Here is a 57671-nt window from a genome sequence, read left to right on the forward strand (position 1 = left end):
TCATGGATATCTCCTTTTTCAAGTAATATTGCAAGTTCCGTCAATAAACGTGTCTCATCGACTTGACTACCTAGCCAATCATTCAGACGTGCTTCAAATTTGTCACGATAATCTTTTTCATAGAGTATCACAAAACTTTTTAACTCATCCACTAATGCAATGAAATCTTGGCTGTAGCTAGTCAATACTTGTTGAATTTTTTGCCCTTCCTGCAAACGGCTAGCGTCGATACGTTCGACTGCCTTTTTTACAGTTTCTAAAACCAACACACCAAATTGTTCATCTGCTTCCTGTTTTTCTGTGACTTCAACATAGTCTGGATTGTTCAGCAGTTGATTAATACTTTGAACAGGATCAAATTCGGCTTGTGGATAATTAGTTGTCAATTCTTGCTTTATTTCTCCCATCAATTGATGGATGAGGTTCCAATGAACCAGCACTTCTTTATTTCCACTACTCGTTTGTTTAATATTAATATATGTTTCGATTCTCCCGCGTTGCAACGTCTCTTTCACCAATTGTCGAATAGCCATTTCATGTGGATTGACTTCCTTGGGCATTCGTAGTTGAATATCTAAAAAGCGTTGGTTGACACTCTTGATCTCGACATCGATTTGATACGTATTATTTAAAAATGTTTCTTTTCCAAAACCAGTCATGCTTTTCATTGACAGGGTGTCCTTTCTACATAGATTTTATTGCTTTAGATAAAATCTCAAATTCTTCGTTGGTTAATGTAATTCCTTTGCCCATTTTTTCGTGATCGGCAGACCAGTCTCTCAAATCAAATTTTGGTGGACGGCCATTCCAACTGACTAAATTGAATTCTTTACGCCATCCTTGGTTATTTTCTGATAATACTGCGATTTCTTCTACGATTTCATACGAAAATTCTTGTTTCATTCTTCATCCACTCCTTGTAATATAAATTCTTTCATTAAAATTTGTAACGCTTGAACTGGTAATTTATCCATTAAAAAAGTCAAACGTTGCATTTTTTCTTTCTCTTCTACATCCAATAAATTATTCATTAATACTAACTGTTGTTTATCGGAAAGTAAAAAGTAATCTTCGTAATATTTCTTCAGCCATTCTTGGACAGAGATCATTCCGATCGTCTCCACTAAATCCATTTCTACTTGTCCACTCTGTCGTATAAGCTCTACTAACTCTTGGACCGTGTACAATTTAGAAGCTGCTATTCCTTGATTCTTTGCTAATAACTCAATTAAAACCAATCCAATCTTTTCAGTATACACCCTGTCTTTATAAACTTTACGCAATTTTTTACAGATTTTATTTTGTTGTTCTATAGAATCCCATACTTTTATTTGATATGTTTCTTCGATAAAGGTAAAGAAAGCCTGTTGAACTGTTTCTAAACTGTGAAAAGTATCAGTCACGGTGTACCAATAACCATTATATTGTCTACTGATTGCCTTCATTGTTTCTAAATAGCCTAATTGAATATTTTGCATCGAACGAGCACCATCAAATAAAAGTACCGTGCCCATTGACCATGGTGTCTTTAATGTGAGACAAGTTGTTGCAGCTGGAATTTCTACCGATTTTGTAATCCCTGGACCTTTCACATCCACAATGATGCATTCCGTTGCCCCATTTTTCAATGCGATATCCACAGGAATATTATTTCGATAACCACCATCCACATAGTGTTTATCTCCAATTTTCGTCGCTGCCATCGCCGGGAAGAAAGAGGCCGACGCAAGCAGCCAGCTTTGCCATTGATTGGTTTGGTAATCATTGAAATGAATCTCTTTTTCCTGCATACTGGGCAGCTCAGTAGTAGCCAAATAAAAATCTGTAGTGGCTTTCTGCATTTTTTCTTGTGAGAAGGTATCGTGAATCAATTGTCTAAGCGGTTGTGTAGAAACACCGTTTGAGTGGATCGCACTTAATGTGAAAGAGCCAATTTGACTCATCATGCCTCCAAATGTATCATTAGCGACGACCGCAGATGGAAATGCAAGGATTTTTTGGGTTTCGATTTTTCCCCACATATTTCTGGCAGCTTCAAAATCATCTTGTAAAATCAGAGCACCATTCAACGCACCTACCGATGTGCCTGTAATAACGTCAATTGGAATCTTTAATTCTTTCAGCGCTTGCCAAACACCAATTTGATAAGCCCCTCTTGCACCACCACCGCCTAAAACCAATCCAGTGTGATACTTCAGCTCTTTAATGGCTGTTTTAGTTTCTTCCACGCTATACCCATATTTAAAAAAGACTTCTTGTAAATGCAACGTTAGAGATCGCGGAAAATGAAAGGCGATTTTCGATTGAAATGTTTCCTTAAAAAATCGTTCGACTGCTAAAAAAATAGCAGACCAACTTATTTTAATCAGTTCCGGCACCAACAAATTCGTAACGTTTCCAGCCTCAACTGTCATAAACAAAAATGGTGTCTTTCCTTTATAAATGACATATGCTGTGCCTGTATTTTCTAATACTTTTTTTCTAAATAGTTGTCTCGCCAAGGTATGTGTGTCATAAAAAGGTAGTAACTGAATACTTCTAGATAGTTGATTCGAAAAATTGGCCCATTCCGAAGCAACCATTCGCTCACTGCTCATTACAAACACCCCCATCTATTACAGTATACCAAAATTCCAAAAAAAATACTTTTTATTAAAAAACCATATAAAGTATACCTTTCCCTTCACTTTTAACGTAAAATAAATGGATCAAACAAACTAGTATAAGAACAATAATACGTATAAACAGCTTTGCTTCGGCATTGACTTTATCAAAAAACGATAGTTTAATAGAGTGTGACATTTAATTTCACTCTATTTTTTAAATAAATGTTCATTTTCTGACAACAAACAGCAAAATCTGTTAAAATACACTGATTACCTTTCAGAAAATATTTTGGAATAAACGAATCTCTAACCGAAACCCAGAAGACACTTAAAAACCGATTAATTATAAAGGATGTTTATATGAAGATAAAAAATGTTTTACTGAAAATCTGCTCACTACTATTGGTGACTGGTTACTTTTCAGGCTTATTTACAGCCGTTAATGCCTATGCCCAAGAAGATATTCTGACGATAACGCAAAATGCTGGTTATCAAACAAATGAATTCTATAAACCTAAAGCATCGATCGTAATCGAGGCGCAAACTGGACAAGTTCTTTGGGAAGACAATCCAGATTTAAAATGGAACCCTGCCAGTATAGCAAAATTAATGTCAGTTTACCTAGTCTTTGAAGCAATGGCACAAGGAAAATTTACGTTGGATACAACAGTTAAAGCGACAGATAGCGATCAGGCTATTTCGCAGATTTATGAATTAAGCAACAATTCAATTGTTTCTGGAGTGGACTACCCCGTTCGTGATCTACTGTATGCGACGCTCGTTCAATCCTCTAATGTTGCGACTGTGATGCTGGCAAATTTAGTGACCGCAAATGATGAAGCACAATTTATCCATATGATGAACAATAAAGCGAAAGAACTTGGCATGACCAATTCAACTTTTTATAATTCTAGCGGTGCTGAAACTAGTTCCTTCAATGGATATTACCAGCCAAAAGGAATCGATCAAAATGCTGATAATGTAAGTACTGCACGGGATTTAGCTATCTTGTCTTACCATTTATTGAAAAACTATCCAGATACCGTAACCTTTACCAGTCCAAGCCAAATCACGATCATGGAAAATACACCCTACGCTGAAGTTTTAGAAAATCATAACTATTCTTTACCTGGACTAGCTTATGGTTATGAAGGTACAGATGGACTAAAAACTGGCTCGAGTCCTACTGGCGGCTTTAATTATGCGGCGACTGCTAAACGAGAAGATACACGTTTGATCGAAGTCGTACTGGGTGTAGGCGATTGGGAAGATCAAGAGGGGGAATTGCAACGTCACGCTTTTGGTAACGCAATTTTTGATCAAGCATTCGCAACTTATGAGTATAAAAAACTACTCTCTAAAGGAGACAACACTGTCAGCCAAAAAGACATTGTTTTGGAACAAGATTTTTATGGTGTCATTCAGAGGAATACTGAGCCATCATTTAAACTAGCCGCTGATAAAGTAACAATGGAGAATGGCCTGACACAAGTTTCTCCCACAATCAAGGCACCAAGTGTTAGCTTTAAATATGCAAAAAAAATAAAAGAACGACAAAATTCTGTTCTGACGAAAACAGGTAAGAAAAAAAATACCTTGTCTACTTTTTTTGTTAATGGTTTGTTGATTATTTTAGGTCTCTTGTTTGCAACTTTATCGAAATTATTTAAAAAAGGCTCTAAAAGATCCAATAACAAAAAAAGAGTGAGTCCTCTATTCATCTTAGGTTTTCTATTAATATTCGCAGGGATTATTTTAAGCATCTATACGGTCATTGTAGGTCCTTGGATTTAACTAAAAAGAGTGCAGCCCCTTTGTTAGGTAGCTGCATTCTTTTTTAAGATTCTCACAAATTTGAGTAAGAAAATCGAACCTTCGCTATTGGCTAATTAGTTATTTTTCTTTAATTGCTTGATTTCTTTTTCGATTTGATGAATTTGTTTACCTAGCGATTTTTGTTCGCTTTTATTACGTGATACTTTTTTCTTATTGATCAGTTCTTTTTTTTCTTGGATCAATGCACTGACTTTTTTAGGATTATCTACAAGTTGAGCTGAGTTCGCATGCTCTTTATTAGCTGTTACTAAAAATCCTGTTCCTCCGATCAATAGAGCTAAACCAGCTACTACTACACCTTTTACAAATTTGTTCATCATAAATTCCTCCATATGATACTAACTTCTATATATAAATTATACCCACTATTAAAAAAAAGCAAACGACTATTTTATAACTAGCGGCATCAGAATCTTCTGCAAATCCTTTAAAAAATTTTTAGAAAATAAAAAAATAGACCTTTTTCTCTTAAATTCAAGTTGAAAAGGTCTATTTTTACTAGTATTTTTGACTAATGCTTACATTGATCCTTTAAATACGCTCGCATTTTTCACAAAATAATCGACGCCTGAATAAATTGTAAAAAGTAAACAAACATACAACATGATTTGATCTAGTGGAAAACCAATTGCTGCAAACGGGATATTATTGATGAACAATAATATAATCGCAATCATCTGTGTTGCTGTTTTTATTTTCCCTGGCCAAGCCGCAGCCATCACTTCGCCACCTTCAACTAGTAGTAGACGTAATCCAGTAACGGCTAGCTCTCTACAAACAATGATTGCAACGACCCAAGTCGGTGCTTTTTGTTGACCTACTAAAACAATGAACGCTGTCATCACTAACATTTTATCTGCTAACGGATCCGCAAATTTACCAAAGTTAGTCACTAAGCCTCGCGCTCGAGCAATCTTTCCATCTAACCAATCGGTAATACTTGCAACGGCGAAAATAATCGCTCCTACGAACTGCGTCATTGCTAAAGATGTTCCTGCTACTGTGATCGTGCCCCAATCCATCGGTAGGCTGACGACAGCAATAAAAATGGGAATCATAAAGATTCTAATCACTGTTAATTTATTTGGTAAGTTCAATGCTTGTTGCCCCTCTCTTTTCTTCCTTATTTTACGTTATCTCATAGAAGGTGTCACGAAAAAAGACATATTTTCATCCTAAAGAGAATTCACTGATTCGTAATCTCAATAAATGAGCGAGAAAAATAGTTACCATGTCTTGTCGCCATCGTAAATTTTTCTCGCTCATCCTCTATGAACAAATAGAATCCTTCATTTTTCTTTATTGTGGTTGAGACTGCACTGATTGTTCTGTTTCTTGTGTTTGTGCATAAGCTAATGTTAAATTGATATTTCTTGGCCCAATTCCGGCTTGATTCGGATTAAATTCTGCTTTTTGACCGTCCACTTTGAATTCCATGTACTCAGACGCTCCTAAACTAATAACCACTTGGGCCGTACCAGCTGGGATATCAACAGATTTTGGTTGTCCAGGCTGAATTGTTTCTTGGTAAAAGTAGCCATTATCATTATTAGCTGCTGTTGCGACATAAACTCCGACCCAACAAGGTCCTGTTACAGCACTAAACTCAAGTTTAGCTGGATTTGAAACATTGACCGCACTCATATTCACGGTTACACCAGATTCATTTTCAAATTTCACTTCGGTTGGCTCTTTTGGCGTAGAAGAAGAACTTGAACTTGACGTTGATGCTTCTGTACTGCTTGAAACAGGTGCTTGGCTTGATTCGGAAGAAGAATCTCTGATGATATCAGAGGTTGGCGGTTGAATGATAGGTGTCGCCTGCCGATCCTGCCATGTAATGTAAAAAACAACGATTGCGATCGCTAAGCCGATCAAAGAAAATATAACTGCAGGCAAACTGTGCATAAAACGCTTTGTTTGGCTGTTTTCGTCATACATTTGTGTTCGTGATCCATTTAATGTTTCATACTGAATCGATGTGTCTACATCTTCTGGTTCATCTATTCCATCGTAAATTGCAACTAATTCATTGCCGTCTAGCCCAACTGCATTTGCGTACTGACGAATAAATGCGCGCACATAAAAAGTCCCTGGCATAGAATCAAAATCATTTTCTTCGATTGCTATTAAATAGCGTTTTTGTGTTTTTGTTATTTGCTGCAGTTCGTCTAATGACATATTTTGCTGCAGTCGTGCATCTCTTAATTTTTTCCCTATATTCACGCTGGCCACTCGTCCATCTTCTCCAGTCTCTCTAATTTATCAGTTTTGCCTAAATCGATCAGGCGCTTTTTAGTCCTACAACTTTTGAGTAAATAAGAGAAAAGATCTCTGAATAGATTCTTATCTCGCTGCTCTTATATACTTTAGTTGTATTTATTTTATGTAAAACTTTTGAGCAAAAATAGCCCAACTCACTTGAATCATCCAATAAAACAGTTGGAAGCTTCTATTCATCCAACTATTCTAAGGATAACATAAAAAAATACTGATGAGGATAACATTTTTGAAAGTTTTAACTAAAATATAGGACTTTTCTTAGTTCTTGTATCCACTGCTAAAAATACTGATTATTTTTTTGGGTACATGTAAAAACGACTTAGTCCATCTTCTTTGATAAATGCTTGTGCTAATTTTTTCACATCCGTCAAGCGAACACTTTCAATCACTTCTGGCGTATCAAACAACGTCGTTTCACCATAAAGTGATTGTGAAAATTGATTTGCAATATATTCAAGTGAATTTAATGATTGGAAATACTTACCGATCATTTTTTTCTTCAACAATGATAAGTTTGCCTCTGTTAATTCAGTGCTTTGGTCTGCCGTCAAAAGAATCTCTTCAATTCGCTCCGCTAATTGCTCAGGATGATCACTGTCTCCACCAAAATCAGCAAAGTGAAAGCTACGGTCCAAATTAAATTCATAGCCAAAGCTATCGTCTAGCAAGCCTTCATTGTATAAATTCAAATAATTTTGTGACGTATTGCCAAAGAGTAATTGAAACAATAGATTTGCTGTAGTCTTATATTTAAGCAATTCTTTGCCGTCTGTTGGGACTTCATCTAATCCTTTCAATCCAACAATCACTTTGGAACGACTGATGGCCATGGAAAGAGAACTCTCTTTAATAATATCTGATGCAGTTTCTTTTGGAAAATGACGTTTGATTGGTTCCGCTTTTGCAAATGTTTTGGCTGACTGATTTTTGCGGATAAAAGCCATCATTTCTTCTGGATCCATTTTCCCAACAACGAATAATGTCATATTACTTGGGTGATAAAATGTATTGTAGCATGTATATAAGTCTTCTGCAGTGATCTCATCAATACTTTCAACCGTCCCGGCAATATCAATATGCAACGGATGTTTTGGGTACAGATTGCCTAATGTACCAAAAAATAAGCGCCAGTTAGAATCATCTAAATACATTTGGATTTCTTGTCCGATGATCCCCTTTTCTTTGTCCACTGTTTCTTTTGTAAAATAAGGCTCCTGAACAAAATTTAGTAACGTTTCTAAGTTTTTTTCTACTTGGTCTGTTGTTGAAAATAGATAACTGGTCTTTGTAAAGCTTGTAAATGCATTGGCAGAAGCGCCTTGACGCCCAAATTGTTGAAAGACATCTCCATCTTCTTTTTCAAACATTTTATGTTCTAGAAAATGGGCGATTCCATCTGGCACTTTTATAAAATCTGTTTCACCGATTGGTACAAATTCATTATCGATGGAGCCATAGTTTGTCGTAAACAAGCCATACGTTTTGTTGTACTCTTTTTTCGGTAATAGATAAACAGTTAGTCCATTATCCAAAACTTCTGTATAAAGAACTTCATTTATTTGTGGGTATTCTTTTTTAATCATCGACTTTTTCCCCTTCCAAAAAGAAAATGGCTTGTAGTTGCACTAATTTGGCAACACGCTGAATATCAGCTAATGTGACAGCTTCCATTCGACGGATCCACTCGTCATCTTTTAAACGAAGGTGGGGAATCAAATCATTTAAATATTCATTTTCTAAAACCGCACCTACATTGTCTAAAGAAAGTAAATATTGATTCTTCAGCATAGCCTTGGTTTGTTCGATTTCGAGATCTGTCACTTTCCCTTGACGTATGTTCTCTAATTCTACTGAAATCAAGCGCAAAACTTGGTTGCGATTTTTACCATCAATCCCAGTCTGAACACTTAAAAGTCCGCGGAATGTATCAATACTGCTAGATGCATAATATGCTAGATTTTCTTTTTCACGAACATTCATGAATAATTTAGAATGTGGAAATCCGCCAAATACACCGTTAAAAATTTGCAACGCAAAATAGTTTTCATCGCCATAATAAACGTCTGTATGATAGCCTAGATTCAATTTTGATTGTGCTAATGTTTCTTGCTCAGAACGTTCTTCGATTACATTTCTAGACGGTTGCGCATAAAAGATATCTGAAATTCCAGACGCGCGATCTTCAAATGGTAATTTACTAAATAGCGCTGTTACTTCAGCCTTATCTACATCTCCAAGAACAAAAATATCAACTTGATCTTCCTGAATCATTTGTTGGTGATATGCCGCTAGACTTTCAGCTGTTTCTTTTTCTAAATCAGCAATAGTACCAAAGCTTGGCATTTTTTGATCTTCCGATTGACCAAAATACAACTGTTGTAAGGCCAAAGAAGAATAAACTTGTTTGTCTTCTGAAATACTTTCATAATAAGCTTTTAAATTTTCTTTTTCACGTTGGAAAGTCTCTGTTTCAAACTGTCCATCAATAATGTTTGGGTAAAATAAAATTTCTTTCACAAAATCAGCTGCATCCGCCAATACATGACTGTGTTCCAAATATTTGTCATTCACTAAATTCATTGACAGATTCAACCAATGCAAATTCCCTTTTTTGTTCACATTGATTCCAAAACTAGCACCGTATAACTCTGCTAATTTTTCACTTAATTTCACTTGGTCGGGATAGTTCAGACTATTAGTTTCCATCAAGCTAGATAGAAGTGTCCGTTTTGTAATTGTTTCTTTATTCAAACGCGTATTAAAACGAACCAAAATACGCACTGTCTTATATTTTTCTGTTGGAACAACATGTAAGTTGACTCCTTGTGCTAGTGTGATCGGCATATTGTCAGCTCCTCTTTGTTTTCATCATAATAAAGCCCAGTCTGAAATACAATCATCTGGTCATTTTTAAATGTTTTTTTAAGATTTTCTATATTCATTTAATTATAGCACAGCTCAACTGTCTTTCCTTGATGTAAGAGTCTTTCATTTCAATTTTTTTCATTTTTTCTGTATACTGAATTTGATATGAGAAAAGGAGGTTAATCTTATGATTAAAGAATTCAAAGAATTTATTATGCGTGGAAATGTCCTTGATTTAGCTGTTGGGGTCGTTATTGGTTCTGCTTTTACTGCCATTGTTACACAAATCGTTAATGGATTGATCACGCCATTAATTAGTTTGATCTTCGTATTTACCACTGGAGAAAAAAGTGCAGATGATGCATTAGGCGCTCTTGTTTTTAACGTCAAAGGTGTAGCATTCAATATTGGTGATGTGATCAGTGCTCTTATTACATTTTTAATTACTGCTTTTGTTTTATTCCTAATTGTCAAAGCTGTTAATAAAATGAAGAAAAAACCGCAACCCGAAGAAGAAGTTGCAGGTCCTACAACAGATGAGCTATTAGAACAAATCCGCGATTTATTGGCGGCGCAGAATACTGCGAAAACGACTGGTGTTTTAAACGATAATGCTGAAGATATCAACAAGTAACGATCGTAGATAAATCTAACTCAATTTTGTAAATTAACTTCCCAACAAGTGCCTCTGCATTTTTGGGGAAGTTTTTTTATCTTGCAGCAGTGCCAACCTCCCAATGGCGATTGGTGTATACTAAATTGATACTATACATCAAGGAGGACAAAAGTTCGATTACATCTCATTCTTTTATCTTACATACCTATTTTGAGATCTGTTAGAAAGATCATTAATAATTTCCTTAACAAAAAAAACATACTAAGGTCAGAGAACAATGATTCTATTCTCTAGTCTTAGTATGTTTTTACGAGTGATCCTCGGGCGTAGCATTTGGCTCTTTTGAAGTGGCGCTTTTTGTATCTTCATCCGTTTTTTCGATTGGAGGAACTAGGTGTAAATGACTCGGTTTTGATTGTTGTCTGTCGTCCACTTGCTCCGTCCATTGTGCAACCATCTTTTGTGTTTCCAACATTACTTCATGGATATTTTCTAACATTTTGCTTGCTTTTTCGTCTACCTCTTTCATATTTTTTTGATGTTGTGCAAGAGTTTCCTGCCCTAACTTGCGTATCGCTTCTTTCTGACGTTCTTTTTCATCGTCCACAAAATCACTCCTATTCGTGTCAGTTCATTTTCAATGTTGCCTAATGCTATGGTATCACAGTTTTCGTTTTTTTTAGTTACTTCGTTAATCATTTGATGTTGAAATCTTGATATTATATTGTTTAAACGTTTTTCAAGTAACAGCTTCACACATGCCACTAGCCTCTACTACATTACTTCTCATTACAGATACCTCATGAGCAAATGAAGTACCTGCCTGTCCTTTCACCATATCTGGAGCATTTTGAACGAATGTTTCAACGCTACTCCCTAGCTCGAATTGCTCTGTCTTTATTTTGTTTTGCATTTGATCAGCTTCTGCTTTTAAAGCAACTTATTTCTCGGAGTTAAACGCTTCTGACACAGGCTCTTTTTAAGATTCAGCTTCTTTGCATCTGAACATGTGGAATATCATCTTCTAAATACACTTCTGAGATTTCTTTAAAACCAAATGCGCCATAGAAATTTGTTAAGCGTGCTTGTGCACCAATAATAATGGGACGATTTGGGTATTTGTCTTCAACTACTTTTAAAGTTTCTTCTAAAAGTTTGTTTCCTAATTTTTTTCCACGATAGTCAGGATTGATTATTACTCTGCCAAAGGTCACCGTATCTCCTTTATCGATGATTCGTGTATAACCTACGATCTCGGTTCCTTCTTGTAGCCACGTATGCCAAGCGAACTCATCCGCTTCATCGACCTCTTGATATGGACATTTTTGCTCCACCACAAATACAGCGACTCGTAATTTAACGATCTCTAGAAATTCCTTCGTCGTCAATTGTGTAAATTCTTTAACATGATACTCCATTCTATCAACCTCCTCAATCAAGCAAATGAATTAACCTTTCAACCTGATTTTATTCGTTTTCTTTTAACTTACCTGGACCTGAACGATACGTGATTTTGACCCCTTCACTATCCATTGCTGGATATAAAAAGTCAATCAACACAACATTTCCATCTGATACCGATTTTTTCCCAATCTGGGTCATTGTTCCTTCTACCGTATCTGTTGAATCCAATGTATCAACATACTTTTCTTCTCGTAAATGATCAATGTATTGCTTCATTTCTTTTTCGCTGATACTTCCAGCTTTATATGTCAACGTTGTTATACGATCTTTATTTTTTATTTCGCTATTGGTTCCGACGATTTTCTTCTCACCAATGACCGAATAAACCGACGGAACCTTATCTTCATTGATCTCAATTTCCTCAGCTGTACTAGAAGCACAGCCAACAATTATCATACTTGTTATAATCAATACCCCAACCTGAACCACTTTTTTCACTTTCATTCTCCTTTTACTCATTAAATTTGAAACTTTATTATAGCATGAATAACAGCATCTAAAATCGAACGATTCAGTTATTTTTTTACTATTTACTTAATTAAATGAACAATTGTAGGCCATTCCATATATTTAACAACAATACCAAAAGAATCACAATTTGATAAATCTGAGTCACTCGTTCAGAAGAAATTTTTCCGCTGATCAACGCTCCTACGAAACCACCCACAATAGCCGCTGGGATCACATACAACAGAATAGAAAGATCAAACTGTCCAAACCCAGTTCCTTGAGCGATCGTAAGTAGTTTTGCTGCTTGTGAAAAGAAAATCGTAACGATCGAATAAACGGTTGCTTCTTTGATTGGAATTCCAAAGCATAACATCAACAACGCAACATTGATCGGTCCCCCGCCAATTCCCAATAGAGTAGAAATAAATCCTAAAAATAAGCCAACAATCACATACCAAGCAGGATGAGACAAATCCAAAGTGCGTTCATTACCAATTTTTGTATAGAAATAAGCAAATAGCAACGTTACGACTGTCAGTATAATTTGGATCAATTGAACGTATTTTTCATCAGAAAATAATCGCAATAAAGACTCAAATACCGAATTTCCAGAAATCCCGCCTATCACAGAACCTAAAGATACCAGCACTGCTATTGGGATTTTTAATCTTAATCCATTCTTCATCTGCCTAAGAGTAGAGACAATCGACATGGTAAAAACTGCTACGCTAGAATAAAATGAAATTGCTGCTAAAGGATGGAAGTGTAACGTATCTAATACAGGTTTTATGATGACACCGCCGCCCATTCCTGAAATCGCACCAACTGTATTCGCTAAAATAATGACAATAAAGTATATGATTCCTGTATACACAATTTTCAACTCCTAAAAGTGATCAATTTTTCTTTAGGCTTTCCTTCGTCTAGCAAAATCAACAAATTTGAACTTGTCTAATCTATGTCTAGACTCTGTATACTCAAAACAACGTGTATCTTCTAGACTAACGACACTGCGAACGACCACCACATGCATGTCTTCGTGGATAGTCATTAATTTACGATCATATTCTGTTACCGATTCCACGGTGATTTCTTTTTGCGCATAACTGATTGCCAGTCCTAATTCGTTCTCAAAATAATCATAAATAGAATCGGTCGCTCGATCTTCAGGTAAGTCATCAATGATTTCTTTTAGTAAATAATCAATATCAACGATCACCACTTCTCCATCAATCTCCCTTTGTCGAACCAAACGCCAAACTTTAGCCTCTTTCTTCCATCCAGTTAAACGTGCTAAAGATTCACTGACACGCTCTTCTTTTAGTTCCACAACCCTAGTGACACTATGTATTTGTTGCGCACTTTGCAGCTCTTTATAACTGATAACACCAGAAATTGGTAAATCAAATTTTCGAACATTTAATACAATCGATCCTTTGCCTTGTTTCTTTTGGATATACCCTGTATTGATCAACAAATTAAGCGCTTTACGGATTGTTTCCCTTGAAACGGAATATTGTTCAACTAATTGATTTTCACTTGGTAATAAGGTTCCTGGTTGATAATCTCCATCTAAAATTCCCTTTTCAAGCTCTAAAAATATATCATGAAATTTATTCATGTCCTTCCCTCCATCTCAGGATACTCAAAGAAAATGATAGCACATTCTTCCTTAAAAAAATAGCTTTCTCAATAAGTAGACTTTCAACCTGAAACAATTCTTTTTGATTATCTGACTTGTATTTACAAACATTTCATACTATAATGAAAACGAAAACATTAACATGTCTATACAAGTTAAAATAAATCTTAGTCAGGAGCCTTTTATGATAAACTATCTTTTACTTACACTCACGCAAAACAGCTTACATATTCAGGAGAAAACGCAAGACTCTCTACTTTCAGAGCAAACATTTTCCTTCTCTGATTTTGAATTGCCTAAAACTGCAGAAATTTTGGCTGAACAAATCAAAGAACAATTCCCTACAGTCAGGGGTGCTGTTTTTAATAACGTAGGAGAAGAATTTTATACTCAAAATACACGATCAACCGTTTTGAACACAGGTCTAGAAAATCTTATCAAACATTTTTCAGAATTACTAAACTTCCCTATTCTTACAGTCACGGAATTAGACAATGCTCCCGATTTAACTACAGCGTTTGAGGAAAAAACAGCAGCTTTAACTTGGAATTTAGATTATTTTGGCTATACTCCTGGCAAAGAAGAATATTCTGTTGAATCCTTACTGACGATCGGTAACGGCTTTATGGGCTTACGTGGTACGGTACCTGAAATGACCTTGTCAAAAGACCATTATCCTGCTACTTATATTGCTGGACTTTATAATGAAGAAGAATCCGAAGTTGCAGGTCAAATCGTTGAAAATGAAGATTTTGTTAATACACCAGATAATCAACATATCAGTATTCAAGTAGAAGGAACAGACGAGTGGCTATCACTTGAAAAATCAACTTTGCATTATCTACACAGAAATCTTGACTTGAAAACAGGCCTATTTACTTCTCACATGATCATTGAAGATAATCACCAGCATCAATTGAAAATAATCGCAAAAAAAGTAGTCAATATGGCTAAAATGAACAATTACAGCATCCAATATTCAATTCAGGCATTGAATTTTTCTAAAAATATCATACTTAAGACAACCACTGACGGTTCTGTCTACAATTTTAATGTTGAGCGTTATCGCAATCTAACTGCTAAGCATTTCCATGTAACCCAATTGCTTGCAGAAAAAAACAGTGCAATGATAGAGGTACAAACGAATCAATCAAAAATTAGTGTCCAACAAACAGCAACTATTACTGGTGATTTTTTTGAAGCTGATGCGATAAAAAATACGATTGGTAAAGAAATCATTGAACAAGAAATTACTTTCTTGGCTGAGCAAAACAACACCTATACTTTCGAAAAACAGGTACAAGTTAAAGCCTCTATAGCTGAGAATAATTTGGAAACACCTTTACTTTTAGCTACTTCTTTTGATACAGAATTTACTGAGAGTGCTGATGCTTGGGAAACCCTTTGGAAAAAATCAGATATTCAAGTAACTGGTGATTTGATGTCGCAAAAGCTATTGAGAATCCATACGTATCATCTATTAGTTTCTGCTTCTCCATTTAATAATAATGATTTAGACGTTTCGGTAACAGCTCGTGGCTTGCATGGTGAAGCTTATCGTGGTCATATTTTCTGGGACGAGATCTTTATCTTGCCCTTTTACATTCTCCATTTCCCAGAAACAGCTAAACAGCTGTTGATGTATCGTTATAATCGCTTAGATAAAGCCAAAGAAAATGCTCTTGAGAGTAACTATGCTGGCGCGATGTATCCATGGCAATCTGGTCTTGATGGTAGTGAAGACACACAAAAGCTTCATTTGAATCCTTTGAACGGTGAATGGGGTGAAGACCACAGCATTCTTCAACGCCATGTTTCATTGGCAATTGCTTACAATATCTGGATGTATTGGAATAATTCTAACGATGATGCATTCATCAAAGAGTACGGCGCTGAAATGTTAGTAGAAATCGCTAATTTCTGGCGTAGTGCTACAACATTTGATGAAACGACCAATCGCTATTATATCGATAAAGTCATGGGACCTGATGAATTTCATGAAGCTTATCCTGATAGTGACGAAAGTGGCTTAAAAAATAATGCTTATACCAATTTGATGGTCGTCTGGCTATTTGAAGAATTAGAAAACATCCTTTCATTATTAAATACGCAAGAACAAGCAGATTTGTTTAATAAAACTGGCATCACGCAAGAACATCTTGAAAAAATGAAAGACATTCGCAAACGCTTATCGATCGAAGTCAACGAAGATGGGATCATCGCTCAGTATGAAGGCTATTTTGATTTAAAAGAAATCGATTGGGAAAAAGCTAAAGAAAAATACGGCAATATCTATCGAATGGACCGTATTTTAAAAGCAGAAGGCCAATCTCCTGATGATTATAAAGTCTCCAAACAAGCAGACACTTTAATGTTATTCTACAATTTAAATAAGGAAAAAATAGATGAAATTTTAGGGGAATTGGGTTACGATTTACCTGCAGATTATCTTGAAAAAAATCTTTTGTACTATCTAAACAGAACCTCTCACGGTTCAACTTTATCAAGAATCGTTCATGCGCAGTTAGCCGAAGAAGTTGCTTTCCATGATTTGTCTTGGACATTATACCAAGAAGCTTTACACTCTGATTATCAGGATATTCAAGGCGGAACAACCGCTGAAGGAATCCACACAGGTGTGATGGCAGCAACGATTTATGTTACATTGACTACTTATGCTGGAATTGATATTAAAAAGAACAACCTTACGATCCAGCCAAATTTACCGAAAAACTGGACGGAGATGACGTTTAATGTTGAACACAAAGGGATTCACTATGACTTGACTGTTTCAGAAAACGCTGTTCAAGTTTGTCCTTCCCATGACACAACGGTAATCATCAAAGATCAACCTTACAAATTAATTGCCAATAAAAAAACAACAATCAACTACTAAACATAAGACAGGAGAATACACATGAAAAAAGGCTTTGTTTTTGACTTAGACGGCGTGATTACTGATACAGCAAAATTCCACTATATTGCATGGAAAAATTTAGCAAAAACTCTAGGTATCACAATCGATGAGGCATTCAATGAGACATTAAAAGGAATCAGTCGTATGGATTCTTTAGATAAAATTTTAGCTTATGGACAGCGAGAAAATGATTTTACTTTAGCTGAAAAAGAAGCACTAGCTCAAACAAAAAATGATGAATACGTTAAACTTTTGGCAAATCTTTCTGAGGCAGACTTATTGCCAGGTGTTCATGATTTTTTAGTCCAAGCAAAAGAACAAAATGTTCCTTGCTCAATCGCTTCAGCTTCTAAAAATGCTCCGATGATTTTAGAAAAACTAGGTGTTCTTGACTTCTTCGGACATATCGTTGATCCTGAAACATTGAAAAATGGCAAACCTGACCCAGAAATTTTTGTAAAAGCAGCCGAAAGTATTAATATCGAGCCAAAAGATGCGATTGGATTCGAAGATGCCCAAGCTGGTATCGAAGGGATCAAGGCAGCCGGAATGTATGCTATAGGAATTTCCGCAACGGAAACATTAGTTGGCGCTGACTTACAGGTTGCTTCAATGACAGAACTTACTGTAGAACAATTAGTAACAATCTAAAAAATAAAAACAAAGAGGTTGGGACAGCGTTTATTCGGATTCCTTAAGGCTAGGAGATAACTCTACGAGTTATCTCCTAGCCTCTTTATCTTTTACTAACTATATTAAAAATATAGTCACAAAAAATTACATTTAGATTTCAATCAAAAGTCATTTATGTTACAATATCATTACATAGAAAGAAATGGGGTTACGACATAATGAAAAGGAAGTTATTTAGCGAACTATCACCACTCACATATGAAATCTCTATTAAAAAAAATATTTTTCAGAGAAAACTACGAGATTTTCTCCAACAAGAGCAGCTTGCTAAAACTAAAAAAGAAGAACTTTTGCCTGTATCCGTTTACAAGCATACCTCTTTGATTCGTAGAAAATTAGGAAATACAGATTTAACTTTACAAGAAAATAAAGCAACTAATCTAAGTCTAGCTGCACCAAAAGTATCAAACATTCTAATCAAGCCAAATGAAACTTTCTCTTTTTGGTATTTAGTTGGTACATGCTCATCAAGCAAAGGGTATAAAGATGGGGTGACAATTTTTAATGACGCTGTTCGTCCTGGACTGGGTGGGGGACTTTGTCAATTTACTAATTTGATTCACTGGATCATTCTTCATTCACCACTAGAAATCACTGAGCATCACCATCATGATGGCTTGGATCTTTTTCCAGATTATGGTCGTAAAATCCCTTTTGGAACGGGAACATCGATCGTTTATAATTATTTAGATTATCGCTTTAAAAATAATACCGATCACACCTATCAACTGATTATTTCTGTCAGCGACACCCATCTTAATGGGGAACTTCGCTCTGATAATGAACAAGCTTATAGTTACCATATTCGAGCTGAAAAGGAATATTTTTCAAAAGAAGATGGTCAGGTTTTTCGTAATGGACAGATTTTTAGAAAATGTATCGATAAAAGAACAGGAAATTTAGTAGAAAAAAAATTAATCAAAGAAAACCATGCTCGCGTGTTGTACGATACGACACATTTAGAAATACGAGAGTCTTATTAAATAAATAAGCCATTATTCTATTTATAGAAATTTAAATTACCAGCTCTAATCAAAAAGTAATGAGTAAAAGATCATTTTTATTGTCTTTTACTCATTTTTTGATTCATTAGATTTAGACAATTTTTTCCATTTACGGATTTTTGTTCGAAAATTGGTGAAAGGAGCAACCGTATTGATATGCACCCATTTATACAAAGGCCACATCGCTTTTGTTGTTGCATAATCTCGCTGTGCCGGTTCAAATAATTCCTGTTCAGAAAGTGTTGCCAGCCAAGTACACATTTCATCAACAGCTTCTCTTAGCATTTCCCTTTGTTCAGCAATACTGTACTTGCCATATTCTTCATAAAATGACTGATACAAACCACCTAATTTATTCCATTTATATCCTGGAGCAGGCGTTTCCACTGTTTTTCCAGCTTGTTCCTCTTTCTCCCATTGAAGAATCAAATTCACCCAACCAAGTTGATAAGACAAATTTTCAGATGGCGTTTTATCGACTTCTTCAATTCGTTCATTTTTTAAAGTTTCCGGTATCTGTTCAAATTCTCCATCATACATGTCATATCTTTTTTTTATTTCTGCAATCAATTCCTGTTTGTTTACATATGTACGCATACGAATGCTCCCTTCTCTCTTATTAATTTAAACCTTACCATAATGTCAAAGTCAAGTGTACAGATACAACTAAAAAAAGTATACTAATTACAAATCAGACTATTTACTTATTTAGGCTTATCAGAAGAAAAAATACGGCATCCACAACCTAAGAAATAAACTATCCGATAGAAATCAAATCTATGCATCAAGGATAGACAATAGATCAAATTGAAAAATAGCTAAAAAGACATCGACTTTTAAATTATATATATTGAAAAAAACTATAAAGTTACGAGGATGTCCTTGTGTTCTTTATAGTCTTTTCTTTTTATGTAGTATGTTCTACTTAATTCTAATTAATAACTATTATTCCACTTATGTAAATTCTGTTTGACTTAATGGTATTTTTTGTTTTAAAATTAAAAATGAAAGGAGACTGCAGCAGGTGTCTATTAAAGGAGATAAAAATAGAAAATTATTTCTTTGATTTTAGTTTAGAAGATCAAAATTTTATGATTGATTTTTTATTATTTGAAGGTAACATATCAAGAATGTGTAAAAAAGGATCTTCATACTCAAAAGTTAAAAAGAAACTACAATGTATTAATGAACAGATAGGAAAAGCCAGATATTCACAAGATGCTTTAAAAGAGTATTTAGATATTTTTGTTTCTGATGGATATTTTATTTTCAGAAATCGCTAGCTTGATTTATAAAAAACATAAGGAGATGTTATAGATGAGTCTAAATGTCATTATATTGTTAGTGCTATTGGCAGCACAAACATGGTTGATACCTAGATTAAATAATAAGTATTTATTGTTATTAATTCCAAGTATTGTTGGTGCATTAAGTTTGTATATTTTTAGAGAAAAACTAAGTTTATTAATAATTATAGGATTGATGTTAGGGTTCTTTATTTATTATATGGCAGGATTAAGTCAGTGGGATAGAATAAATAAAGAGAAGCAAAAGAAGTATTTAAAAGAGAAATTTTTCAATGAAAAATAAATTTGTGATGCATCATAATTATTTATTATTTTCAATAGTCAAAAATATAATAGGGTTTGTCAACTAAAGTGTGTAACTGACAAATTTAAGAACGAAAAAGAACATTAAACCATTCCTAAATAACCTTCGGTTAAAAGGGTATAAGAAAGAAACCTTACCAAAAAAGGAAAATTTGATGTTCTTTTTTGATGCAACAGTGACTAGGAAATATATAAGCTATAAGTGTTGATGCGCTCAGAAAACTGTTCATTCGCCATTAATTGATTTAAGACCATTGGCCAATTGGGAATAAAACCAGCTTTCCATTTCTTTTCTAATTCTTTTACTCGTAGATAAAGAAGCTTTAAAAGGGCGGTTTCATTTGGAAATGCGCCTTTTTTAGTTACTTTTCTAAAGCTAGAATGAATACTTTCAATGGCATTTGTTGTGTACATAATTTTACGCACTGCGCTACCATAATCATAAAGTTGTTCCACATGAGAAAAATTACGTTTCCAAACCTCTACAGCACCTGAGTAGTGTGACCACCGTTTTTGAAAGGCATCAAAAGCACTCTGACAAGCTTTTAACGAAGGAGCACCATAAAACTTTTTCATTTCCCGAGAAAATTCCTTGTAGTCTTTATAAGGAACATACCGAAGCGCATTACGCACTAAATGGACGATACAGCGTTGAACGATCACCTTTGGAAAAATAGATTTTGCTCCATCTTCAAGACCAGAAACACCATCCATAGACATAAAGAAAATGTCCTGTACACCGCGAGATTTCAATTCATCAAAAATCTGCATCCAGCGGTTTTTACTCTCGGTTTCATTCAACCACAACCCTAAAATATCTTTTTTTCCTTTTAAATCATAGCCAAGAATTGTATAAACAGCGTATTCTTTGACTTCATAATTTTCTCTTAACGTCACATACATACAATCCACAAAAACAAAGGCATAACACTTCGCCAAAGGGCGATTTTGCCATTCCTCCAGTTCTGGAAGAACAGAATCGGTGATTGTAGAAATCATTTCGTGAGAAATGGAGAACCCATAAATATCATCAATGGTATGAGCGATGTCTCTTTGAGACATGCCTCTGGCATACATAGACAAAACCTTTGATTCGATAGCTGAAACATCCCGTTCACGTTTCTTAATAAGTTCTGGTTCAAACGTGGCTTCTCTGTCTCTAGGTACATCAATAGGGACTTCTCCAAAGCTTGTTTTTACTTTCTTAGAGCCGAATCCATTTCTTCGATTGTTCGTTTCTTTCTCCTGTTTTGAGTGAATATCGTAGCCTAAATGATGGGTCATTTCGCCTTGAAGTATTTGTTCAAATAAGGGACCAAAAATATCTTTTAGCGCTTCTTGCATGTCATCGACATTTTCAGGATTGTAGTTTTCTAGAATAGTTTTCGCTAGTTCGACGGTTTTAGAATCTCTTTTCTGTCTTGCCATATTCTCGCATCCTTTCATTTTTATTTTATCTGAATTTTCTTTACACGAAAAGAAAAACTGTATAAGTAACTTATCTAGAATTAGCTACTTACACAGTTTATTTTACACTCTCATATAATAGGTTCAATTTTGGTTATAGGCATTACAAGTTTGATTCAAATTTTTGTAAATCAAAATTTTTTTTGATTGTCTTATAGAAAAACCTAGAGATATTTCTCTCTAGGCTCTCTTCATCATTGGTTTAATTCTTTAGATACTCTTCACCAACATTAGTTGACAAAGAGCCTCTATTATCTATTTATTTGTTTCTATTTTATACCAGCCGATTACTGTCAAAAACACAAGACACAAGCCTGTAAGCCAAATCATATTTGTACTTGACTCATTTGTTGCAGGTAATTTTTTACCGACAGGTTTGGTTGTTCCAATAGGTTTTGTTGAACTTGTAGTATTTTCAGTGATTTTCACCTCAACTACTTGCGCACTTTCTTCTACAAAAAACTCGTATCCTGGATACTTTTCAGCCAACTTTTTCATTGTTTCATCTGACCAGTTATACGTATACGTGAAAGAAGTAGTACCAGCTTTTAGCGCTTTCCACTTTCCTGCTGAATCTATTTCAATGATTGACGGATCAGAGATACGTGGAACAAACGAACCTGTAGCATCTTTGATTCCTTCAATAGGCTTCACTTTTATTTGCCCTGTGTCACCAACTTTTCCATTGATAGACGTGAGATCGATTCGTGGAGTGATATTTAATGTTCCGACAGGCTTAACTTCTACTTTAACACGACTAGCAATAGACCGCGCTTTCAATGTGCTACCTGGATTTTTATCTTGAATTTCTTTCATTGATTCTTCTGAAAGCTGGAAATCTAGCACAAAATCCACCTTTCCAGTTTTTAAGGCCGTCCATTTCCCATTTGCATCAACAGAAATTATCCCTTTAGAATCCTCTGGAATATAGGCGAGATAGGTTCCTTTGGGATTGGCTACTCCCCCCATCGGAGCAACTTTAAATTGACCCGTTTCCCCTATTTTGGCACGGATTGTTCCAACATTAAAACTAGGGGTGATATCCACATTTACTTCTTTTGTTTCTGTCACTTCAACTGGTACTTCTTGAACGATATCTTTTTTGACTAATTGGTGATCGGGATACTTTTCTTGAATTTTTTGTAGCGATTCTTTATCCCATTCAAAATCCAATGTTGCTTTTGTTTTTCCTTGTTTTAACCCTTGCCATTGGCCTTGGTCAGTAATTGAAAGAACACTTTGATCTGCTACAGTCGTTTTGAAAGTTCCTTTAAGATCTTTCATCCCTTCGATTTGTTCAACTTCTACTGTGCCCTTCCCACCAATAGTCGTTTTGATTTCTTTGATTTTGAATTTTGGTGTAAGATCGATTTCTTTTTTTGCTTCCGTCACTTTGGTCTGCGTTTCAGATGATTGAGTTGCTTCTATTTCTACTTCAGAGCTATCCTCTGTAGCAAACGAAATCATCGAAAATGATAAACATACAGAACTAAACAAGATTCCCAACATCAACCCTTTTATTGTTTTCATTATTACTCCCCTCATTTTCATTATAATTATTACACTATAATCTTACCAAACTCTAATCATTAGAGCAACAAAAGTTTATAGTAAAAAAGAATGTGGAGAGGTTGGAGCAGCAGCGTTTAAACCCTAGCCTCTTCACTATCGTTCTTTATTTCCTCTTGACATCACCAGAGCGACGTTCTTTGATTTCATGTTCTTCAGAGATATTTTTTTGCTGTTGGGCAACATCAAATACTCTTGTACTAGGATCATGATTAATGCCACCCGTTCCAGTATTTACCATCTTTCCCCACCCTTTTTTGAGAGGTGTTTTCCCTTTCGCTCGTAACTTATCGTTTTTTTCTTTGATCCGTTTATGCTTCGTTCGTCGTCGCTCGTCAAAAAAATCTGAAATTTTATTCATTATTTCCAAGCTATTCACCTCCTAATGTTTAAATCCATGGAAAAACTTATACGTACAAAAACAATCATATACATTCAATTTAATACAACGGCTGAAACAAATACAGCCAAAACGCAATGTGTGTTCATCCTTTGGCGTTCTGCTAACTTGTTTAACAAAATATAGCATCAAATCCCTAATGAAACAAGCTGTCTTTTCAGCGAAAAATTATCAATACTATGAATAATTTTAAGAGTGCCGGGCATTCATCTAGCTGCTTGAGCTAAAAGTTTTCCCAAAAAAGACAAACTCTGCATATGACTAAAACTGTCACAACCTTTTTTTTCTTTCTGTTAAACTTGAACGATTCCTTGGCCCACCTACTATATTAATAAGCTATTAAACTTAAAGAATCCCCGTTAAAGTGTTATTGAGATAAAAAAGGTATACTAGAATAGTTCCCTTTTTCTTACGTAACCAAATTGATAGAGAGAGCATTGAAATGATTCAAGCAATCATTTACTCTAAATCCAAAAAGAATGCTTTAAAAAAAAGATAGAATGGAGAAACCAATGACACATACATTCCCAGAAAATTTCCTATGGGGCGCTTCAATTTCCGCCCATCAAACAGAAGGTGCTTATCAAACTGATGGTAAAGGCCTAAGTGTTCAAGATACCCGAAAAAGAGACAATCATGAAATCGCTGATTTTACAGTAGCAGTGGATCACTATCATCATTACAAAGAAGATATTCGTTTATTAGCTGAAATGGGCATTAAAGTTTTTCGTTTCTCGATCGCATGGACACGAATTTTTCCAAAAGGACGAGGTGAAATCAATCAAAAAGGATTGCAACATTATAGCGATGTCATTGATGAGTTATTGAAATATGGCATTCAACCTTATATCACATTGAATCATTTTGATTTACCTCAAGCTTTAGAAGATGAAGGTGGTTGGAGCGTTCGCCCTACAGTAGATGCCTTCAAAATTTATGCTGAAACCTTGTTTGAAGCCTATGGAGACCGTGTAAAACACTGGTTGACGATCAATGAGCCAAACATTATGCTGTTAGTCGATAAAAAAATTCTAGGAAAAAATATTCCCCTACAAGAAAAATACCAACAGTTTCATCATCTCATGATTGCTGAAAAATATGCATTCAAAGGGTGTCATGAATTCGTCGAAGGTGGACAAATCGGACCTGTTCCAAATATTTCCTTCGTTTATCCAGCAACTAGCAAACCTATGGATAATCAAGCGGCGCTTTATTTTAATAGTGTTCGAAATTGGGCTTATCTCGACTTCTCTTGTTTCGGTCGATACAATACTGTATTTAAAGACTATCTAAACCGTAACAATATCACGATCGAATTCGCGTCAGAAGATAAGGAATTAATGGAAAATCACTTCCCAGATTTCGTTGCCATGAATTTTTATACGACTGTCACTGTGGAAAAGCCGACCGAAAAGGATGGGATGGCAAACGGTATTAGTGATCAGCAAAGTGAAGATATTATGGAATGGGGCTTTTATAAAGGCTTTACCAATCCTTATTTGAATAAAAATGAATTCAACTGGACAATTGATCCAGATGGGTTGAAAACTACGCTACAAACACTTTATGACCGCTATCATTTACCAATCATCATTACTGAAAATGGTTTAGGTGCAAAAGATGAACTGACCGAGGATGGCAAAATTCACGATCATTATCGCATCAACTATTTGGAACAACATCTTGACCAATGTTTACAGGCCATCGAAGCAGGCGTTGATTTGATTGGTTATAGTCCGTGGTCAGCGATCGACCTGATCAGTGTTCATGAAGGAATTAGTAAACGTTATGGTTTTATCTATGTAGACCGCACAGAACATGATGTAAAGGAACTGGCTAGATATAAAAAAGATAGTTTTTACTGGTATCAAACATTGATCGAAACGAATCAATTGCCCTCATAAGAAAAGGAGAAAAAAATGAATAAAGTATTTACGTTTTTAGAAACAAAACTGATGCCGCCTTTGAATAAAGTTGCGAATTTGCGCTTTATTCGGGCCATTATGCAAGCGGGTATCATTACAGTACCTTTTACGATCGTCGGATCGATTTTCTTGATCATCAATAATCTGCCGCAAATCATTCCGCCACTTGCACCTTTTTTTGAGAACACCATTTTGAAATTCGCACCGATCTATAGCGTGGCTACTACCATGTCGATTGGGTCGATCGCAATTTTTTACTGTTTGGCGACTGCGTATTACTTAACAGATATTTATCGGAAAGAAGAAAGTGACGGGTTGAGTAGTTTTGTTGGGGCTATTTTAGGGCTATTTGCCTTTTTGATGACGATCGTACAAACAGATATCGTTGATGGCGGCGCACAACTGATTCAATCTGAAAGTGAAACCTCGATCGTATATAACGGGGTCGCACTTGGTGCTTGGGTTACTCGCTTTAGCGGCGTTGGGATTTTCATTGGGATCATCACTGCTGTGATCGCGACTCAAATTTATCGTTTTTGTGTGAAAAAAAATCTTACGATTCGAATGCCTGAAGGGGTTCCTGATGGTGTGAGTAAAGCATTCGCTTCATTGATTCCTGCTATTTTTATTGCATTTGTGATGTTGATCATCAATACGATTTTGGCGATATTTCATACTGATTTACATGGGTTATTGTCAAAACCCTTTGAGTTTGTTAAAGATTTGACTGGTTCTTGGTTGGGCATTATTGTAATAATGCTGTTGATCCATCTACTTTGGGCTGTTGGGGTTCACGGGACTGCTGTTATTAAAAATAGTTTTATCAATCCGATTTTACTCGTTGCATTGACTGAAAATGTGAATGGCGGAACCAATATTTTTGCTGGAGACTTTATCAATATGTATATCTTTATCGGAGGCGCTGGTAGTACACTTGGATTAGTTTTACTGATGATTTTTGTGGCAAAATCAGATCAACTTAAAGTACTTGGAAAAGCTGCGGTGCTTCCTGGTTTGTTTAATATCAATGAACCTGTGATTTTTGGGGCACCGATCGTTTATAATCCATATTTGATCATTCCGTTTATTGTAACACCTATGATTAATGTGACAATTGCTTACTTTGCTTCTTCTGTTGGTTTCGTGAGTAAAGTGACGACTGGAATTCCTTGGATTTCTCCTGTAGGAATTGGGGCATTTTTAGGAACTGGCGGCGATTTTAAAGCTGTGCTGATCGCGCTGATTAATTTGGCCGTTTCGGTTGTTTGTTATTATCCATTTTTCAAGATGTATGATGGAAAATTGTATGGGGAACAGATGGCAGCTGGAACGAAAGAATAGAAATCAAAAAGGCTAGGACATAACTCTACGAATTATATCCTAGCCTTGAAAAATCCGAATAAACGGTGGAAGAAACAATTCCCTCTTATTTCTCGGAGTTAAACACTTGTCATATGAACATCTCTACGATTAAGCATACCACCCATTAATTTTACAAAGCCAAATAATAAAAAGTAAATACTAATTAGCACAGGAACCGTAACAATCGTCGTATCTCCGGCTATTAATAACGTTAAGCCAATAACACCACCTATTAAATAGACGACTAATGAAACATAGTAATAGATCTCAGCTATTTTTTTAGCCAAGTCTAGCAAGAATAATGAAATAACCGCATCGCCTATGAACCAGATACCAAATAGCATAGACAACTCTACTAAATCTAAAGAAGTATTTACGAACATTATAATTCCGATAACGATATCAACAACACCTAATAATAAAGACGAATACTGATTATGACGGGTTCTTTTTTTGATATTTGCTCTGTTCAATATTTCAAAAATACCTTTGATCAAAGAAAATACACCAAAAATTCGAATTGACTCTATCAATGTATTAGGTGTGTATCTCAATGCTAGAATCGCCATAAAAATGTACATTACACCAGTGACTACTTGCAAAAATCGATATGACTTTATAAAACTAGTTGTACTATTCATTTGGTCCACGCTCCCTCAATTCATTTTATACTTATATATTAGGACGATAGTAACTTTTTTTCAAAGATTAGCTATTATTAACGGACTAAATTTCCAACTTCATTCACTAAAATACGTCTGAGCTTTCTAATTCCATTTAAAATCATTTTTTTCACAACAAAAAAACCATTATTTCCAGTATAGTTACATACAGGAGATAATGGCTCTATTTTTTATTTGCGTTTCGTCTCAAACAACGGACTAACTGGTTTATTTTCATGAATACGTTTGATCGCATCACCGATCAACTCACCCACACTGATTTCGTCGATTTTATCGATTTTACGATCATCAGAAAGGTAGATAGAATCCGTCACAACTAAACGTTTAATGGCAGAATCTTCAATGCGCTGTAGTGCAGGTCCTGATAAAACTGGGTGTGTACATGAAGCATACACTTCTTTTGCACCAGCTTCTTGTAATGCATTGGCAGCTAATGAAATCGTCCCAGCTGTATCGATCATGTCATCGATCAAGACACATATCTTCCCTTCTACATGTCCAATAATGTTCATCACTTCAGCGACATTCGCTTTTGGACGGCGTTTGTCGATAATTGCAATCGGTGCTTTCAAGTATTCTGCAAGTTTACGGGCACGCGTCACACCACCATGGTCAGGAGAAACAACAACAACGTCATCCCCTTGAATACCGTGTTCCATAAAGTAGTCTGCAATCAATGGAGCGCCCATCAAATGATCCACTGGAATATCAAAGAATCCTTGGATTTGGACGGCATGTAAATCTAATGTCAACATTCTAGTTGCTCCTGCTTTTTCAAGCATATTTGCTACAAGTTTCGCTGTGATCGGTTCACGAGCACGGGCTTTACGATCTTGACGTGCGTAACCATAGTAAGGCATCACAACGTTGATTGTTTTTGCACTAGCACGTTTTAATGCATCGATCATGATCAACAATTCCATCAAATTATCATTGACAGGACTGCTTGTTGATTGGATGATATAAACATGAGAGCCACGAATACTTTCTTCAATATTTACTTGAATTTCACCATCACTAAATTGAGTGACAGAAGATTTTCCTAATTCTACACCGACAGCTGCTGCGATTTTTTCCGCTAATGGACGATTCGAGTTAAGAGAAAAGATTTTCAATCTTGGATCAAAATAATGTTTTGACATGAGGACCTCCACTTTCTTTTACTGAACAATAGTTTCCTTATAAATAGTAGTCACTTTTTCAAAATAAATCAAGTGGTTTTGGGGCATTCCTCCAAATTAATTCGATTTTCTAATAAAAATCGACGTATCTTCGCATAAAAAAAATGAAACCAATCAAAAGATGTAAATTTTATCCTTTTCTTTTGAAAAATTAGAACATTTACTAATGACATTACACACAATATATATTACTATTTAATTGGACGAAAAAATGAAAGCGCATTATTTTCGCAACTCATCTATGTCCATTGTATTGTTCAACAAGCTCACTACGCTTTTGCTTTGAAACACAGTGAATTTAGATGAACTGATGTTGAAAAGTACAAGGGTTTCGAAGAAGCAGTTGATCATTGATTATTATTAAGGAGGAATTTTGTGAAAAAGTCTGTTTTGAAAAAAGTACATCTCGGGTTACAAGTATTGATGGTTTCAGGTTTACTAGCAGGTGCTAGCACTACCACGGCGTTCGCATTCGAACAACAAACTGTAGATTCCACGCAGCCAAAAAGTTCTACTGCTCCAAGTCCAACATCGGATGAACAAGATACCACTACTCCAACTGCTGCGGCAGAGATATCACAACGCCTTACCATTTTAGGGACTTCAGATGTCCACGGCCAGCTATGGGACTGGTCATATGAAGACGATAGGCAAACACCTGTCGGGCTTTCTCAAGTCAGTTCTGTCGTAAAAAATATTCGTTTGGAAAACCCAAAAGGAACGATTCTGATTGATAATGGCGATATGAATCAAGGAACCATTTTAACGGATGACTTGTACAATAAAGCCCCTTTGATCGATAAACCAAATCCAATGATCAAAGCGATGAACTATATGAAGTATGATGCCATGGTTTTGGGGAACCATGAGTTTAATTTCGGATTAGACTTGATCAAAAAACTGAATACAGAGGCTAATTTTCCTATTTTATCCGCTAACACCTATGTCAAAGAATCAAATAACCGTTTTGTTGGCGGTACAATGAAAAAAGAGATTGATTTGGATGGCGATGGCACCAAAGACTTAACAGTCGGTATCATTGGTCTTACCACACCTCAAATTCCATTATGGGACGGCGCTAAAGTGGACAGTCTCTACTTTAATCCTTTAAAAGAAGAAGCAGAAAAAGCTGTTGCTGAACTAAAAGATGATACGGATATTATTATCGCTTCGATCCATGCTGGACGTCAAAATTCTGATCCATCTGCAAGCGCCGATCAAGTCATCAAGAACGTCGCTGGTATCGACGCTTATATTTTAGGTCACGATCACCGTTCTTTCGCAGAGCAAGTTCAAGGACCCAACGGACCTGTTCCTGTCGCAGGACCCAAAGATACTGGAACTGAAATGATCAAAATCGAGCTTGATCTTGAAAAAACGAATGAACAATGGCAAGTCAAAAATAGTAGCCCAGCAATTATAAGTACCAAAACTGTTCCAGCAGATGAAACATTAAAAGCAGAAACACTAGAATACCATAACAAAACAAGAGAATTCATTTCAGAAAAAATCGGAACAGCTACTGGCGATTTTTTACCAGCTGAAGAAGTGAAAGGAATCCCAGAAGCGCAACTTCGTCCGACTGCGATGATTTCTCTAATCAATAATGTGCAACGAAAAGCAACAGGCGCACAACTAGCCGCTTCTGCACTCTTTAAAGCAGATAGTAAATTGAACGCAGGAGATATCTCTTATTCAAATATTTTCGATATTTACAAATACCCTAATACATTAGTCAGTGTCAATATCACTGGAAAAAATCTACTAGAATATATGGAAAATCAAGCAGATTATTACAATACACCTGGACCTGATGATTTAACAATCAGTTTTAATGAAACTATTCGAGTTTATAACTATGATATTTTTTCTGGAATTTCGTATAAGATTGATATTTCTAAACCCAAAGGCAAGCGGATCATCAATCCAACGATCGACGGAAAACCAGTTGATCTTGCAGCAAACTATACCATTGCGATGAATAATTACCGCTACGAAGGGTTATTAGCGCAAGGTCTTGTTGCAGGCGAACCAATCAAATCTACTGATCCTGAAACATTACGTGGCTTGATTGCTGATTATATTCGTGAAAAACAAACCCTAGATCCAGCACAAGAGATCGAAAATAATTGGGAAGTGATTGGCTACCATTTTAATAACAACTGGCGCAAATTAGCAGTTCAATTAGTCAACGATGGTACCTTGCAAACCCAACCTGCAGCAGATGGGCGTACACCTAATGTTAAACCGATCACCAAACAAGATGTAAAAAATGCAGGTTATCAACCAGACTCAGAATCAATCACGATCATGCATACGAATGATGTCCATGGACGTTTAGAAGGAAATGGGAAAGATGTCTTAGGTATGGCACGTTTGAAAACTTATAAAAATATGATCAATCCAGATCTTTTGATTGATGCAGGAGATGCTTTCCAAGGCTTACCGATTTCTAATTTCTCTAAAGGGAAAGATATGGTTAAAATCATGAATGAAGTTGGCTATGATGCCATGGCTGTCGGAAATCATGAATTTGATTTTGGGTTGGAAACAGCCCTGGAATATAAAGACGAGCTAAATTTCCCGATTCTATCAAATAACACATTTAAAGGGGGAAATTTGGTCTTTGAACCTTATACAATCATTGAAAAAGGTGGGAATAAATACGCAATTATCGGCGTGACTACACCCGAAACAGCCACAAAAACCCATCCAAATAATATCGTTGATGTGACCCTTGCTGATCCAATCGCTGAAACGAGAAAAGTGATCAAAGAAATTAAAGATTCAGGCGAAACAATCGCTGCATATGTGGTTACTGGCCACTTAGGTATCGATGAAACTACTCCTCATGAATGGCGCGGAGATACGTTAGCTGAAACGCTAAGCAAAGAATTTTCTGATTTAAATATCACCGTGCTAGACGGTCATTCACATACTGCTGTTGATGGCGGAAAGCAATTTGGAAATGTGATGTATACACAAACTGGAAATTATCTGAATAATGTTGGGTTAGTTAATGTTGATTTAACTGATCTTAGTAAAAAGACTGCCTCATTAACACCAGCAGACACTTTAGCAACTCTAGAAGAAAATCCTCCTGTTAAAGCGTTAGTTGATAAAGCGAAAGCGAACTATGAACAATGGGGATCAGAAATTGTTATTGAAAATAATCCTTATCAATTCAATGGTGAGCGTGACAACGTACGAACACGAGAAACGAATTTAGGAAACTTGATTGGTGATACAATGTTAGATTACGGACAGCATGGTTTTAAAAATAAAACTGATTTCGCTGTAACAAATGGTGGTGGTATTCGAGCAAATATCGAACCTGGAAAAGTAACGTTTGGTGATATCATCGCTGTCATGCCATTTGGTAACAGTATCTCCCAAATCAGCGTTACTGGCGCTGAAGTCAAAGAAATGTTTGAGCTCTCTCTTCGTTCGATGGCTCAAAAAGATGAAAATGGCGCTATTCTATTAGATGACTTCAATCAGCCAAAATTAGGAGCAAATGGCGGTTTCTTACACATTTCAAGCTCGATTCGTGTCTACTATGATTCCACAAAAAAAGGTTCCCTTTTGCCAGCAGATGAAGGCAATGGAACTGACAAAACGATCGTCGGTGAACGAGTTCTACAAGTTGACGTACAAAACCGTTCGACGGGAACATTTGCACCGATCGATGAAAAAGTGACGTATTATATGGCGACGAACGATTTCTTAGCAGCAGGCGGTGACGGCTACGATATGCTAGGCGGCGAACGGGAAGAAGGGCCTTCTTTAGATACCGTTTTGATTGACTATCTCAAACAAGCAACAACCCTTCGTCTATACGATGCTGCATCAAATATCGATTTATCTCAATACAAAGAAGCCTTTCCAGGCAAACGAATTATTTCAATTTCAGAAGCGGAGTTCAATAAACAAAATAAACCCGAACCCGTACCAAATCCAGATCCAAAAGATCCAGATAAAAATAAACCGGATGAGATAAAAAAACCAAAACCCGTTGGAAAAACAGCTGACTACCCAAAAATGGGTGAAAAAATTGTTTCTTATGCTAGTTTAGGTTTCCTCGTAATTGGTCTTTCAGGTTATAGTTTCTATAACTATAATCGAAAACGGAAATTAGGATAAATCAACAGGATATGAGCAAACGGCGAAAGCAGAAGCAACCTCTTCTTATTTTTCGAGGTCAAACACTTCTGTTTCCGCCTCTTTTTTTATCTGGTAAAACTTTTAAATGAGCTGGTTCTCTCTTCACATACTTTGTTTTGCAACTTCTTGGAATGTCTTCATATGTTCCATTGCTGCCAATTTTTCGCTAAAATGTCTGGAGAAATTCGTTTTCCTTTTTCCAGATACCTAATTTCCTTATTATTTTCTCATTGCATCTTATATCATTAGTTTAAACGATCCATAATTTTTTGTATAAATTCGTTGATATACCCCATAACGTCTATATTATTACGTTCAATATACCTCCAAAAAACGGCGCCCCAAAGAAACAAATTTCCCACTAGTAAAAATGAAATGATTCGTTTATTTCTTGCAGAAATGTACGCTCCGCGCCATTTAGGATCATTCCGTCTTCTTTTCAAAAATTCATAGGTATGGTATGCCATACGCTCACTCCTTTTCCTGATAAAAATACCCCGAAATTATTTTCTTTATGTTATACTTGCCATCAATTATGACATAAAAACAAAACAATGACCATGAAAAAGTAAAAAAGAAGAATGCCAAAATCACAGCATTCCTCTTTTGTATTGCTTATTTTTCATGATTCATATACGGCATTTTCTTCCCATAACCTTCTTTATTCACCTGTCTAGCGCGAGCAATCGCCAAATCAAATTCTGCCACATCATCCGTGATCGTTGAACCTGCAGCGATAACTGAGTTTGCTGCAACGTTCACTGGCGCAATCAAACTTGTTGATGAGCCAATAAAAGCATGATCCCCGACCGTTGTCCGATGTTTATCTTTTCCATCATAATTGACAAAAACTACACCGCAACCAACATTGATATCTTTTCCTAAGTCTGCATCACCAACGTAGGTCAGATGACCCACTTTCGTATCTTCTGCCACTGTCGCATTTTTGATTTCTACAAAGTTACCGACATGAACACGTTCACCGATTTCAGCTTTAGGACGAATATGGGCAAATGGTCCTACATCTGCATTTTTTCGAATAATACTTTCTTCAACAACAGATTGCGAAATTTTTACATTATCTTCGATTATGCTATCCACGATTTCAGAATGAGCACCGATAAAACAATCCTCACCAATCACTGTTTTGCCTTTTAATTGCACGCCTGCTTCAATCACAGTATCTGAACCGATCACAACACCTTCATCAATGTATGTTGAATCAGAATCCAAAAATGACACACCATTTCTCATATGCATCGTATTCAAACGACGGTGCATGATTTTATTCGCTTCAGCTAAAGCTACACGGTCATTGATTCCCATCGCTTCTTCAAAGTCAGCCATTTGGTATGCTGCAACCGTTTTGCCTTCTTTTTTAAGGATTTCAATGATGTCCGTTAGATAATATTCTCCTTGTGCATTGTTTGTATTGATCTTAGACAAAGCATTGAACAACGCTTCATTATCAAAACAAAATGTTCCTGTATTAATTTCCTGAACACGAGCTTCTTGTTCAGACGCATCTTTTTGCTCCACGATTTTTTCAACAATCCCCACATGATCACGAATGATTCGACCGTATCCTGTTGGATCTTCAGCGTGAGCGGTCAAAATCGTCGCACTGGCATTTTTTCCTTGATGATAATCAAACAGATTCGCTAATGTTTCAGCAGTTAATAGCGGTGTATCTCCTGTAATGACAAGTGTTGTACCTTGCTTCCCTGCTAAGTGGGCTTCTGCTTGTAAAACGGCATGTCCAGTTCCTAATTGTTCTGCTTGTAAAGCATATTGGCTGCGTTCACCTAGATGTCTCTTGATTGCTTCAGCTCCATGGCCTACAATTGTCACAACTTCACTTGGATTCGTTTTTTCCACTTGGTCCATGATGTGTTCTACCATTGGTTTTCCAGCGACAGGATGCAACACTTTATATAGTTTTGATTTCATCCGTGTTCCTTTACCCGCAGCGAGGATGATGACATATTTGTTTTCCAATTATTTCACTCCTAAGATTTGTTTTATTTTCAATAGTTTAGTTCGACTTCAAATAGCGCCATGTTTTAGTTTAGCTTACTCTTTATCGTTTTTCAACTGAACCAATTGCTTTTTTGCTATACCAATTTATAATTTGGGGTGTTTGCGTTATAATAAAGAAAAATGATATTCATACATAGCTTAGCGTTGTACCTACGCTATTTGGCTGTGCAGGCTGATCACTATGCTCTGCTTCGATCTCAACAATTCCTAAAAGCTAAAACTGTAAGGATTAAAAGTCTCGAAAAAAGATAAAAACAGCATGTAACAAAAAAAACATCTCATTTAATTTTATCACCTGAATGATAGAGAGGAAATCTATGATAAACAAACAAATACAACCCTATCAATTTAATTTTATTAGAAAACAAGCCAACATTTTGCTGCAAGCTCATTTATCTGTAAATGATAAAAACACAATCAAAACGCTTCAGGCAGTCGTAATGGAGAAAATAAATGAACAGTTTGGTGCAGATAAAGACCAGTTACAGCCACTATTTGAGGGATTCTTAGAAGCCGCAACTTCTAAGCCAAAACTGGAACAGTATTTGGCAGGTCTGAAGGAAGCTGTTAGTCCATTTGATCCACCTTCAAAACAACAACTAACAAAGCTCTTTAAAAAGACGAAAAAATTGAAAATTCCAGAGTGGGAAACAATTGATTTGAGAGATTATACTTTTTACAGTTGGAATGATAGTGGGAAGCAGCAAAAATTCATTATCGCTTCAATCGATGGACAGCTAGTAGGCGTTTCCGGCACGATTTCTCCAACCACTCAAAAAGGCATTTGTCCAATTTGCCATGAGACCTCAGAGGTTTCGATGTTTCTGTCTAAAGTGAAAGAATCTGGCGATGGTATGTACACGAAGCGTGGAAATTATATTTGTTATGACAGTGAAGTATGTAACCATAATATCGAGCGTAGAGATGAGTTAGAGGCGTTTATTCAGAATGTGAAGTTTATGAAGTAATTTAGTAACAGATCCACTGAACTTAACGAAGAAGAAGCTGGGACAGAAGTGCTTATTTCCGAAGGCGTTGCTTCTGCTCTCACCGTTTATTCGGATTGCTTAAGGCTAGAGTATAACTCGTAGAGTTATGTCCTAGCCTCTTTGACACCTTCAACATAACTTTGTGAAGCTTCCTAGGCTTAATAAAGTTATGTTGATTGCACTACTATTAAACATAATCTCTAGGTGGAATTATGCTGGATTTGATTATTTATAATGACTAAGATCTCTATATACATGTATCGCTAGAAAAAGAAAGTGATGGACGCTTAGGAAATAGCTCTGGTGGACCTTCTTTAGAACTGGATAATAAATTAATAAGAGCAGATAGATGACAAGTAATTCTTCTGATAAACATTGATTACTCAAAATTCCTAAGATGATTTGTATACCAAATTTTATGGCATTATTCTAAACAACGCAAGAAAAATCGAGAAACTCCTTCTCTTTTATCAAACTTGTCCTCTTTTTTTCCCAATTTTGACTATTTGAGTTCTTTCACACGATTCTATTGACTCTTTCAACATCTTTAAGTTAAACTAAATTTACAACATAAATAAAAAAAGGCGCCTTGTCAGAAGACGGACATCTTCCAAACAGAGCCCTGTATTATCAGCACAAACTAATAATACAAGTTGCCTCGTCAATACATTTCATTGCCTAATCTTATTGTACTGAATGTAAGAACAGATTTCCAATCTTTTTTACCTGCACAATACTGTTAGTGAATGGTTATTTAACGAACGCTTCATGATATTAGCAGCTGACTAATATCATTTTTTGTGTTGAAGTCAGGTAATTAGAGCGAAAAACAAAATAAAAGGCACTCTGCAAAAGGACGGACATCCTCTTACAGAGCCTCATATTATCAGCACAAACTAATAATATAAGTTGCCCTAGTCAACATTTTCATATTGACTCTTTCATTTTACTCAATTTTTGTAAGAAATACCAGAGTTTTTTACAAGTTTTGTTATTTTGATGTCGTCAATGATTAGTTGTTGCCTTTTGCACAGTATTAGTTGGTAGCTAATGCTGTATTTTTTCGCTCTTTTTATAAATAGTTCGCACCTTTATCTCCTTTTTGACTATGTTTTTCATACTCACATTCTACCAATTGGTGCTTACAAGCTAGTGTTACTGGAATCGATCACTACCAAACTGTCACCATTCAATCTAAACAGACAGCCGAGTCAATGCGTATACAAAGCGAAAAAAACAACAGATAAATAACTATTTTTCTAACTTACCCGATTGAATGGCGTAACGTAACGATTGATTTCTAGTGCATCAGTATTCTTAACCATCCGTCTGGCGGAAGATGGATGGTTAAGTAAAAAACGGTCGGCTTTTGCAGGGCTGCTCGTTTCAAACAGTTACTTATCACTCATTTATTACTTGTTTCATCACAAATCTACCATTTATGCGAACACTTGATAAGTCGCTGTTTGTTTTTTATTTGTTTACAAAAATAATTAGCTCTATTGTTTATCGATCATGCTAAATAAGTCGTTGCAATTTCTTTATAAATATCTACCATTTCTAAATAATTAGCTACATCAACATATTCATCGACTTGGTGAGGGGTTTCGTTCCCTGGACCAAAGATAATCACAGGAAATGCTTGTTTTCCTTTGGTAAATTCAGCAGCGTCCGTTGTGCCAGAAATACCAATCATAGGAATCTCTATGTTCACTTGTTTTTTTGCTACTTGTTGCGCAATTTTTGCAATATCAGAATCTTTTTCACTTTTTACTGAAATTTTATTTGCTTCGATGCTCAACGTTAGACGATACGTGTCTTTTTTGTTTAATTCATCAATCAACTCATTCAATTTTTTGATCACAAGGTCGTTGTCATAACCTGGAATCGTTCGGATATTTCCTTGAAGGTTCGCTTCACTAGGAATACTATTGATTTGTTCCCCACCAGAAATCATTGTTACATTATAGATAAAATCACCTAATACTTCATCTGTGTGGATTTCACTGCGAAATAGCTGGTTAGCTCTTGAATAAAAGTCATTCAAATGATCGATTGCATTCACGCCTAATTGAGGCATTGAGCTGTGGGCATTTTTACCTTGAGATTCTACTTTAAAATTGATGGATCCTTTATGTGCATATACAATTCCAGCATAGCCAGAAGGTTCACCGATCACCATTGATGTTACATCATCGACATATCCTTCTTTGGTCAATTGTTCTGCTCCAAGTTCACCGACTTCTTCTCCAACTGTGGCTAATAAACGCAAGCGTCCATTAAAGTCTGCATTTTCTTCTTTTAACTCGATCATTGCGATCGCCATTGCGGCTAAACCACTTTTCATATCACAGGTTCCACGACCATACATTTTGCCATCACGAATTTCAGGTTTAAATGGATCGGAAGTCCAGTCAGAGAAATTACCCGCTGAAACAACGTCCATATGACCTGAAAAAGCTAAAACTTTTTCACTATTTTTATTGCCGATTTCAACAATTAAATTGTCACGACCTTTATCATATTCTAAAAAACTGGTGTCAATTCCATGTTTTTTGAATAACTTACTTAAATACTCTGCAACTTCTTTTTCATTATCATTGACCGATTTGATTGCGACAATGTCTTTTAAAATTTGAATTTTTTCTTGTTTTTCCACTGTGTTGGCCTTCTTTCATATAATTCATCCAGATTCTTATTTTTACTATGTGTGAAAAAACTGGATACTATTGCTTACATATTAACTATACACCTAATTAAGAATTTCGTTAAATAAAAGCGGTTATTTTTTAAGACTGCTGTATTTACAGAAAAAAATTTAACTTCTCCTTGTAACTATTGCTGTAATTCCTGACTGAACAATAGAAACTTTTCTCCACTTTCATCACGTATTGTGTATATGATCCGATTTGCACCAAAAAGAGGCTAGGAAATAACTCTACGAGTTATCTCCTAGCCTCAAGCAATCCGAATAAACAGCGGGAGCAGAAACCACGCCTTCGGAAATAAGGTGAAATCCATAAAAATTTGAAGAGCAATTGTCGTGAAGTCTCTCTTAATTCTTGGAGTTAAACTTCTGTCCCAACCTCTTCAATTTTATTCATCAAAATAATTGCCAGGAACTACATTGATCGTTTTTGTCCGTGTATCTACATCTTCTACATAAAGCAGTGACGTATAATCTTCGATCGCCCGTTGCCCTTTAAATTTAGACTCCGCAAACACCGTGATCCCAACAAGCTCCGCCTCAAATTCTTCAATAAGGCTCTTCATCCCGTTGACAGTACCCCCGCCTTTCATGAAGTCATCCACGACCAACACTCGTGAACCACGTTTTAAACTGCGTTTTGATAATTCCATTTTTTCGATTCGTTCAGACGATCCAGAAACATAATTCACACTAACCGTTGAACCTTCCGTGATTTTTGAATCGCGACGAACGATCACAAAGGGAACATTCAAGTAATAAGAAACAGCTTGAGCAATTGGCACCCCTTTTGTTGCCACCGTCATGACGGCATCGATTTGTTCCCCTAAATATTTAGAAGCAATGATTCTCCCAACTTGGCGCAACAATTCCGGCTGTCCTAATAAATCAGAAAGATACACATATCCCCCTGGCAACAAACGATCTTGCTCTGATAAACGTTCACACAAAGCCAATACTAATTTTTTGGATTCCTCATATGGAATTTCCGGAATAAATCGCACACCTCCAGCAGCTCCTGGAATTGTTTCAAGAATTCCTGTACCTCTTTGTTTAAATGTTTTTTTGATAATCGCTAAATCTTCACTAATTGATGATTTAGCTGATTTATAACGCTGTGCAAAATGGGTCAAAGAAACCAATGCATGTGGATGATCCAACAAGTATTGTGTCATATCAATCAATCGTTCGCTTCTCCGTATTTTAGAATCTGTCACTTCTTCTCCTCTTTCCTTGTGGCTCAGTATCCATTATCTCTAATAAGCAAAACCATCAGATCAATGATACACCTTTTTTTATAGGTTCGTTATTCACTATTTTTCAACAAGTAAAATAAATGATACTTCCATATAATCTATCGCTCCTATTATAAGGTGTTTTGCGAAAAAATTCGAGTATTATTTTAAAAAAACGAAAAATAGTTCGCAATTTAAGAAACAAAAAAGAAAATGAGAGCAAAAACTTTCGTTTTTCCTCTCATTTTTCACTAATTTTTCACTCATTTATCTTTGACTCATTTTTTTATTTCGTTGCATCGTCATAACTAATTTACGGATAATACTTACAAGGATAAATAATCCAATAAAAATCAACGTGATGCTGGCACTTGGCGGTGTCTCTAAATAATAAGACCCCGTCAATCCTGTTAGCATACCGATCAATCCCATGATGACACTGATGATAATGACCGTGTTAAATCCCTTACCGATTCGCATCCCGATTGCAGCAGGTAAAACCATGATTGCTGAAATAAGTAGCGCTCCTGCAATAGGAATCATCACAGCAATCGCCACACCTGTTATCACATTGAACAACATCGACATCCAATGAATAGGCAATCCATCCACATGAGCCGTATCTTCATCAAAGGTCAAAACATACATCGGACGCTTGAATAAGACAAACAAAACCACTAACACCACAAGCAATACAGCTAAAATAATGATTTGCTGCCAAGTGATTGTCACGATCGAACCAAACAGATACGACTGAATACTGGCAGCTGAATTTCCTCCGCTGAGATTCATCAATACCAAAGCCAAAGCTAAACCACCGGACATTAAAATCGCAATCGAAATTTCTGAGTACGTGCTATAAATCATTCGCAAATATTCTAAAATAATAGCAGCAATAATCACAACAACAAGTGTCATGACATCTGGATTCCAATTTAAGAAAAAACCTAAGGCAACACCGGCTAGAGACACATGAGAAAGCGTATCTGCCATTAAAGATTGTCTTCTAATCACAAGAAACACACCCAACATCGGTGCAATCACTGAAATAAAGGTTGCCGCTAAAAAAGCTTTTCTCATGAACTCATATGAAAGCATCTCCAAAATCTTATTCCTCCTTATTACATAAGGCTTTAGAAGCCTATTTTATTTTGCGGGAACAATTGTGAGAACAACAAGTTCTCTTCACTATGCTCATTACGCTTTAAAAACATAAATCGTAAGAATTACGATTAAAGGGCAAGATATACTTTAGCATTATAAAAACAACTAGTCAAGAGAATTATTCTAAATAAATCTGATCCAATCTTTTTACTACTTCTACATCTTCATCAGGATATAAATGCGAATACGTTCCTAAAGTCATTTCTATGTTGGCGTGACCTAATCTTTCTTGAATCATTTTTAGATTCTCTCCCAAATACACTAATAAGCTTGCGTGAGAATGTCTCAAATCGTGAATACTGATTAATGGCAGTTCAAACTTTTGTTGTATAGTTCTAAACTTTTTCCACATCCAACCTTGATCTAAAAAGGTTCCATCATGACTAAATACTAAATCAATGTTACCCACTTTAGATTGGTACTCCTTCCAAATCCTAAGTAATTTTAGAGTTTTACTATCTAAATAAAGCTCTCGTTCGCTACTTCTAGTTTTTGGTGATGAAAAATATTGTTTACTTTTGTGTTTAGCAACATTTCCCAAAGTGTACTCAACCTTAATTTTACCATCTTCTAAATTCATATTCCTCCATAGCAATGTAGCACTTTCACCAAATCTTAGACCAGTAAAAAATACAAATCTAAACTTTCTGACCCAGTTTATTTAAGTAAACAAAAAGAACGTTATGAAGATATTAGAAAACTTCTATCATCATTCAACGTTCCTAATACTCCCGAATCAAGGGAAGCATTATTATTTTTTATGTTTGAACTAAAAGAAAAATTTTAGTCTTCATTAGAAACAACTAAACAAAAAGCTTCCTCAAGAGTTACATCTAATTCTTTACTAAACTTTTCTAACAGTAACAGCAATTCTTTGTCTTTTATCTCCAAATCCAACACTCCATTTTTTTGGATTTGAGACTACTCAATAGAAATATGTATACAAAATCTGCACTACAATTAGTTAAATTTTAACATATTGTCAAATACTAATGAAATATCGCAAATACTTTGGTATACTCAATAGTTGTAGCAGTCTGCTACAAAAATAAGAGTAGCGCACCAAAGCCCTATACTTTAGTGCCTGTCTTTAATGTTTGACATAGGTTGGTAGCCTATGGATGTTAAAGACAGCTCTTTTTTTATGCGCTTTTTACTTACACGTAAATTATGACTTAAAATTTTAAATTGTTTATTATCCACCTACTGTAATAACAAAAATTGATATTAAACTTGAAACTGCAACTAGTAGCTCCATTCTAAAACCTCCTATCTAACATTCTAAAGATTTGATTCACATGTGATTCTCATCTACAAGACAATATTACCAGACATTTAGAAAAATTAGAACCACTTTTATTAAGATTTGGTTATATGACAAAAAGTAATTACTTATTTTATATAAATATAATAAATTTTAAGATTACAGACGTTTTATTTGTTATAATGACAAAAGAAAAGAGTTAAACCCATGAATATAGGCGATACTTTAAGATTTATTCGTACTAAAAAGAATATCAAACAAAAAGAAATGCTACCAAATCATCAAGATTCTTCAACATACTCTCGAATTGAAAATAATCAAAGAATAGTTAAGTTAAATGATTTAGAAGTTATATTACAGCAACTTGACGTTCAAGCAGAAGAATTTTTTACTTTAACAAGCTTAGACAATCAACAAGAGATTTTCAATCATCTTTACTATTATTGTGGTAATCATTTAAACAACCAGTCCACAAAAAAGAAACTCTTAGAAATTTACTATCAAATAGAGAATAAAGCACATAAAAGTATAAAAGACTTATCAAACTATTATGCAATTAAATGTTTCTTTCACAAAAAGTGGGAAGAAGTTGCACCCGTCAATTCTGATGAAATAAATATGATCTACGAAAAACTTGTAGAAACAAATTATTATTTGGGTTTTGAATACAAACTACTATGTAATATGATTACATTTTTTTCGCCTAAACAAGCAAATGTACTTATTTACAAAGCCTTTCCAATAAAAGATGAAGACAAAAGAGAATATACTACTAAAAAGTTTGCGTACAACACGCTTATAAATGCCATCACTGTCACACTTTATAAAAAAGATTACGATCTAACTAGAAAATACATAAAAATCGCCAAAAATTTAGATAAATCAAACAGTAATTATAGTTACCGTATGAACTTAAAATATCTTGAAAACTTAGCCGATTGGTTGGAAACTGGCGAACTAAAATACATGCAGCAAATTAATAATTTTATTACAATTTTAGAAGATATCGGAGATTCTGAACATGCTAAAAATGTCAACAATGAAGTAAAAGAATTAACTCACAATAAAGATAGTGTTGATAACGTTTCATACTCCGTCGGACTTATCAAAGAAAGTTAAAAATAAACATAAAAAAAACCTACTGGGAACATTCGTGAAAACAGTAGGACTTTTTTATGTTTATTTGCACAAAACATGTTTAGTATAAACTTGTTCTAAAAATTGAGAGTGTAAAATAAACTGTGTAAGTAGCTAATTCTAGATAAGTTACTTATACAGTTTTTCTTTTCGTGTAAAGAAAATTCAGATAAAATAAAAATGAAAGGATGCGAGAATATGGCAAGACAGAAAAGAGATTCTAAAACCGTCGAACTAGCGAAAACTATTCTAGAAAACTACAATCCTGAAAATGTCGATGACATGCAAGAAGCGCTAAAAGATATTTTTGGTCCCTTATTTGAACAAATGCTTCAAGGCGAAATGACCCATCATTTAGGCTACGATATTCACTCAAAACAGGAGAAAGAAACGAACAATCGAAGAAATGGATTCGGCTCTAAGAAAGTAAAAACAAGCTTTGGAGAAGTCCCTATTGATGTACCTAGAGACAGAGAAGCCACGTTTGAACCAGAACTTATTAAGAAACGTGAACGGGATGTTTCAGCTATCGAATCAAAGGTTTTGTCCATGTATGCCAGAGGCATGTCTCAAAGAGACATCGCTCATACCATTGATGATATTTATGGGTTCTCCATTTCTCACGAAATGATTTCTACAATCACCGATTCTGTTCTTCCAGAACTGGAGAAATGGCAAAATCGCCCTTTGGCGAAGTGTTATGCCTTTGTTTTTGTGGATTGTATGTATGTGACGTTAAGAGAAAATTATGAAGTCAAAGAATACGCTGTTTATACAATTCTTGGCTATGATTTAAAAGGAAAAAAAGATATTTTAGGGTTGTGGTTGAATGAAACCGAGAGTAAAAACCGCTGGATGCAGATTTTTGATGAATTGAAATCTCGCGGTGTACAGGACATTTTCTTTATGTCTATGGATGGTGTTTCTGGTCTTGAAGATGGAGCAAAATCTATTTTTCCAAAGGTGATCGTTCAACGCTGTATCGTCCATTTAGTGCGTAATGCGCTTCGGTATGTTCCTTATAAAGACTACAAGGAATTTTCTCGGGAAATGAAAAAGTTTTATGGTGCTCCTTCGTTAAAAGCTTGTCAGAGTGCTTTTGATGCCTTTCAAAAACGGTGGTCACACTACTCAGGTGCTGTAGAGGTTTGGAAACGTAATTTTTCTCATGTGGAACAACTTTATGATTATGGTAGCGCAGTGCGTAAAATTATGTACACAACAAATGCCATTGAAAGTATTCATTCTAGCTTTAGAAAAGTAACTAAAAAAGGCGCATTTCCAAATGAAACCGCCCTTTTAAAGCTTCTTTATCTACGAGTAAAAGAATTAGAAAAGAAATGGAAAGCTGGTTTTATTCCCAATTGGCCAATGGTCTTAAATCAATTAATGGCGAATGAACAGTTTTCTGAGCGCATCAACACTTATAGCTTATATATTTCCTAGTCACTGTTGCATCAAAAAAGAACATCAAATTTTCCTTTTTTGGTAAGGTTTCTTTCTTATACCCTTTTAACCGAAGGTTATTTAGGAATGGTTTAATGTTCTTTTTCGTTCTTAAATTTGTCAGTTACACACTTTAGTTGACAAACCCTAAAAATTATCTAATGTTTGTTTTTGCTTATCAAATACTTCTGTTACCTTTTTACCAAATTGACCCTTTACAGTGTCTTGTAGCCCTGTTGTCGCTTTAGAGATAGATTTTTGAGCTCTTTTACTTTCTTGTTCACCTAATTGTATTATTTTTTCTTTCTTTAGTTCTTTACTCTGAACACCAGATCGACCTATTGCTCTTACTTTTGTTTTTTGCGCATTTTTCTTATACTCTTTCAGCAGTTTCTCTAACGCTTCTAACATTTTACTCTCCTTCTTTTAAAACCCTTAATTCTTTTCGATAACGTTGTTCTTCCTCTTCTTGTCGATTCAATAATTTTTTCTTTTCTTTATCTATGTTCATCATAAACTCTTCTCCTAAATTAGCTAGTTCTATTCGTGCATCATTTAAAACTTCATCATCTTCACTAATATCAGATAATAAAAAACGAATTTCTGAATAAGTTTCATCCGCTATTTGTTGTCCTTGTCTCTGAAACTTTTTTATGTCATCTTCTTGTTCTTCGAATTTTCGTCTATTATTTTGATACTCTTTTAGCAACTGTTCCTCTTTATCCATTTAGTTGTTCTCCATTATCCTAATTGTCTTGCTAATTCTTGGTCTCTTTGTACCAATTCAGAAATCTTTCCCTTGATTTCTGATGCTAACTGATTGAATTGTTCACTCATTTTTTTCGCTTTTTGTATTTTTTCTCTAAATTTTTCACTGGGCTCCGTGACCATACTTCGCTCTGTAGAACCTGATGACTCTAGTACGTCCATGACCTCACCATAACTCAAATCTGGGACATCAGAAAACGCTTTTGAATAAATTTTTTGCCATAATTCTTCTAACTCTCTTATACCATCTTGATAAATTTTCACTGTATTTGTCATTACTGCTTCAAATTCAGAAGACGCATATTGAACAACTGCCAAAGCTTGACTGTTGTCTAAATAAATTTGCTCATTCGTTGAAAGACCTCCACCACTTGCGGTAAATTTTTTTTTCAACATTTCTAATGTATACATTCCTAAAAAAAACTGATTTCTTAATTGTCTTTCTGCTTGTTCTTGAATTGCACCTTTATTGTAATCATTATTCTTAATAATCAATCTGCCATCTTTATCAAACGTCCATTTTCCTAAGTCGTGATACGTACCTAGCGATTGAAGCCCCATTTCCATACTAACTTTTATCTCTGCCCCTGTGCCATTCCCCATTAAATTGCCAATCATATCGGCACGATTACGATAATTTGTTAATAAACCAGGGTTTTCTTTAATCCATTTTTTCGCATCAACAGATAATAATTCATACGGGTCTGGTCCATTAAACCCAACATTTTTCCATTGATTCTCAGCGGCAATATACAACGCTAAAAATTCACCCAGAGAATGTCCTGTTGTTGAGATTGTCGCTCCACTGTAATCTTGTTTCACACTGTCCGCAAAAGCAATTGCTGAATTTAATTGTCCTGAAAGACGAGCCTCACTAGGAGACATTGAAAAACCAGGACTTGTTGTTTTATCAAAGAATCCACCCACTGTACGTAAATCAGTTTCCAAGTCATTAAAATCTTTTGGGTTAGTTCCAGCATATGTAATCACAATTTGAGAGGTATCTACATTCCCTTTCTTATCCAAAGGCGCGACTGCCATTGCTTGCATACCATCTGTTTTTGAATTTTCTTGTATTTTTAAGATTTTAAATTTATTTTCACCTAATTTACGAATTTCACCTTCTTTTAAAGTTGGATCATATTTCTTTTTGTCATTAGGATCTAACCAATATACAGCATCACTTATTTTATTATAATTTTTGTCAGTTATATTCAAATTTCATCCTCCTCACCATTTGAGTATATAACCTTGATTTTCTTATCAGTTACTCCTTCCTTTTGAATCCTTTCATCTTCTACACCATAATCTCCAATTTCACCACTATCTTTTACAAAACCATAAGAAAAATAAACAGATTTTCCTTCGTTATTCTTCATGGTAACTAACATTCTATAAGAACCAGTCATACCATTATATCCCGTACGTTCAATATCTACTTCGGAAATATCCACGAAAGTGTTTTTTAACGCCTTTACTGATTGTTTCTCTACCGCTAATAAGTCTTGTTCTTTCTTTTCTTCTCTCTTATCCATATATACTTTTCCTCCTACTCCAATAATAATGACAGCAATAATCCCAAAGACGATTAGCATTTTTTTTTTCATTTTTTACCTCTTTATATTTATTGTGGAGATACCATATAATTATAGTTCTTGGCATTAATTATATACTACAACGAATTAAAAATATACTTATTCTAACAATTGATATAAAATAAATGCACATTATATCATATTATCAAACAAACATAAAAAAGACCTACTGGGAACATTCGTGAGAACAGTAGCTCTTTTTTATGTTTATTTGCACAAAACAAGATTGATAGAAACGCTTATTTTACGGTGTTTTCGCCTTATCCATTACTAGTTCTGAACTCATATGAAAGCATCTCCATTGTGAATCCTCCTTCCGAACTAAACGAATTTGTCGATCAGCATAAGATTTAATATCTTCATGGTCATGAGTGATCATCAATATCGCTTTGCCGTGATCATGAGCATTGTGCCTTAAAAGGCGATAAAATTCATTCCTAGACGTTTCATCCATTCCCGTTGTTGGTTCATCTAAAATAAATAAATCAGGGTCTGTAGCAAAAATACGCGCTAAACTTATGCGCTGTTTTTGTCCGCCAGAAAGTTCTCCGATCCGTTTATGCCGCATCTCCCACATACCGACTGCTTTAAGTGCTTTTTCCACATGTTGATGGTCTCTTTTAGTCAAAGGTTTAAACCAGCGGTTGCGTGGAAAACGTCCTGAACGAACCAACTCAATCACTGTACTTGGAAAACCCGCATTAAATGAAGCCACTTGCTGCGGAATATACCCAATACTAAGTTTTTCACCAGAAGTATTTTCTTTAGCAATGGTGATTTTCCCTTTCGTGGGCTTTAGTAACCCTAAACTACTTTTGATCAATGTTGATTTGGCTGCACCATTTTCCCCTGTCAAAATCACAAATTCACCAGGGTCAACATAATATGAAACTTCTTCTAAGACAGGCTCATCATCATAGTAAAATGTGAGGTCTTTGACATCTAGATAATGCATGACCATCCTCCTTCTTTACACTTACAAACTGCTTAAAATCGGGAAAAAAACTGAACGTCTCTTATCCCGATTCTATTTACTTGATACTTTTCTTCAACGCTTCAAGATTCTCTTTCATCACTGAAATATAGTCTTCGCCTTGATCCTGTTCTTTTTGAGTAATACTTTCTAACGGATTAAGGACCGCTAGTTCTACCTTTGTTTCGCGAGCCAATGTTTCAGCTACTTTTGACGAAGCAGATGTTTCAAAATAAATCACTGAGACATTATGCTCTTGAATATATTTTTTCAATTCTGCTAAACGACTTGGCGAAGGTTCTTGATCCGGTGAAATTCCTGCAATCGACTCTTGTGTCAAACCGTATTGTTTCGCTAAATAACCAAACGCGGCATGTTGTGTCACAAAGGTTTTATTTTTAGCCTCTTTAAATGCTTCTTTATATTCTGTATCTAAATCTTTTAATTTTTCAATATAAGCAGCTGCATTTTTTTCAAATGTTTCTTTTTGTTCAGGATATTTTTTCACTAATGCATCACGAATGGCTTCAACTTCCTTTTGCGCTAAAACCGGGTCCAACCAAACGTGAGGATCTAACTCGTGATCGTGGTCATCATGGTCGGCCTCTTCTTCGTCATGATCGTCTTCATGAGCAGCACCTTTCATTAAATCGATCGAACCTGCAGCTTCTACTACTGCAACTTTTTTCTCATCGACATTTTCCAGAACATCTTTGACCCAAGTCTCTAATTCATGACTATTGTACACAAACACGTCTGCATCTGTGATTTTAGCAATATCTTTGGCGCTTGGTTCATAATCATGGGGTTCTGTTCCAGCTGGAATCAATAACTGAACATCTCCAGCATCTCCTACTACATTTTTAGCAAAATCATACATTGGATAAAATGTTGTCACAACTTTTATTTTATCACTTTTTCCAGCTTTATCTTGCTTATTTGTTTGCCCGCAGGCAGTTAGTGTAAAAATCCCTACTGTTAATAGTAGTCCTATAATATATTTCCAGCTATTTTTTCTCATCTCGTCGCCCTCATTTCGATTTGTCACGTTCAAATCGTAATATTTACGATTTGCTAGCAAGAACTAATTTACCAGAAGAAAAAGAGAACGTCAAGAGAAAACAGAAGAATAAAAATTGGAAATTTGTAAAACTGCAAGCAAATGTAGATTTTCTTTTAAACTCCTAGCAAGCGAAAAACCACCCTATAGAGTGGTTTTTCGCTTGCATTAAAGGCCCTTATTTTCTTTCTCGTTTATTTCAATGTCCGCACGATATAGACTTCTTCACAAAAGCCCTTTAAGCCATTATAAATTCGTTGTGCACGTGTTTTCTTCTCGCACAGAGCAAAAACAGTTGGACCACTACCGCTCATTAGAGCAGCATCTGCTCCGTATTTCATCATGCGATCTTTGATTTGCTGAATCACTTGATGGCGTTTGATCGTCACACCTTCCAGCGCATTACCGATCTTTTCGGCCATCAACTGGTAATCATCCGTTTCGATCGCGTGCTTGAGACCACGAACATCAGGATGCTGAACGTTATTGAAGGATAAACTGCCAAAAATTGTGCTAGTAGAAACGCTCATTTTAGGTTTCACTAAAACAACCCAACATTGCGGCATCGATGGGAGAAACTCGATTTTTTCTCCTCGGCCCGTAACAAAAGCTGTACCGCCGTGAACACAATAAGGAACATCTGATCCGATCTTACTGCCGAGTTCGGCAAGTTCATCTAAAGACAAATCTAAATTCCACAAACGATTCAGGCCTCGTAATGCTGCTGCACAATCACTACTACCACCAGCTAATCCAGCAGCTACGGGTATTCTCTTTTCTATATAAATTCTAACTCCTTGCGTAAGATGAAACGTGTTCTTCAACAATTCTGCCGCCTGATACACATGATTTCTTTTATCTACTGGTAAAAAGGAGCTATCTGTTTCGATTACTATTTCGTTTTCCGGCAACAACTCAAAGGTCAGCCGATCGGCTAAATCTACACTAGCCATAATCATTTCTAATTCATGATAACCATCATTTCTTTTATAGAGAGCATCTAACCCCAAATTAATCTTTGCGGGCGCTTTTTCTATGATTTCCATTCTTTTTCACCTATCTAATCCCATTACCTGACCAACTTCACAATCTTTTAAATTCTAACATATGTTCCTAGATATGTATATATTTGATAAACACTTGCTTCATTTAACTAACACTTCATAAAAAAACATAAAGCATCTCAACATCAATCTGTTCATTGATTTCTCCTTTATATACCTAGCAAAATTCTAACATAATTTTGTCCATAATTCACAACATATCGTAATCACTCGGCTAATTCAAGTATTGCTCATAAACATAGTAAAACTAAACTCACTTCTGTCTTTAAAATCTCATCTATCAAAAAAGTAGAGCTAAAGCGTTTTCGCTTTAGCTCTACTTTTAAAAATTAATTCATGTCTTTAGATTGCTTCACTGACAAATTCAATCTCTACTGTGCGTGTCAGCACATCAGAATAACTATAAGAAACTCGTTCAAATGAGTTTTCATCTGGATCCAAATCTACAACGAAGACAGATGGATACGTTTCTGTCAAAATACCGTTACGTTCAGTTTGACGCTTCCTGCCGGTCTGAGCAACTAATGTGATTTTGCTGCCGATACGACATTCTAAATCTTTTTTAATTGACGCTAAAGTTGTTGGCATTGCATTCACCTCAAGCAACATTATACCACATATTAATAAAAATAACAAGTTTACCATAGTAGAAAATGAATTGCAACTAATTATAATTCATAAATGGATAATTATTTAATGTGAAAAATGACAAACTTCTCATCTAATCATAAATAATCGCTTTCAATTTTTTTTTTGCTCGATCATACGCACTTCTAACTGTAATTTCACGGCTATCGGTATCTTTGGCAATCTCTTCCAATTCCTTGCCGTTCATATATTCTTCAAATGTAGTTCGTTCAAATGGTGATAATACGCTTGGCAATCGTTCCAGCTTTTCTCGTATGATCATCTGTTCTAATGCGTCCCCATCTTCTATTCCTATGTAGTCAAAAAAAGCTTCTCCCTGATTTTCAATTTTTTGATCTAGTGAAATAGATTGTGTATCGATCATCCGTTTAAGCGCACATTGTTTCCTAAGTAAGCTGCGAATATGGTTTTCAAAGTTTGATTTAAAAAAATTCCCAATTGAAACACTATGTCCTTCTTCGTATTTTTCCAGCGAGCGATGAAAGATGATCCGACCTTCTTGCAGCCAATCTTCCCGATCAAAATCCTTCAAATAATATTTTTTTTGAAGCTTGTACACCACTGGATGATAGTTACGATACATCCGGTCAAATGCTAATGGGTCCCCTTTTAAGATTTCTTTATACTGATTCATCAACAACATTCTCCTTCCAAGCATTCTACCAAAATGCTTAGAAAAAGCGTAACACTTCTTCTTAGAGAAACGAAATAAAAAATACATTTAATCTTTATTTTTGGACAATTCATCCAACTTATCGGACAATTTTGACAATTGCTCTAAATTCCATGGAGAATTTCGACGAAAATCTTGAAAATGGATATCTGTCGCATGAATTGCTATCGTTCGTTCCGTTTTTCGAATATTTTTGTACAACTCATTAGCTGACACTCGTAATGCACCTTTTGAAAAAACCAGCCATTGCTCTGCCAAATCACTCGTTGCAACTGTCACCTGCGTTAGGCGAGTATTCTTTTCTCCCGCAGTTCGTTCAATATAGCTGTCTGCTGTCTCTTCTTCTTTAGTGAACACTACCGTTAAATGATACTTTTTATACGTTTGTTGAATTCCTGGAACCAACTGCGCATCGAAAACCACAATCACGCCTAAATCTTCATATTTAGCATAATTGGATAAACGCTGTAGTAAAACTTCTCTGGCATCTTCAAGTTTATTTTGATTCTTTAGCTGCACTAATTCAGGCCAAGCCCCGATCATATTATAACCATCCACAATCAGTAACTGTTTTTTCATTTTGTTTTGTCACCTACTTTATAATGATGGTGAGATAGAAAATCACTGTAAAAGTACGTCTATCTCACCATTAAACTAAATACTACAGAGAATTTCGTCCACGATAAACTTCATACATCAGCAATCCCGCTGCAACACCTGCATTCAGACTTTGGACATGCCCGCTCATCGGAATCGTCAATAATTCATCCACTTCTTTATGCAATCCTTGACTCATGCCACGGCCTTCATTGCCTATGATCAATGCAATCGCACCTTGAGTATTCCATTTGCGATAATCCGTTCCTTTCATATCTGTTCCAAAAATCCAAAAACTATTTTCTTTAAGCGTTGCAATACTTTGCGCTAAATTGGTTACACGTGCAACTGGAACATACTCAACTGCTCCTGTTGAAGCTTTTGTTACAACTGGCGTAATTCCTACTGCACGATGTTTTGGAATGATGATTCCGTCCACACCTGTTGCATCTGCAGTTCTCAGGATGGAACCAAAGTTATGAGGATCTTCTAAACTGTCCAGAATCAAGAAAAATGGTGTCTCTGTCTTTTCTTTCGTTCGATCAAGTAATTCATCCAACGTTAAGTATTCATAAGCTGTAATCGCCAATACGATCCCCTGATGTACGCCATGGTTTGTCATTGTATCTAGCTTTTGTTTTGGTACCCATTTAACAGGTACTGCATTTTCTTTAGCTAGTAATTTTAGATGTTCGACTTTTTCACTTTTACTGTCTTCTTGCAGAAATAATTTATTCCCTCGACCTTGTTGAAGTGCCTCAATCGTCGCATGATTACCAAAAACAAAATTATCTTCGATCTCTTCCTGTGAAACTTCTCGTTCTTTTTTCACCGACTCTTTTTTTACTGATTGATTTCTTTGTGATTTATTGCCTTTAAAAGGACGTTTCTTGTCATTTCTCATCTTTTTCACCTACTTTTTTTATGCACCAATCGATCAATTCTTCCAACCGTTCTGTTTGTTTGGTCAGGTGCAGATAGCCCATCAGTGACTCAAATCCAGTCGCAATTCGATAGGTTGTGATATCGGCATTTTTCGCTGATGTGTGGCTTTTAGCATTACGGCCGCGTTTGTACATTAGTTCTTCATTTTCTGAAAGTAATTTTTCTTCCAGCATTTCTTGAATCAGAAAAGCCTGAGCTTTAGCTGAAACATAATGTGTTGCCATGCGGTGTAAAATATTGGGCTTAGTTTGTCCTTGTTCAACTAGGTAGTCGCGGATATAAATCTCATAGATCGCATCTCCTACATAAGCTAAAGCTAAACCGTTTAATTGAGTATAATCTCTCATTCACTTCTTCTCCATCTAGTTCCTTGTGCTGTATCTTCCAAGGTTATTCCTTTGTCTTTTAGTAAGTCACGGATTTCATCACTACGGGCAAAATCGCGATTTGTACGCGCTTGATTACGTTCTTCGATCAATTGATCGATATCATCATCTAATAATTCTTCTGATAAGAAGAAAATACCAAAAATACTTAACCAGTGCGTGAATTGTTCACTTGCTTTTTCAATTACGGCAGCTGATACAGCCTCTTTTTCACTATATTGGTTCAGCCATTTAGCCATTTCATAAACAACAGTAATACCATTTGCTGCATTAAAATCGTCGTCCATTTCAGCGGTGAAACGTGTTTCTAACTCTGTTAATTCTTGTAGTTTTTGAGTGTCTTCATCCAGTTTTGCTACTGCATCTGATTTTCTAAAGGATAGGTTCTCAAAAGCATTTTTCAATTTTTGCAAATTAACGGCAGCTTCTTTCATTGTTGTTTCACTGTAACGAATCGGGCGGCGATATTGTGTAGTCGCCATAAAGAAACGCAAGACTTGAGGATCGACTTGTTTCACTAGCTCATGAACCGTGACAAAGTTCCCCAACGATTTACTCATTTTTTCATCGTCTTCTCCAATCGTGACAAAGCCATTGTGCATCCAGTAATTAGCAAATTTTTTACCTGTTTTAGCTTCACTTTGGGCGATTTCATTTTCATGATGAGGAAACTCTAGATCTTGTCCGCCACCATGGATATCAATTGTATCACCTAAATGTTTGGTTGCCATAACAGAACACTCAATATGCCAACCTGGACGTCCGGCGCCCCATGGTGAATCCCAAGAGATCTCTCCTTCTTTGGCACCTTTCCATAATGCAAAATCTAATGGATCTTCTTTCAACTCTTGTTCCACACCAGTACGTTGGCTTGCACCAACTTCTAATTCATCGATCGATTGATGACTCAGTTTGCCGTACCCTTCAAATTTACGCGTTCGATAATAAACATCTCCATGCGATTCATAGGCATACCCGCTGTCGATCAACGCTTGAATAAAGGTTAAAATATCTGGCATATGATCCATTACACGAGGATGTAGTGTTGCTGGTTTGACATTCAATATATTCGTATCTTCTTCAAATGCATGAATAAAACGCTCGGCAACTTCTGGTGCTGTGATACCTAGCTCTTTGGCTGCTCGAATGATTTTGTCATCTACGTCGGTAAAGTTTGACACATAATTTACTTCATAACCACGGTATTCTAAGTAACGTCTGATTGTATCAAACGCCATTGAACTACGTGCATTCCCAATGTGGATATAATTATAAACAGTCGGTCCGCAGACATACATCCGGACTTTTCCTGCTTCTATTGGTTGAAATACTTCTTTTTCTCTTGTCAATGTATTATAAATTTGAATCATACGCTTCCTCCAATTTCTCTCCTTTTATCCTGACTACTTTTGCTGGTATTCCTACGGCCGTTGCATCGTCAGGAATATCTGTTAAAACAACTGCAGCTGCTCCAATTTTTGCCCGCTTACCAATTGTAACAGGCCCTAATATTTGAGCATGTGCATGAATCATTGCTCCTTTTTTAACAGTTGGATGACGTTTTCCCGTATCTTTCCCTGTCCCACCTAATGTCACGCCATGAAATAGCACAACATCTTCTTCAATTTCTGCTGTTTGACCGATCACAACACCCATACCATGATCAATAAAAACACCTGATGCGATCGTCGCACCTGGATGAATCTCAATTCCTGTTAAGAATCGCCAAAACTGTGCGTGGATCTTCGCTAATAAAAATAGCCGATGTCGATATAGGAAATGAGAAAAACGATGCCAAAACAACGCATGCAATCCTGGATATGTAAGTAATGCTTCCAATGTTGAACGTGCTGCTGGATCATTGTTTTTGACTGCTTCAACAGCTTTTTTCAACCAACTCATCTTTTTTCACTCCTTTCATTCTACTTTAAAACAAAGAAGCGTCTTTTAAACGAACTAAATCCGTTTAAAAGACGCTTTTGCGTGGTTCCACTTTTTTTCACAGGTCTCCCTGCCTCAAAACAGATAACGGTTGTTGGCCGTTTTCAGCTACGTATCGCTAAAACTATTCAAAGATGCATTTCAAAAAGTGCTGACAACTGTTTTCACCCTCCACAGTCTCTCTAAAGACATACACTTTCTTACTTCTTCTTATCTAAATATTTCTATTATAAAACATTATTTAAATGATCTAGAGCTTTCTCTTTCCCTAAGAGTTCGATCGTATCACCTAATTCAGGTCCATGCATTTGTCCAGAAACAGCTACACGAATCGGCATAAATAAATTTTTTCCTTTTACGCCGGTTTCTTGTTGAACGGCTTTGATCGCCGCTTTAATACTTGGTACATCAACAACCTCCATCGCTTCTAGTTGTGCTTTAAAAGCGGATAAAACGGCTGGAACTGTCTCACCAGCTAATACTTCTTTAGCTGCATCATCTAAAACAGGATGTTCATTGAAGAACAACTCAGAGACATTGACGATTTCAGCTGCGTAACTCATTTGTGGTTGATATAAACTAACTACTTTTTTCAACCATTCTAATTTTTCATCGCTTGGTTGGGCTTCGATTTTACCTTCTGCTACTAAATAAGGAAGACACATATCTGTTAAGACATCTAAGTCTAATTGTTTCATATATTGGTTATTTACCCATTCAAGTTTCTTTCCATCAAAAGCTGCTGGAGATTTGCTTAAACGCTCTGGATCAAAGATTTTGATTAATTCTTCTTGTGTGAAGATTTCTTCTTCTCCCACAGGTGACCAGCCTAATAAAGCAGTAAAGTTAAACATCGCTTCTGGTAAATAACCAAGTTCACGATATTGTTCGATAAATTGTAAAATCGTTTCATCACGTTTACTTAATTTTTTACCTGTTTCAGAATTGATGATCAATGTCATATGACCAAATTCTGGTGCTTTCCAACCAAACGCTTCATAAACCATCAATTGTTTTGGCGTATTGGCGATGTGATCGTCCCCACGCAATACATGTGTGATTTTCATCATGTGATCATCCACTGCTACTGCAAAGTTATACGTTGGCATGCCATCGCGTTTTTGAATAACAAAGTCGCCGCCGATGTTATCTGTTTCAAAAACAATTTCGCCTTTGACTATATCTTCAAATGCAAAAGAAGTATTTCTCGGCACACGGAAACGAATAACTGGTTCAAGTCCTTGCGCTTCTTTTTCAGCTTGCTCAGAAGGTGTCAATTCTGCACATTTACCAGAATAATGAGGCATTTCGCCACGAGCACGTTGCGCTTCTCTTTCAGCTTCCAATTCTTCTTCTGTACAATAGCATTTATATGCACGGTTACTTACCAACAATTGATCGATCAAAGGTTGATAAATTTCACCTCGTTCTGATTGACGATAAGGACCATATTCACCTGGTTTTTCAGGAGACTCGTCCCAATCCATACCCAGCCATGCCAAATTTTCTAGTTGGCTTCTTTCACCGTCTGCAAGATTTCTTTTTAGATCAGTATCTTCGATTCGGATAATAAAATCGCCATTATTATGACGGGCAAATAAATAATTGAATAAAGCAGTTCTCGCATTTCCGATATGCAAGTGTCCAGTTGGACTTGGTGCGTAACGTACACGTACTTTTGTCATTGTGCATTCCTCTTTCTATTTTCAAGTAAAGCGACCGCAATCGCTCCCATACCTTCTTCTTGACCAATGAAACCCATTTTTTCCATCGTCGTTGCTTTTAAATTGATTTGATTTGTTTCAATTTGACAGGCTTTTGCAATGTTTTCTTTCATTTGTTCTAAATAAGGTTTCATTTTTGGCTGTTCAGCTAAAATTGTACAATCAATGTTGCCAATAGTAAAGCCATCAGCTAAAATTTTTTGATTTGCTTCATATAATAACTTAGTTGAATCTGCATCCTTAAATAATGGATCAGTATCTGGAAATAAATGACCGATATCTCCATGTCCTGCTGCACCTAAGAGTGCATCTGTGATCGCATGTAACAATACGTCAGCATCGGAGTGTCCTAACAGCCCCTTTTCAAAAGGCAACTCCACACCACCGATGATCAATTTACGTCCCTCAATCAATTGATGAACATCAAAACCTTGTCCAATTCGTATCATATTCTCACCTAGTTCCTTTTTCGTTTCACGATTGCTTCTCCGATCAGCATATCCTCTGGTGTAGTCAATTTGATATTTTCATAACTTCCTAACACCATCGAAACAGGTAAATAACTGTATTTTTCGATA

55 protein-coding genes and 1 other annotated feature (2 of these 56 cut by a window edge) are annotated in these 57671 nt (G+C 35.8%); of the genes, 12 read left to right on the forward strand and 43 right to left on the reverse strand.

Annotated features, from left to right (window positions below; all coding sequences use genetic code 11):
* The 3 genes in view from IGI43_RS09875 to IGI43_RS09885 are tightly spaced (at most 16 nt apart) and all read right to left on the reverse strand, a layout consistent with a single transcriptional unit that may run on beyond the window.
* Positions 1-668, reverse strand: partial view of a YicC/YloC family endoribonuclease gene (locus IGI43_RS09875; protein ID WP_438757625.1) — the 5' portion only. The gene continues 217 nt to the left of window position 1, outside the view; only the first 668 of its 885 coding nucleotides appear in the window; the start codon lies at positions 666-668; its stop codon lies beyond the left edge, outside the window.
* 16 nt (positions 669-684) lie between these two features.
* Positions 685-903: a YdbC family protein gene (locus IGI43_RS09880; RefSeq protein ID WP_438757626.1), complete on the reverse strand. Its 219-nt coding sequence runs from the start codon at positions 901-903 to the stop codon at positions 685-687.
* Positions 900-2597, reverse strand: a complete 1698-nt coding sequence (locus IGI43_RS09885; RefSeq protein WP_438757627.1) for a patatin-like phospholipase family protein — start codon at positions 2595-2597, stop codon at positions 900-902. The genes IGI43_RS09880 and IGI43_RS09885 overlap by 4 nt, the downstream gene beginning before the upstream one ends.
* A gap of 369 nt (positions 2598-2966) precedes the next feature.
* Here IGI43_RS09885 and IGI43_RS09890 point away from each other — a divergent pair, with 369 nt between their 5' ends.
* Positions 2967-4400 carry a DUF1958 domain-containing protein gene (locus tag IGI43_RS09890; RefSeq protein ID WP_438757628.1) on the forward strand — a complete coding sequence of 478 codons (1434 nt, stop codon included), beginning with the start codon at positions 2967-2969 and terminating at the stop codon, positions 4398-4400.
* Positions 4401-4495: 95 nt separating this feature from the next.
* Here the strand turns inward: IGI43_RS09890 and IGI43_RS09895 are convergent, their stop codons facing one another.
* The 5 genes from IGI43_RS09895 to yfmF all read right to left on the reverse strand — a co-directional run bounded on the left by IGI43_RS09895 (position 4496) and on the right by yfmF (position 9569).
* A complete protein-coding gene (locus tag IGI43_RS09895) occupies positions 4496-4759 on the reverse strand; it encodes a hypothetical protein (RefSeq protein ID WP_438757629.1) in 264 nt (87 codons plus the stop codon).
* Positions 4760-4960: 201 nt separating this feature from the next.
* On the reverse strand, positions 4961-5539 hold the full coding sequence (gene pgsA, locus IGI43_RS09900; RefSeq protein WP_438757630.1) for a CDP-diacylglycerol--glycerol-3-phosphate 3-phosphatidyltransferase: 579 nt from the start codon (positions 5537-5539) through the stop codon (positions 4961-4963).
* Between the two features lie 202 nt (positions 5540-5741).
* The gene (locus IGI43_RS09905; protein ID WP_438757631.1) at positions 5742-6677 is read right to left on the reverse strand and encodes a helix-turn-helix domain-containing protein; all 936 of its coding nucleotides are present in this window, start codon (positions 6675-6677) and stop codon (positions 5742-5744) included.
* Between the two features lie 338 nt (positions 6678-7015).
* Positions 7016-8308, reverse strand: a complete 1293-nt coding sequence (gene yfmH / locus IGI43_RS09910; protein WP_438757632.1) for an EF-P 5-aminopentanol modification-associated protein YfmH — start codon at positions 8306-8308, stop codon at positions 7016-7018.
* Entirely contained in the window at positions 8301-9569 is a 1269-nt protein-coding gene (gene yfmF / locus IGI43_RS09915; RefSeq protein ID WP_438757633.1) for an EF-P 5-aminopentanol modification-associated protein YfmF, read from the reverse strand. The genes yfmH and yfmF overlap by 8 nt, the downstream gene beginning before the upstream one ends.
* Before the next feature lie 208 nt (positions 9570-9777).
* Between yfmF and mscL the strand changes: the two genes are divergently transcribed.
* Positions 9778-10224 (forward strand): large conductance mechanosensitive channel protein MscL, encoded by a 447-nt coding sequence (gene mscL / locus IGI43_RS09920; protein WP_438757634.1) that lies wholly within the window; start codon positions 9778-9780, stop codon positions 10222-10224.
* 289 nt (positions 10225-10513) lie between these two features.
* On the opposite strand, the gene IGI43_RS09925 is transcribed toward mscL, so the two are convergent.
* The 6 genes from IGI43_RS09925 to treR all read right to left on the reverse strand — a co-directional run bounded on the left by IGI43_RS09925 (position 10514) and on the right by treR (position 13741).
* Positions 10514-10813 (reverse strand): hypothetical protein, encoded by a 300-nt coding sequence (locus tag IGI43_RS09925; RefSeq protein ID WP_438757635.1) that lies wholly within the window; start codon positions 10811-10813, stop codon positions 10514-10516.
* A 132-nt stretch (positions 10814-10945) separates the two neighbouring features.
* Positions 10946-11119, reverse strand: a complete 174-nt coding sequence (locus IGI43_RS09930) for a hypothetical protein (RefSeq protein WP_438757636.1) — start codon at positions 11117-11119, stop codon at positions 10946-10948.
* A 73-nt stretch (positions 11120-11192) separates the two neighbouring features.
* Positions 11193-11624, reverse strand: coding sequence for a GNAT family N-acetyltransferase (locus IGI43_RS09935; RefSeq protein ID WP_438757637.1), 432 nt, complete (start codon positions 11622-11624; stop codon positions 11193-11195).
* A gap of 49 nt (positions 11625-11673) precedes the next feature.
* Positions 11674-12108, reverse strand: coding sequence for a hypothetical protein (locus tag IGI43_RS09940; protein ID WP_438757638.1), 435 nt, complete (start codon positions 12106-12108; stop codon positions 11674-11676).
* A 100-nt stretch (positions 12109-12208) separates the two neighbouring features.
* On the reverse strand, positions 12209-12994 hold the full coding sequence (locus IGI43_RS09945) for a sulfite exporter TauE/SafE family protein (RefSeq protein WP_438757639.1): 786 nt from the start codon (positions 12992-12994) through the stop codon (positions 12209-12211).
* A gap of 33 nt (positions 12995-13027) precedes the next feature.
* Positions 13028-13741: a trehalose operon repressor gene (gene treR / locus IGI43_RS09950; protein ID WP_438757640.1), complete on the reverse strand. Its 714-nt coding sequence runs from the start codon at positions 13739-13741 to the stop codon at positions 13028-13030.
* Between the two features lie 208 nt (positions 13742-13949).
* On the opposite strand from treR, the gene IGI43_RS09955 reads away from it, so the two are divergent.
* The 3 genes from IGI43_RS09955 to IGI43_RS09965 all read left to right on the forward strand — a co-directional run bounded on the left by IGI43_RS09955 (position 13950) and on the right by IGI43_RS09965 (position 18355).
* A complete protein-coding gene (locus tag IGI43_RS09955; protein ID WP_438758843.1) occupies positions 13950-16658 on the forward strand; it encodes a glycoside hydrolase family 65 protein in 2709 nt (902 codons plus the stop codon).
* 21 nt (positions 16659-16679) lie between these two features.
* On the forward strand, positions 16680-17330 hold the full coding sequence (gene pgmB, locus IGI43_RS09960) for a beta-phosphoglucomutase (RefSeq protein WP_438757641.1): 651 nt from the start codon (positions 16680-16682) through the stop codon (positions 17328-17330).
* 200 nt (positions 17331-17530) lie between these two features.
* Positions 17531-18355, forward strand: a complete 825-nt coding sequence (locus tag IGI43_RS09965; protein WP_438757642.1) for a VanW family protein — start codon at positions 17531-17533, stop codon at positions 18353-18355.
* Positions 18356-18442: 87 nt separating this feature from the next.
* Here IGI43_RS09965 and IGI43_RS09970 read toward each other — a convergent pair whose 3' ends face one another.
* A complete protein-coding gene (locus tag IGI43_RS09970; RefSeq protein WP_438757643.1) occupies positions 18443-18973 on the reverse strand; it encodes a ClbS/DfsB family four-helix bundle protein in 531 nt (176 codons plus the stop codon).
* A 720-nt stretch (positions 18974-19693) separates the two neighbouring features.
* Between IGI43_RS09970 and IGI43_RS09975 the strand changes: the two genes are divergently transcribed.
* Positions 19694-19966 (forward strand): hypothetical protein, encoded by a 273-nt coding sequence (locus tag IGI43_RS09975; RefSeq protein ID WP_438757644.1) that lies wholly within the window; start codon positions 19694-19696, stop codon positions 19964-19966.
* A 200-nt stretch (positions 19967-20166) separates the two neighbouring features.
* Here the strand turns inward: IGI43_RS09975 and IGI43_RS09980 are convergent, their stop codons facing one another.
* The 3 genes from IGI43_RS09980 to IGI43_RS09990 form a co-directional block, all read right to left on the reverse strand.
* On the reverse strand, positions 20167-21414 hold the full coding sequence (locus IGI43_RS09980) for an IS256 family transposase (protein ID WP_438757645.1): 1248 nt from the start codon (positions 21412-21414) through the stop codon (positions 20167-20169).
* Between the two features lie 294 nt (positions 21415-21708).
* Positions 21709-22983 (reverse strand): LPXTG cell wall anchor domain-containing protein, encoded by a 1275-nt coding sequence (locus IGI43_RS09985; RefSeq protein WP_438757646.1) that lies wholly within the window; start codon positions 22981-22983, stop codon positions 21709-21711.
* Between the two features lie 145 nt (positions 22984-23128).
* Entirely contained in the window at positions 23129-23383 is a 255-nt protein-coding gene (locus tag IGI43_RS09990; RefSeq protein WP_438758845.1) for a hypothetical protein, read from the reverse strand.
* 551 nt (positions 23384-23934) lie between these two features.
* On the opposite strand from IGI43_RS09990, the gene IGI43_RS09995 reads away from it, so the two are divergent.
* Together IGI43_RS09995 and celB are read left to right on the forward strand one after the other, a co-directional pair.
* Complete coding sequence (locus tag IGI43_RS09995) at positions 23935-25326, forward strand: glycoside hydrolase family 1 protein (RefSeq protein WP_438757647.1); 1392 nt, start codon at positions 23935-23937, stop codon at positions 25324-25326.
* A 15-nt stretch (positions 25327-25341) separates the two neighbouring features.
* Entirely contained in the window at positions 25342-26688 is a 1347-nt protein-coding gene (celB, locus tag IGI43_RS10000) for a PTS cellobiose transporter subunit IIC (RefSeq protein WP_438757648.1), read from the forward strand.
* 98 nt (positions 26689-26786) lie between these two features.
* Here the strand turns inward: celB and IGI43_RS10005 are convergent, their stop codons facing one another.
* Complete coding sequence (locus IGI43_RS10005; RefSeq protein ID WP_438757649.1) at positions 26787-27350, reverse strand: HdeD family acid-resistance protein; 564 nt, start codon at positions 27348-27350, stop codon at positions 26787-26789.
* Between the two features lie 212 nt (positions 27351-27562).
* Positions 27563-28534 carry a ribose-phosphate diphosphokinase gene (locus IGI43_RS10010; protein WP_438757650.1) on the reverse strand — a complete coding sequence of 324 codons (972 nt, stop codon included), beginning with the start codon at positions 28532-28534 and terminating at the stop codon, positions 27563-27565.
* A 414-nt stretch (positions 28535-28948) separates the two neighbouring features.
* On the opposite strand from IGI43_RS10010, the gene IGI43_RS10015 reads away from it, so the two are divergent.
* A complete protein-coding gene (locus IGI43_RS10015) occupies positions 28949-32716 on the forward strand; it encodes a 5'-nucleotidase C-terminal domain-containing protein (RefSeq protein WP_438757651.1) in 3768 nt (1255 codons plus the stop codon).
* A 266-nt stretch (positions 32717-32982) separates the two neighbouring features.
* On the opposite strand, the gene IGI43_RS10020 is transcribed toward IGI43_RS10015, so the two are convergent.
* Complete coding sequence (locus tag IGI43_RS10020; RefSeq protein ID WP_438757652.1) at positions 32983-33204, reverse strand: hypothetical protein; 222 nt, start codon at positions 33202-33204, stop codon at positions 32983-32985.
* Positions 33205-33352: 148 nt separating this feature from the next.
* Positions 33353-34735: a bifunctional UDP-N-acetylglucosamine diphosphorylase/glucosamine-1-phosphate N-acetyltransferase GlmU gene (glmU, locus tag IGI43_RS10025; RefSeq protein WP_438757653.1), complete on the reverse strand. Its 1383-nt coding sequence runs from the start codon at positions 34733-34735 to the stop codon at positions 33353-33355.
* Between the two features lie 359 nt (positions 34736-35094).
* On the opposite strand from glmU, the gene IGI43_RS10030 reads away from it, so the two are divergent.
* Positions 35095-35745, forward strand: a complete 651-nt coding sequence (locus IGI43_RS10030) for a FusB/FusC family EF-G-binding protein (RefSeq protein ID WP_438757654.1) — start codon at positions 35095-35097, stop codon at positions 35743-35745.
* A gap of 1534 nt (positions 35746-37279) precedes the next feature.
* Here the strand turns inward: IGI43_RS10030 and IGI43_RS10035 are convergent.
* The 4 genes from IGI43_RS10035 to IGI43_RS10050 form a co-directional block, all read right to left on the reverse strand.
* Positions 37280-38425, reverse strand: coding sequence for an ArgE/DapE family deacylase (locus IGI43_RS10035; RefSeq protein WP_438757655.1), 1146 nt, complete (start codon positions 38423-38425; stop codon positions 37280-37282).
* 437 nt (positions 38426-38862) lie between these two features.
* On the reverse strand, positions 38863-39690 hold the full coding sequence (gene purR / locus IGI43_RS10040; RefSeq protein ID WP_438757656.1) for a pur operon repressor: 828 nt from the start codon (positions 39688-39690) through the stop codon (positions 38863-38865).
* Between the two features lie 285 nt (positions 39691-39975).
* Positions 39976-40812 (reverse strand): metal ABC transporter permease, encoded by an 837-nt coding sequence (locus IGI43_RS10045; protein WP_438757657.1) that lies wholly within the window; start codon positions 40810-40812, stop codon positions 39976-39978.
* Positions 40813-40990: 178 nt separating this feature from the next.
* Positions 40991-41533, reverse strand: a complete 543-nt coding sequence (locus IGI43_RS10050) for a site-specific integrase (RefSeq protein ID WP_438758846.1) — start codon at positions 41531-41533, stop codon at positions 40991-40993.
* 810 nt (positions 41534-42343) lie between these two features.
* Here IGI43_RS10050 and IGI43_RS10055 point away from each other — a divergent pair.
* Positions 42344-43255, forward strand: a complete 912-nt coding sequence (locus IGI43_RS10055; RefSeq protein WP_438757658.1) for a helix-turn-helix domain-containing protein — start codon at positions 42344-42346, stop codon at positions 43253-43255.
* A gap of 216 nt (positions 43256-43471) precedes the next feature.
* Positions 43472-44719: an IS256 family transposase gene (locus IGI43_RS10060; protein WP_438757659.1), complete on the forward strand. Its 1248-nt coding sequence runs from the start codon at positions 43472-43474 to the stop codon at positions 44717-44719.
* Between the two features lie 147 nt (positions 44720-44866).
* Here the strand turns inward: IGI43_RS10060 and IGI43_RS10065 are convergent, their stop codons facing one another.
* The 17 genes from IGI43_RS10065 to ispD all read right to left on the reverse strand — a co-directional run.
* Positions 44867-45130, reverse strand: a complete 264-nt coding sequence (locus tag IGI43_RS10065) for a hypothetical protein (protein ID WP_438757660.1) — start codon at positions 45128-45130, stop codon at positions 44867-44869.
* 1 nt (position 45131) lies between these two features.
* Positions 45132-45446, reverse strand: coding sequence for a hypothetical protein (locus IGI43_RS10070; protein WP_438757661.1), 315 nt, complete (start codon positions 45444-45446; stop codon positions 45132-45134).
* A gap of 14 nt (positions 45447-45460) precedes the next feature.
* A complete protein-coding gene (locus IGI43_RS10075) occupies positions 45461-46705 on the reverse strand; it encodes a lipase (RefSeq protein WP_438757662.1) in 1245 nt (414 codons plus the stop codon).
* Positions 46702-47094 (reverse strand): hypothetical protein, encoded by a 393-nt coding sequence (locus IGI43_RS10080; protein WP_438757663.1) that lies wholly within the window; start codon positions 47092-47094, stop codon positions 46702-46704. The genes IGI43_RS10075 and IGI43_RS10080 overlap by 4 nt, the downstream gene beginning before the upstream one ends.
* A 232-nt stretch (positions 47095-47326) precedes the next feature.
* Positions 47327-48037 (reverse strand): metal ABC transporter ATP-binding protein, encoded by a 711-nt coding sequence (locus IGI43_RS10085; protein ID WP_438757664.1) that lies wholly within the window; start codon positions 48035-48037, stop codon positions 47327-47329.
* Positions 48038-48113: 76 nt separating this feature from the next.
* Positions 48114-49076, reverse strand: a complete 963-nt coding sequence (locus tag IGI43_RS10090; protein WP_438757665.1) for a metal ABC transporter substrate-binding protein — start codon at positions 49074-49076, stop codon at positions 48114-48116.
* 233 nt (positions 49077-49309) lie between these two features.
* Positions 49310-50161 (reverse strand): 4-(cytidine 5'-diphospho)-2-C-methyl-D-erythritol kinase, encoded by an 852-nt coding sequence (gene ispE, locus IGI43_RS10095; RefSeq protein WP_438757666.1) that lies wholly within the window; start codon positions 50159-50161, stop codon positions 49310-49312.
* 360 nt (positions 50162-50521) lie between these two features.
* Complete coding sequence (locus IGI43_RS10100) at positions 50522-50767, reverse strand: Veg family protein (protein WP_438757667.1); 246 nt, start codon at positions 50765-50767, stop codon at positions 50522-50524.
* 133 nt (positions 50768-50900) lie between these two features.
* Positions 50901-51461 (reverse strand): sigma-70 family RNA polymerase sigma factor, encoded by a 561-nt coding sequence (locus IGI43_RS10105; protein ID WP_438757668.1) that lies wholly within the window; start codon positions 51459-51461, stop codon positions 50901-50903.
* 87 nt (positions 51462-51548) lie between these two features.
* The gene (locus IGI43_RS10110; RefSeq protein ID WP_438757669.1) at positions 51549-52079 is read right to left on the reverse strand and encodes an NYN domain-containing protein; all 531 of its coding nucleotides are present in this window, start codon (positions 52077-52079) and stop codon (positions 51549-51551) included.
* Positions 52080-52161: 82 nt separating this feature from the next.
* Positions 52162-53001 carry a 23S rRNA (guanosine(2251)-2'-O)-methyltransferase RlmB gene (gene rlmB / locus IGI43_RS10115; RefSeq protein ID WP_438757670.1) on the reverse strand — a complete coding sequence of 280 codons (840 nt, stop codon included), beginning with the start codon at positions 52999-53001 and terminating at the stop codon, positions 52162-52164.
* Positions 52991-53389 carry a Mini-ribonuclease 3 gene (locus tag IGI43_RS10120; RefSeq protein ID WP_438757672.1) on the reverse strand — a complete coding sequence of 133 codons (399 nt, stop codon included), beginning with the start codon at positions 53387-53389 and terminating at the stop codon, positions 52991-52993. The genes rlmB and IGI43_RS10120 overlap by 11 nt, the downstream gene beginning before the upstream one ends.
* Positions 53386-54798, reverse strand: coding sequence for a cysteine--tRNA ligase (cysS, locus tag IGI43_RS10125; protein ID WP_438757673.1), 1413 nt, complete (start codon positions 54796-54798; stop codon positions 53386-53388). Before cysS ends, IGI43_RS10120 begins: the two co-directional genes overlap by 4 nt.
* Entirely contained in the window at positions 54782-55330 is a 549-nt protein-coding gene (gene epsC, locus IGI43_RS10130; protein WP_438757674.1) for a serine O-acetyltransferase EpsC, read from the reverse strand. The genes cysS and epsC overlap by 17 nt, the downstream gene beginning before the upstream one ends.
* 64 nt (positions 55331-55394) lie before the next feature.
* Positions 55395-55595: a binding site (T-box leader), on the reverse strand.
* Position 55596: 1 nt separating this feature from the next.
* A complete protein-coding gene (gene gltX, locus IGI43_RS10135; protein WP_438757675.1) occupies positions 55597-57054 on the reverse strand; it encodes a glutamate--tRNA ligase in 1458 nt (485 codons plus the stop codon).
* Positions 57051-57542, reverse strand: a complete 492-nt coding sequence (ispF, locus tag IGI43_RS10140; RefSeq protein ID WP_438757676.1) for a 2-C-methyl-D-erythritol 2,4-cyclodiphosphate synthase — start codon at positions 57540-57542, stop codon at positions 57051-57053. Before ispF ends, gltX begins: the two co-directional genes overlap by 4 nt.
* 8 nt (positions 57543-57550) lie before the next feature.
* On the reverse strand, positions 57551-57671 hold the final stretch of the coding sequence (ispD, locus tag IGI43_RS10145; protein WP_438757677.1) for a 2-C-methyl-D-erythritol 4-phosphate cytidylyltransferase. The gene runs 605 nt beyond the window's last position; 121 of the gene's 726 nt are visible here — the last part of the coding sequence; its start codon lies off the right edge, out of view; its stop codon occupies positions 57551-57553.

The organism is Enterococcus sp. AZ126 (assembly GCF_051714545.1).
Taxonomy (GTDB): domain Bacteria; phylum Bacillota; class Bacilli; order Lactobacillales; family Enterococcaceae; genus Enterococcus_L.

What these genes read in the sequence shown, in the direction of transcription:
- yfmF (WP_438757633.1), bottom strand. Translation starts at nt 9,569, where the DNA reads ATGCCGATCACACTAGCACAAGGAGTCAACTTACATGTTGTTCCAACA.
- celB (WP_438757648.1), top strand. Translation starts at nt 25,342, where the DNA reads ATGAATAAAGTATTTACGTTTTTAGAAACAAAACTGATGCCGCCTTTG.
- IGI43_RS10080 (WP_438757663.1), bottom strand. Translation starts at nt 47,094, where the DNA reads ATGAAAAAAAAAATGCTAATCGTCTTTGGGATTATTGCTGTCATTATT.
- yfmH (WP_438757632.1), bottom strand. Translation starts at nt 8,308, where the DNA reads ATGATTAAAAAAGAATACCCACAAATAAATGAAGTTCTTTATACAGAA.
- IGI43_RS10100 (WP_438757667.1), bottom strand. Translation starts at nt 50,767, where the DNA reads ATGCCAACAACTTTAGCGTCAATTAAAAAAGATTTAGAATGTCGTATC.
- cysS (WP_438757673.1), bottom strand. Translation starts at nt 54,798, where the DNA reads ATGATTCAAATTTATAATACATTGACAAGAGAAAAAGAAGTATTTCAA.
- IGI43_RS10020 (WP_438757652.1), bottom strand. Translation starts at nt 33,204, where the DNA reads ATGGCATACCATACCTATGAATTTTTGAAAAGAAGACGGAATGATCCT.
- IGI43_RS09935 (WP_438757637.1), bottom strand. Translation starts at nt 11,624, where the DNA reads ATGGAGTATCATGTTAAAGAATTTACACAATTGACGACGAAGGAATTT.
- IGI43_RS09890 (WP_438757628.1), top strand. Translation starts at nt 2,967, where the DNA reads ATGAAGATAAAAAATGTTTTACTGAAAATCTGCTCACTACTATTGGTG.
- IGI43_RS10055 (WP_438757658.1), top strand. Translation starts at nt 42,344, where the DNA reads ATGAATATAGGCGATACTTTAAGATTTATTCGTACTAAAAAGAATATC.
- ispE (WP_438757666.1), bottom strand. Translation starts at nt 50,161, where the DNA reads ATGGAAATCATAGAAAAAGCGCCCGCAAAGATTAATTTGGGGTTAGAT.
- treR (WP_438757640.1), bottom strand. Translation starts at nt 13,741, where the DNA reads ATGAATAAATTTCATGATATATTTTTAGAGCTTGAAAAGGGAATTTTA.
- IGI43_RS09980 (WP_438757645.1), bottom strand. Translation starts at nt 21,414, where the DNA reads ATGGCAAGACAGAAAAGAGATTCTAAAACCGTCGAACTAGCGAAAACT.
- IGI43_RS10120 (WP_438757672.1), bottom strand. Translation starts at nt 53,389, where the DNA reads ATGAGAGATTATACTCAATTAAACGGTTTAGCTTTAGCTTATGTAGGA.
- IGI43_RS10030 (WP_438757654.1), top strand. Translation starts at nt 35,095, where the DNA reads ATGATAAACAAACAAATACAACCCTATCAATTTAATTTTATTAGAAAA.
- IGI43_RS09930 (WP_438757636.1), bottom strand. Translation starts at nt 11,119, where the DNA reads ATGCAAAACAAAATAAAGACAGAGCAATTCGAGCTAGGGAGTAGCGTT.
- IGI43_RS10090 (WP_438757665.1), bottom strand. Translation starts at nt 49,076, where the DNA reads ATGAGAAAAAATAGCTGGAAATATATTATAGGACTACTATTAACAGTA.
- IGI43_RS10110 (WP_438757669.1), bottom strand. Translation starts at nt 52,079, where the DNA reads ATGAAAAAACAGTTACTGATTGTGGATGGTTATAATATGATCGGGGCT.
- IGI43_RS09985 (WP_438757646.1), bottom strand. Translation starts at nt 22,983, where the DNA reads ATGAAAACAATAAAAGGGTTGATGTTGGGAATCTTGTTTAGTTCTGTA.
- IGI43_RS10070 (WP_438757661.1), bottom strand. Translation starts at nt 45,446, where the DNA reads ATGGATAAAGAGGAACAGTTGCTAAAAGAGTATCAAAATAATAGACGA.
- IGI43_RS09880 (WP_438757626.1), bottom strand. Translation starts at nt 903, where the DNA reads ATGAAACAAGAATTTTCGTATGAAATCGTAGAAGAAATCGCAGTATTA.
- pgmB (WP_438757641.1), top strand. Translation starts at nt 16,680, where the DNA reads ATGAAAAAAGGCTTTGTTTTTGACTTAGACGGCGTGATTACTGATACA.
- IGI43_RS09995 (WP_438757647.1), top strand. Translation starts at nt 23,935, where the DNA reads ATGACACATACATTCCCAGAAAATTTCCTATGGGGCGCTTCAATTTCC.
- IGI43_RS09990 (WP_438758845.1), bottom strand. Translation starts at nt 23,383, where the DNA reads ATGAATAAAATTTCAGATTTTTTTGACGAGCGACGACGAACGAAGCAT.
- IGI43_RS09965 (WP_438757642.1), top strand. Translation starts at nt 17,531, where the DNA reads ATGAAAAGGAAGTTATTTAGCGAACTATCACCACTCACATATGAAATC.
- IGI43_RS10060 (WP_438757659.1), top strand. Translation starts at nt 43,472, where the DNA reads ATGGCAAGACAGAAAAGAGATTCTAAAACCGTCGAACTAGCGAAAACT.
- ispF (WP_438757676.1), bottom strand. Translation starts at nt 57,542, where the DNA reads ATGATACGAATTGGACAAGGTTTTGATGTTCATCAATTGATTGAGGGA.
- IGI43_RS10105 (WP_438757668.1), bottom strand. Translation starts at nt 51,461, where the DNA reads ATGAATCAGTATAAAGAAATCTTAAAAGGGGACCCATTAGCATTTGAC.
- IGI43_RS09895 (WP_438757629.1), bottom strand. Translation starts at nt 4,759, where the DNA reads ATGAACAAATTTGTAAAAGGTGTAGTAGTAGCTGGTTTAGCTCTATTG.
- epsC (WP_438757674.1), bottom strand. Translation starts at nt 55,330, where the DNA reads ATGAGTTGGTTGAAAAAAGCTGTTGAAGCAGTCAAAAACAATGATCCA.
- gltX (WP_438757675.1), bottom strand. Translation starts at nt 57,054, where the DNA reads ATGACAAAAGTACGTGTACGTTACGCACCAAGTCCAACTGGACACTTG.
- mscL (WP_438757634.1), top strand. Translation starts at nt 9,778, where the DNA reads ATGATTAAAGAATTCAAAGAATTTATTATGCGTGGAAATGTCCTTGAT.
- IGI43_RS10085 (WP_438757664.1), bottom strand. Translation starts at nt 48,037, where the DNA reads ATGCATTATCTAGATGTCAAAGACCTCACATTTTACTATGATGATGAG.
- IGI43_RS10010 (WP_438757650.1), bottom strand. Translation starts at nt 28,534, where the DNA reads ATGTCAAAACATTATTTTGATCCAAGATTGAAAATCTTTTCTCTTAAC.
- IGI43_RS09885 (WP_438757627.1), bottom strand. Translation starts at nt 2,597, where the DNA reads ATGAGCAGTGAGCGAATGGTTGCTTCGGAATGGGCCAATTTTTCGAAT.
- IGI43_RS09975 (WP_438757644.1), top strand. Translation starts at nt 19,694, where the DNA reads ATGAGTCTAAATGTCATTATATTGTTAGTGCTATTGGCAGCACAAACA.
- IGI43_RS09970 (WP_438757643.1), bottom strand. Translation starts at nt 18,973, where the DNA reads ATGCGTACATATGTAAACAAACAGGAATTGATTGCAGAAATAAAAAAA.
- rlmB (WP_438757670.1), bottom strand. Translation starts at nt 53,001, where the DNA reads ATGAGAAATGACAAGAAACGTCCTTTTAAAGGCAATAAATCACAAAGA.
- IGI43_RS10065 (WP_438757660.1), bottom strand. Translation starts at nt 45,130, where the DNA reads ATGTTAGAAGCGTTAGAGAAACTGCTGAAAGAGTATAAGAAAAATGCG.
- IGI43_RS10005 (WP_438757649.1), bottom strand. Translation starts at nt 27,350, where the DNA reads ATGAATAGTACAACTAGTTTTATAAAGTCATATCGATTTTTGCAAGTA.